This is a genomic window from Flavobacterium galactosi (genome assembly GCF_048158585.1).
GTDB classification, from domain to species: domain Bacteria; phylum Bacteroidota; class Bacteroidia; order Flavobacteriales; family Flavobacteriaceae; genus Flavobacterium; species Flavobacterium galactosi.
This window is the reverse complement of the sequence record NZ_JBLNKV010000008.1, coordinates 1-57671: the sequence shown is the minus strand read 5'-3', so window position 1 is coordinate 57671 and position 57671 is coordinate 1. Positions and strand designations below refer to the sequence as shown.

Sequence of the window (57671 nt, the reverse complement as noted above, 5' to 3'; positions counted from 1 at the left end):
AATCTTGCTCTTTTAAAATCGTCAAAAGACGGTAAAATAGAAACGGCAGTAAGCAAACCTTGGCAAACCGCCGAAGTCACTTTGTTGAGCGCAAACAAAGCAACATATCCAGTTAAAGACGGAACTAAAGTCTATGGTACTCCTATTTCCGAACTGATAAAAATAGCTCCTGAATTGCAAAATCTAAGAGGAATTACCTTCGATGAAACGGCACAAAATGAGAACGGAACGCACCTGAAATTCAAAAACACCAAAGCCGTAAAATTGGTTGTCGGTTATTTCAACTCGGACCAAAAAAGATTCTTGTTTCCGCCAAGTCTAGAAACTGATGCAGCCGGAAATGCGTACGGTCAAGCCGAAGTAATTTTGGCAAGTGCGATGAATCTGAAAGAATTGCCGCGAGTAAATATCCATACGTATACGTTTCAACCCGGCGAAAATAAATTAGATTTGGGCAAAGGAAAAGTTTTGATTTTAGGTTTTATTGATGCGAATCAAACGATTACAACCCGTGATGTTGGGTTTATAGACGAAGGCGAAAAAGGAGCGGTAGATTGGTTGTTTTATTAGGGTGCATTTTTTAATGTGGGCGTGACCCTTCTTAAAAACTACGGGTCGGGCTGTACGTTCCCGCTTTTTTTTCTATATCAATTGCCACGGGTTTAAACCCGTGGCAATTGATATAGAAAAAAGAGCTCCACTGCCATCCCTCACGCGGAATGTCATTAAAGTTAAGTATATATTCTTACTGTGTCCTTTCGACAAAGTAGAAATCACATAACGAGAGCAAATAAATATGATTTAAAAATTACACTTATCCAGTTTCGGCTCCCTCTCCTTTGGAGAGTCCCGAGGCTTCGGGAGGGGTGAGGATAAATAACAATATGAAGAAATTAATTTACATACTATTTTTTATAACTACTTTTTCTTGGTCGCAAACCCAAGAAAAAGCAATATCCTTTCGCAAAGAAGTTTCGCTGAACTCCTCTTGGGAAACCATTGTTTTGGACCAGCTCCCAAACTCCGAAGAAACCTTTGTACAAAATCCAAAAGTAGATTCGCAATGGCAAAAAGTAAACGTACCCCACAATTGGGACCAGTATTACGGTTTCCGAAGAACCAAACACGGTAATTTACACGGCGCCGCCTGGTATCACAAAACATTACAATTAGACAAAAAAGATAATTCAAAAAGACTTTTTCTTTATTTTGAAGGAGTAAGTTCCTATGCCACAGTTTGGGTAAACGGAAAAAAAGTAGGCGAACACAAAGGCGGAAGAACCACTTTTACAGTCGATATTACCGATGCCGTTTCTCTCGAAAAAGACAATAATATAATCGTCAAAGCCTCGCATCCCTCATTCATTGCCGATTTGCCTTGGGTTTGTGGAGGCTGTTCCGGAGAATGGGGATTCTCCGAAGGCTCACAGCCAATGGGTATTTTCAGACCAGTCACTTTAGTCGTTACCGATGAAGTCCGCATAGAACCATTTGGCGTTCATATTTGGAATGACAAAGCAACTTCCAAAGAAAATGCGATACTTCACACGACAACCGAAATCAAAAACTACGGAAATTCCAACCGAAACGTTACTGTCGAAAACACCCTTTTTGATAAAAACGGAAAGAAAGTGGTTAGCGTAAAAAGTGATGTCAAAAATGCTTCGGGAGAAACAAAAGAAATAACGCAAACACTTCCCGAAATTGCAAATCCAAAACTATGGTCGCCAGCCAATCCGTATTTGTACCAATTGGTCACCACAATTTCTGAAAACGGGAAAAAAATAGACGAACTAAAAACACCATACGGAATCCGTTGGGTAAGTTGGCCAGTGAGTCGTGACGGAAAAGACAACCGTTTTTACATCAACGACGAACCTTTGTTCATTAACGGAACCTGCGAATACGAACATTTAATCGGAAACAGCCATTCGTTTTCAGACGAGCAAATCCATTCGAGAATCGAACAAATTAAAGCAGGAGGGTTCAATGCTTTTCGCGAAGCGCACCAGCCTCATAATTTAAAATATCAGGAAGAATTAGACGAAAACGGCATCCTTTTCTGGAGTCAGTTTTCGGCACACATTTGGTACGACACGCCAGAATTTAAGGAAAATTTTAAAACCTTATTGCGAGAATGGATAAAAGAACGCAGAAACAATGCGTCAGTCGTAATGTGGGGATTGCAAAATGAAAGCACCATCCCAAGAGAATTTGCCGAAGAATGCACCAAAATCATCCGCGAAATGGATCCAATGTCGGCTTCGCAACGCATCGTTACGACCTGCAACGGAGGCGAAGGAACGGATTGGAATGTGGTTCAAAACTGGTCGGGAACCTATGGTGGCGATCCGTTTAATTACGATGTGGAGATCAGCAAGCAATTGTTAAACGGTGAATATGGCGCCTGGCGTTCACACGATCTGCATAACGAAGGCGAATTCAACCAAAAAGGAGTTTTGAGCGAAAACCGTTTTTCACAATTAATGGAAATTAAAGTCCGCGAAGCCGAATCGGTAAAAGATAAAATAGCGGGAGAATTCAACTGGCTTTTTGCCTCTCACGAAAATCCGGGACGCGTGCAAAACGGGGAAGGATTCAGGGATATTGACAAGGTTGGACCAGTCAATTACAAGGGGCTTTTCAGTATTTGGGGAGAACCTTTGGATGCGTATTATATGTATCGTGCCAATTATGTATCGAACAAAACCAACCCGATGGTCTATATTGTTTCGCACACTTGGCCCAATCGTTGGGATGCTCCGGGAATCAAAAACGGAATTGATGTCTATTCGAATTGCGATGCCGTGGAATTATTCAATGATATGAATAAATCGTCACTCGGAAAACTAAAAAATCCGGGATTAGGACAGCATTTTCAATGGAATAATGTCAATATTCAATACAATGTTTTGTATGCCGTAGGTTACGTAAATGGAAAAGCAGTTGCGAAAGATTACATCGTATTGAACACGTTACCAAAAGCGCCTAATTTCAACACATTAGAAACAAAAAAAGAAACACTTTTACAGCCTCAAAAAAACTACAATTACATTTACAGGGTGAATAGTGGCGGTAGCGAAATAACGGATTCTCTCGGGAATACTTGGCAGGCAGACGTTCATAAAAGCGGAGAAAACACTTGGGGATCATTATCGTGGACAGATAATTTCAAGCAATTGCCTGATTTTTATGCCAGTCAAAGAAGTACTTTCGACCCAATTTCAGGAACAAAAGACTGGAAATTATTCCAAAGTTTCAGATACGGAATCGATAAATTGCGTTACGAATTCCCAGCTCCCGACGGAGAATATCTGGTGGAATTGTATTTCACTGAACCCTGGTACGGAACCGGTGGCGGATTGGATTGCAAAGGCTGGCGCTTGTTTGATGTAGCCATCAATGACAATGTGGTGCTAAAGAATTTTGATATTTGGAGTGAAGTCGGGCACGATACAGCTCGAAAGAAAACGTTTGTCGTAAAAAGCAAAAACGGAAAAATCACTATTTCATTCCCGAATGTAAAGGCAGGTCAGGCGATAATTTCGGCAATTGCCATAGCCACCAAAGATAAAACGGCAAAAGGAGCTTCGGCTTCGCCACGAAATATTCAGAGTGTTGCGGGTAATCCAGGAACTAAAATCGGTTCGTGGCTGGATATCAATTCCAAACAATATTCAGATTCGGAAGTTGTTTTTACGCAATTGCCTGCCGAAGTTTTTGGTGCGGATTATTTGCAATTTTCAGCAAATTCCAAAGCTTTTGGTTCATTTATAACCAAAGAAGATTCTGAAGTATATCTATTTAGTAAATCAAAGGATTCTATTTCCGGTTACAAAAAAATGACAGAAATGGCTAAAAATTCAAATAGGGTAGAATTTTCAGTTTTCCATAAAAAAGTCAAAAAAGGAGAAAAAGTACTTTTTGAAAACAACTCAATCGCTGTCGTACCAACCTATGATATGGGCGAAAAAGATGATTCAAGACCTGTCGTACTTTTAGAAGCAGAAACTTCCAAAACCACTGGTGGCGGAATCGAAAAAGGAAACTTCAAAAAGAGCGACTACATTGAGTTTACACAAAAAACAAAAAACAGTGTTCAGTTTGAAGTAAAACCCGGAGTCGCGGGAATATACCTGATGCGTTTCCGTTTTATGAACAGAAATGAAACGCCGTTGAAAGTCAAATTCAAAATGGAAGATGCTTACGGAATCCTGATGCGAAATGACACGATTGAGTTTCCTTCTTCGACTGAAAAATGGAAGATTTTAAATACCACTTCCGGTGGTTATATCAATGCAGGAACCTATAAAATCACGATAGAATCAGAAGATATGAAAGGCTTGCTTTTGGATTCTTTTGAGTTTCAATAATACGTCATTGCGAGGAACGAAGCAATCCCATAATGAGAGCAATAAATGTGATTTCTCCTTCGTCGAAATGACAACAGTAGTCGGCAAAATTAGAGTAGTATAAAATAATAAGTTTATGAATAAACATAAAGACGTTTTAAAAAAAGTCGGAACAGCAATAGTATTTTTGCTTCTTGTCGCTTGTGCACCAACTAAAAAGCAAGTCCGAATCGTTGAAGATTTTAATAAAAATTGGAACTTCAAATTAGGAGATTATCCAACAGCAATACAATCTAATTTCAATACTGCCGATTGGAGAACGCTGCAATTGCCACACGATTGGAGTATCGAAGGTGCATTTAATAAAGACAATCCAACCAAACAGGCACAGGCATTTTTGCCTGCTGGAAAAGGCTGGTACCGCAAAACATTTACACTTCCCGAAGATTGGAAGAACAAAAACATTTCAATAGAATTTGATGGCGTTTTCAAAAACAGTGAAGTCTGGATTAACGGATATTCATTAGGAATGCGACCTAACGGATACATTTCATTTACCTACGAATTGTCCCAATATCTGAACTTCGGAACACAAGAAAACATCATTGCCGTAAAAGTCGATAATGATGCGCAACCCAATTCCAGGTGGTACACGGGTTCGGGAATTTATAGAAATGTAAGATTGGTTGCCAGCGAAAAATTGCACGTCGCAAAATGGGGAACTTATGTTACAACGCCGGAAGTTTCGACAGAAAAAGCCTCGGTACATTTGGAGGTAACGATCGAAAATAAAACCGATGCTGAAAAAGGATTCCAATTGGTGACTTCTATTCTGGATGCGAATAATAAAGAAGTAGCCAATGCAACTACAACTGAAAAAATAGCTGCCCATACCACTTCAAAAAAAGTACATAATCTAAGCGTGAATCAGCCAAAATTATGGGATACAAAAAATCCGAATATGCACAAAATTCTCACTACAATTTATGAGAATTCAATAGTAGTCGATAATTACGAAACGCCTTTAGGATTCCGATTCTTCAATTTCGATGCCGAAAAAGGCTTTTCGCTGAATGGTGTTCCGACGAAAATATTAGGCGTTTGCCTGCATCACGACAACGGAGCTTTGGGAGCTGTAGAAAACATTCACGCCGTCAAAAGAAAATTGAAAATCCTGAAAGAAATGGGAACCAATGCCATCCGAATGTCGCACAATCCGCATTCGTTGGAGATGATGCAATTGTGCGATGAGATGGGATTTATTGTTCAGGCTGAGTTTACCGATGTTTGGAAAAAGAAAAAAGTGACCAACGATTACCATAAAGATTGGGATGCGTGGCACAAACAGGATTTGGAAGATTTCATTAGGAGAGACCGCAACCATCCGTCGGTGATCATGTGGAGTATTGGAAACGAAATCAGGGAACAATTTGACAGCACTGGAATTGCCATTGCCAGAGAATTGGCTCAAATCGTAAAATCGCTTGATACCACTCGTCCCGTTACGAGCGCTTTGACAGAGAATGTTATCGAGAAAAATTTCATTTATCAATCAGGAGCTTTGGATTTGTTGGGATTCAATTACAAACACGAGGATTACAAAGACTTCCCTGTTCGTTTCAAAGGACAAAAAATATTGGCTTCCGAAAGTGTTTCGGCTCTGGAAACCCGTGGGCATTACGATTTTCCTTCGGATGGGATTAAGGCTTGGCCTCCGAAACACGGTGCGCCTTTTGACGGAAATGCAGACTGGACTGTTACGGCTTACGATCAGGTACAATCCTATTGGGGAACAACGCACGAAGCCAATTGGAAAACCATTAAAAAACAGGATTTTATGGCGGGAACTTTCATCTGGACAGGTTTCGATTATCTGGGCGAACCCGACCCGTATCCATATCCGGCAAGAAGTTCTTATTTCGGAATCGTAGATTTGGCGGGCTTTCCCAAGGATGTCTATTATATGTACCAAAGCGAATGGACAACCAAACCTGTTTTGCATCTTTTTCCGCATTGGAACTGGACAGCAGGACAGGAAGTAGACGTTTGGGCGTATTACAACAATGCCGATGAAGTAGAATTGTTTCTCAACGGAAAATCATTGGCAACTAAATCCAAACAAAATGATGATTTGCACGTTTCGTGGCGCGTAAAATTCGAACCCGGAACGATAAAAGCCATTTCCAGAAAGAATGGGAAAGTAGTCTTGGAAAAGGAAATTCATACTGCCGGAATAGCTTCTAAAATAGCTTTAGTAGTGGATAAACAAACCCTAAAAAACGACAGTTACGATTTGGTTTACGTAACCGTTTCCATCACCGATGCCAATGGAAATTTAGCACCAAACGCCAATGATTTAATTAATTTTGAAGTTAGCGGTGGAGGAAAATTGGTTGGAGTTGACAATGGCTATCAGGCAGGTTTAGATTCGTTCAAAGCCAATTCCTGCAAAGTCTATAATGGCAAATGTATTGCCATCATTCAATCGAATGGTCAGCAGGAAAATATTCAGTTGAAAGCTTCAACGGGGAATGGGATTTCGCAGGCAACGATTGACATAAAAGTAGAATAAGAGCAGATAAATAATATTTTAAAATAGAAAAATGGAAAGAGTTTTTGCAGAATATCTTATTGAAACCCCTTATAATGTAGAACAAGCAGCGGCAGTTTTGGCTGGTGAACAATCATCGGGAACTTTTGTATCCGTTCCGGGTGAAACCGAAGAATTGAAAAAACGGTTTGCAGCCCGAGTGGAAGATATTCAATTATTGGATTTGTCAGATATGCCTTCTATTCCAGGAGGAAGTATTCCCGGTAAAAAATACCAAAAGGCGAGGGTTAAAGTAAGTTGGTCGATTGAAAATTTTGGCTATAATTTGCCTGTTTTAATCAGTACTTTGCAGGGAAATTTATACGAGATAACTCAATTTACGGGTTTAAAATTAATGGATTTTGAACTTCCCGATTCTTTCAAAAATCATTTTAAAGGGCCAAAATTTGGGATTCAGGGTTCTAAATTATCCTGTGGTGTTACCGACAGACCGATGATTGGAACCATTATAAAACCAAGTATCGGGATGAGTATTGATGAAACGGCCACTCTGGTAAAATCATTGATTGATGCCGGAATTGATTTTATCAAAGATGATGAACTGATGGGATCTGCTGCCAATTCTCCTTTTGATGACAGGGTTAAAGCGATTATGAAAGTCATCCGTGACAACGAACAAAAAACAGGAAAAAAAGTGATGTATGCCTTCAATATCAGTGATGAAATTGATGAGATGCAACGAAAATACGACTTGATTAAAAAGGAAGAAGGAAGCTGTGCGATGATTAGTGTCAACAGTGTGGGACTGGCTGGCACAAAGAAAATTTGTGATCAGGGAGAACTCATAATTCACGGTCATAGAAACGGCTGGGGAATGCTGAACAGACATCCTTTGTTGGGGATTGAATTTCCGGCGTATCAAAAAATCCAACGGTTGGCAGGAGTAGATCAATTGCACGTAAATGGAATCCAGAATAAATTTTGGGAATCGGATGATTCTGTGGTTACTTCCATAAAATCCTGTTTGAAACCATTTTTGGGCGGATATGAAGTATTGCCCGTAGTGTCTTCCGGACAATGGGGAGGACAGGCGGTAGAAACCTATAGAAGAACACAAACCACCGATTTATTGTATATGGCTGGAGGCGGAATTTTGGCGCATCCAATGGGACCAAAAGCAGGAGTAAATGCCCTTCAACAAGCCTGGACTGGAGCCGTTGACGGTTTGTCTGTTGAAGAAATCGCACAACAATATCCCGAATTTGCAGCATCGGTTAAGAAATTTTCTAAATAATGAACCAGAAAGATAAATTGCTATTGGCCTATTATGGCGATGATTTCACGGGTTCTACGGATGCCCTTGAATTCCTGACATTGGCTGGAGTGAAAACGGTTCTTTTTCTTCGAAAACCAGAACAAAAAGACTTAGACCGTTTTCCAGGGATTCAGGCTATCGGCTTGGCCGGAAAAAGCAGATCAATGTCGCCTTCAGAAATGGAAACGGAACTTTTCCCCGCTTTCGAAAATTTGAAAAGTTTTGAACCAGCACATTTTCATTATAAAGTCTGTTCCACTTTCGATTCGGCACCACACGTGGGAAACATTGGTAAAGCGATTGAAATTGGAAGTGAAGTCTTTGATCAAAAAACGGTGTTGGTTTCGCCATCAGCGCCACATTTGGGACGATTTTGTGTATTTGGAAATCTATTTGCCCGAATGGGAACTATAGGAGATGGGGAAATTTACCGCATTGACCGACATCCATCGATGAGCAAACATCCCGTTACGCCAGCTTTGGAAGGAGATTTGACGATACATTTGGCAAAACAAACAGAGAAATCCATAAGTCTGGTCAATCTAACAACAATTGAAAAAGGGGCAAAAGATGTTCTTGAAATTGTGGCCAATAACAACGCAGAAATTCTGTTTTTTGATGGGTTTAATTTGGAACATTTGAAAACTATTGGAAGTGTTTTTAACAAATTGGTAACAGAAAAAACATTGTTCTCTGTAGGTTCATCCGGAATAGAAATGGCATTGGGATTAGCTTGGAAGGAAGAGAAAATCATAGGAAATGAAATAGAATTTGAACCACGGGGAGAAGTTTCGCCTTTACTCGTTTTGTCGGGAAGTTGTTCTCCGGTGACATCAAACCAAATTGAATACGCTCTCGAAAATGGATTTTTGGAAATAGCATTAGAAAGCAACGCTGTCGATATTCAAAATCAGGAAGCAATTATTAAAAGCACCGTTGCTCAAATTGTTGCCAATTTCAATAATGGAAAAAGTACCATTCTGCATACGAGTACTGGGCCAAACGACCCGCGTATTGCCGAAACTGAATCGTATTTTATAGCAAAAGGAGTGTCTGCAAATGAGATTCAAAAACAATGCAGTACCCTTTACGGAAGTGTTCTTGGGCAAATAACCAAAGAAGTGCTGAAGACCGTCAAAATAAAAAGAATCCTTTTTGCCGGTGGCGACACTTCCAGTTATGCCGCATCCGAACTGGATATTCTGGCATTAGAAATGATTGCGCCATTGGCTCCGGGAGCTCCGCTTTGCAAGGCTGTTTCGGACAATGATTGGGTAAATGGAATAGAAATGAATTTTAAAGGCGGGCAGGTTGGTACCGCCGATTATTTTATAAAAGTTTTAAAAGGAGAAAAATTATGAAGACAAAAACATTAGGTTTTGTACATACATCGGCAACATTGGTTCCTTTGTTCCAACAATTAAGCAACGAGTTTTTAAAAGGTGTAGAAACTTTTAATATAGTCGATGACAGCTTGATTAAAGACGTTATCAAAAAAGGAAAATTAATGCCGAATACTGCCGCCAGAGTAGTCAGTCACGTTCAGGCTGCGGAAGCCGCGGGTGCCGATGTGATATTGGTAACCTGTTCTTCTATTGGCGTTGCCATTGAAACAGCAGCTACATTAAGTGGTGTTCCTGTAATTCGAGTAGATCAGGCTATGGCTGATGAAGCCGTGCAAATCAGCAATAAAATTGGGGTAATAGCCACTTTGCCTACAACATTGGAACCAACCAGTGATTTGGTGAAAAGAAGAGCAGAATTAGCCGGTAAAAATGTAACAATCTCTTCAAAATTATGCGAAGGAGCTTTTGAAGCTTTAATGAGCGGGGATACAGCAAAGCACGATGAAATGGTAGCCGAGGCTTTGAAAGAATTAATGAAAGAAGTGGATGTAATTGTTTTAGCTCAAGCCTCAATGGCTCGCGTTGTAGATAGTCTAAGTGCGGAAGAAAAATTAGTGCCGATTTTGGCAAGTCCCGCTATTGCAATGAAAAAACTGGCGGAACTTTATTTTTAAAATGAAGTTAAATTGATGATTTTCGAGCAGAAAGATTTGGCCTTTTTGCCAATATCGTCCCGTTTTGCGTTACAATCTTTTGTGCCGAACACCGGCACAAAAGGATTTTCACTTCAACCGGGGCTAGGAGTTAGGATTCGGTTTTTTTGCCATCTTCTAAAAAATAAATAACAGATTAAAACAAACTATATGCGTAAATATTTTCTTTGGGCTGCCCCAATACTTTTCATTGTTGCCGGTTTGGGTTGGTTGCAACAAATCGACATTATTTGGAAAATGGGATTGATTTTGGGTTTTTCAAGTATTGCCATTGGGGTAGGACATCTAAAAGTATTAAGCGGATATCAATACACTTTTTGGATTATTACCGCAGTTTGCGCAGGATTAATTTTTCCTGACTTTTTTCTGCACGTTGGTGGCTTTGATATGCGCAACAAATGGCTCATCCAGATTATTATTCAAATGGTGATGTTTGGAATGGGAACTCAAATGAGCATCAAGGATTTTACTGGAATCCGAAAATCTGGAAAAGGAGTTCTTATTGGTTTGCTGGGACATTTTACCATTATGCCTATTATGGGATTTATCATTGCCAAAACTTTTGGTTTTGAACCCGAAATCGCCGCAGGAATTATCCTGATTGGCTCTTGTAGCAGCGGATTGGCTTCAAATGTAATGACCTATATTGCCAAAGGAAATTTGGTTTTATCTGTTACCGTAACGGCAATGTCCACTTTGGCTGCACCTATAATGACACCATTTTTAATGAAAATATTTGCAGGAACTTTGGTAGAAGTTCATTTCTTCAACATGATGATGGAAATAATCAAAATTGTCCTTGTGCCATTGGCAGCAGCTATGGTTCACGATATTCTAAAAACTTACGGAAGTGTAGCAAAAAGAAGAATATATGTTTTGACGTTCTTGTCATCACTTTGGTTGGGGATTGTTTTTCTCTTTGGAAATTCTTTCCAACTTGCCGAAGACAGTACGGCTGTGCATATATTGGAAATCGTGAACTTCTTGTGTGGTGCTTTTATTGTAGGTTCGTTGTACCATTTGCTGTATAAAGCGTACCCTAAAATAGATGCGATTATGCCTTATTTTTCGATGTTTGGAATTATCTATTTTACATTGGTAACCACTGCTGCCGGAAGAGATAATTTAATCCAAATTGGATTTTTGCTTTTCTTGGCTTCCGTATTACACAATGGAGCGGGTTACTTTTTTGGCTATTGGTTGAGTAGAGCCAGCGGCTTGGACAAGAAAAGCTGTCAAACGATTGCTTTTGAAGTAGGCTTACAAAACGGAGGAATGGCGTCGGGACTGGCGGGTTCCATGGGAAAATTGGCTACGCTAGGATTGGCTTCTGCTGTATTTAGCCCTTGGATGAATGTTTCAGGGTCTTTATTGGCAAATTATTGGCGAAAAAAAGGGGATAAGGAGGAAACTGTTGCTGTGGAATTCAGTGCTGAAGCAAATTAGAAATCAGATTCCTTTCATTCGTCACAACGTTTGAAATAAAATAAAAAACTTTAGAAAGTTAAAGCAAATTAAAAAATAGTTATAAATAAATTTTAGCATAATGACAACACAAACAAATAAACAAGCTTTTAGTGGAATTATTCCTCCAATGGTAACTCCTTTATTATCAGACAATCTTACATTGGATATCAAAGGAGTTCAGCATCTTGTAGAACATTTGGTTTCGGGAGGTGTTCACGGGATATTTATTCTGGGGACAACTGGCGAATCAACGAGTTTAAGTTATAAAACAAGAGAGCAACTCATTATTGAAAGCTGCAAAGCTGTAAATGGAAGAATTCCTGTATTTGTAGGTATTACAGATACTTCAATTGAGGAAAGCATCCATTTGGCCTTAATTGCTCAAAGAGTAGGAGCTGCGGCTGTCGTTGCTGCACCGCCTTATTATTATGGATTAGGACAGGAAGAGTTATATAAGTATTATTGGAGTCTAGCGGACCAACTTACCTTGCCACTTTTCTTGTATAATATGCCTTCGCACACCAAAATAAACATTGATGTAAAAACAGTGGTTCGTTTGTCCGAACATCCGAACATTATTGGTTTAAAAGACAGTTCCGCCAATGCGGTTTATTTTCAGACGCTTTGTTATTTACTTAAAACAAATTTTAGCCTTCTGGTAGGTCCAGAAGAAATCACGGCCGAAACGGTTTTGAGGGGAGGTAATGGAGGCGTTAACGGCGGTGCGAATCTTTTCCCAAAACTATATGTAGCGTTATACAATGCAGCAGTAGCCAAAGATTTTGCTCGAATTGAGGAATTACAAAACCTGGTGATGGAAATTAGCACTAAAATTTACACCGTTGGATCTTATGGTTCCAGTTATTTGAAAGGACTAAAAGGGGCTTTGTCAGCATTGGGAATTATTAATGGAAATATAGCGCCGCCTTTTACCACTTTTGACGAAAAAGAAATGACAAAAGTGATTGCAAACATCAAGGAAATCGAAGCTGAGATCGCAAAAGTTTTGTAATTCGAATTACTAAAAAAATAAAAATTAACCATATAAGGGATATAAGTTCACATAAGCTAAAACTTAAATGAACTTATATCCCTTATATGGTTTTAAATCGGAATATTATTGTTTGAAATAAAAGTCAGTGAGACAATATTTATACCGATTTTATTAAGATTTAGCAATTTCCTCCGTCATGTTTGCCGTTTTTGGATGCAAAGTAACAAGCTGTAAAATAATGGCAACAACGACCACGATGGTTAATAATACGAATATATGTCCCATTCCTCCGCTATCAGCAGCTTTTCCTAAATATTCCGTTATAACAGCTCCCGCAGAAATACCGACTAAGTTCATAATACCATATCCAGTAGCGCGATAACGGGGTGATACAAACTGGCAAAGAATAGGCATATTATTAGTGTCAAAGACACCAAATCCAAGACCAAAGAGCATTCCTCCCGTTAAAATAGCTTCCAGACTGGTGCCATTACCCAGTAAAAAGAGTGCCGGAATCGTAAGAGTCAAACCGATTACGCTTGTGTAGATGCGTCCTTTAAGGTTCTGCATCACCCATTTGTCTGAAATAAAACCACCAATCAACACCCCTACAAACGATGACATTGCGATGGTTACGGTAGCCATAGGACCTGCAAGTGACATATCCAGATGTAGCGTTTCGGAGAACAATGTCGGCAACCAGTTTTTGGCCGCCCATCCAGGCAGACTCGGAGCCGAGAAATAAAACAGCAAAACCCAAAAAGAGATATTACCGAATAAGATGCCCAGCCCTTTGAACATTTGCCTAAATTCGGTTTTCATCGATAATTTTTGGGAGGTATCAAAAACATAGGCTTTCTTTTCTTTTATGAAAAAAATTAACAAAATACTGTAAATAACACCAATCAGACCGACGGAATGAAAGGTAAAATGCCAAGAAAAATGTTCAGAAACAGTAGCGCCAAATCCGCCCAACGCTTGCCCAAGGTATATTCCGGTAGTATGAATGGCTATGGCAAAAGAGCGTGTATTGCCTTGGTGGTAGTCTGCTATCAACGATAAAGCGGCAGGAATATAGAAAGCCTCGCTGACCCCCATGATAGCGCGTAATACATATATTTGGTTGAAAGTAGTCGCGTAGCCCATGGCCATCGTAACGCCAGACCAGACAAAGAGACTGCAAACAATCATGTTTTTTCGGTTCATCCTGTCAGCAATGATTCCGGAAATTGGGCTCATCAACGCATAAATCCAAAGAAAAATAGCCATTAGACGACCAAAGTTTTCAGCCTTGGCTAATTCAGGAATATCAAGCATCATTGCCGGTTTCATAGTAGAAAGCATCTGGCGATCCAGATAATTTAACAATGCCACAAACCACAATAATCCAACAACTATCCAAGGATACGATTTCTTTTCACTCAATTTTGCAATCATACGGTATGTACTAATAATTAATTTAATTATTTTTTTATCTATATTGTCTGTATTTTGCCGCGAAGTGGCTGTTAATTTATATTCCTATTTATAAATTTATTTGCTTGTTTTTTCAGCAGCTTTTTTTGCTTTTATGGCATCGGTGAAAGCTTTATACATTTGCTTCCAGTTGCGACCATTGTTGTTTAAATACTGCTTGATTTAGTTTTGTAAATTTCGAAGATAGCCGATATTTGTTTCATGCTCTTATAATCGACAGCTTGTTCACGGGCTTGTTTCATATATTTGAGAATAGTTTCCTCTTCCAAGGCCGTCATGTTCGGAACGATGGATTTATAACCTGCCATAGTAAATTGAACTTTTCCAATAGTATATTTATCCAAGATAAGCTCCACTTGGTCCTCCTTCAGCTCTTTGCGAAGTCCTGCCATCAGATTTTCATGCACTGTTTTTGGCATGGATGATTGGGAGATAATCTGTCTTTCCAAATCGCTGAGTTGTTGTCCCGTTGTTGGGTTGATTCCGGCAGGTACTATAGTTCCGGGATGTTCGTTGTTCCAGTCGCGAACTGCTTTCAAATGGGTAACGATTATGGTCTGGAGTCGCTGTTCTTTTGAAGTATCATTCAAATTTAAGGAAGTCACCCATTCGGCGGCTTTCTTTTCTTGTTCCAGATTAGAATTGGCTTGTTTTTCTTCTTGGGTCAATTCCTTTTTCTGGGTTTGCTTAGCGTCAGTTTGTTCTTGTGCTGAAGTAGTATTCGAAAGGAATAATGCAAATAATGATGCTGTTAAGATGATTTTATTTTTCATGGTGTTAATTGAATTTAATGTTTTTATATGGAAATGTATAGTAGAAACGGATTACAAATACACGAATCAGTTTTAAAATTCCGATTGTTTGTATAAATATCCAAAAAATAGAACTAGCAAAATAAAGACGAAATCAGTTATAATTCGGGTATTTGCTTCTTTAGAATTTTCTTTGAAAGCTTTTATTATTCTCAGTATTAATAAAGGAAGCACTATAATGAGCAAAGCCCAATTTATGTAATCTTTTAAATTTCCTTTCGGAATAAAAAGGACTATTAAAGATATGGCAGCAAAAATCCAGACAAAATTATTTTTTATTTTTTCCATTTAATCGAATCTTTTATTTTTCTTACAAAACTTAAAAGGCTAGTTCGGTATTTCAAACTAGCCTTTTGTTTTATTGTTGAATGCTTCTGGGGTTTGCGTTAGGGATGGGAGCGGCATCCTTTTATGGAGCGATAGCGGAATAAAAGATATAGTGTACAGCCCGACCCTTGTGGTAACGCCCAAAAAAATCCTCTAAATTTTATTCATACAATGCCTTGTAAGTAGCGCAAGCTCTATAATCAGAAGATTCTGGATCCATGCCAAAAGACGCCCAAGCGCTTGGTCTGAAAATCTTTTCTTCGGGAACATTGTGCATGTTTACCGGGATTCGGAGCATGGCTGCCAAAGTAATTAAATCAGCACCAATATGTCCGTAAGTGAAGGCGCCATGATTGGCTCCCCAATTGGACATTACGCTATAGACATCCTTGAACGGCCCTTTGCCAGTTAAGTTGGGAACAAACCAAGTCGTTGGCCAAGTTGGATTGGTTCTTTCGTTGATCGTGTTGTGCACGTCTTCAGGAAGTTCGATAGTTTTTCCTTCGGCGATTTGCAATACGGGTCCGATGCCTTTCACGATATTGATTCGGCACATAGTTACAGGCATTTCTCCTTTGGTTTTAAAAGTGGAAGAATAGCCACCACCTCTAAAATACTCCAACATTCCTGGTCCCCAAGAGGTGTTTTCTAAACATTTTTCAACTTCGTTTTCGGTAATGTCCCACCATGGTTTCATGGCTGGTTTTCCGTCTATGGTTTGTTCACCTGTTCCGTCTAATGCAGAAGCTCCAGAATTAATAAGATGTATAAAACCGTTTGCAGCGTCTCCTTTTAGTTCGTGACCAGTCACTCTTTTTACGGCTTCAGGACTCCAATAGGTTCTAACGTCGCTAAAAATTTGGGCTGCTCCTGTTAATAAATGACCAAACAACATCGAAATTCCGTTCAAACTGTCATTTTCCGTAGCCAACATAAAAGGTTGTCGGATCCCGTTCCAGTCAAATGATGAGGTTAGAATGGCTTCCATAAAATCACCATTTGGAAGATGGTCTGTCCATTGTCTTTGCCCTTGGAAACCACCCGAAATGGCGTTTCTTCCCAAGGCTTCTTCGCCATATCCTAATGCTTTCAACTTCGGATTTCCAATCATCAAATCACGACCGATTAAGGCCATTTTCACGACAAATTCCCAATCTTTGTCTAATTCGGCTCTTGATTTTTGTCGGTTCTCCGGATTGTAATCTTTTCCTTCTTTGCATTTTTCTTTCGTCCAAGCAAAAGCTTTTTCGTATTCTTCCTTGTCGTAGATTTCGTGTTTAATTCTTCGGGAGAATTCGGTCATGTCGATGTTTTCACAACGCATTCCCAAGTAGCTTTCGAAGAAATTTGGGTCAATGATAGAACCCGCTATTCCCATGGAAACGGCTCCCATAGATAAGTATGATTTTCCTTTCATCGTAGCTACTGCCAATCCGGCTTTTCCAAAAAGCAATAATTTTTCTTGGACATCGGCGGGAATACTGGTGTCATCGCTGTCTTGAACGTCTCGCCCATAAATACCAAATGCGGGAATCCCTTTTTGGTTGTGACCTGCCAAGGCTGCGGCTAAATAAACAGCTCCCGGGCGTTCGGTTCCGTTGAAACCCCAAATTGCTTTTGGAATCATTGGATCCATATCGATGGTTTCGCTGCCATAACACCAACAAGGTGTTACGGTTAAACTCAAGCCAACACCTTCTCTCGAAAACTTATCGGCGGAAGCAGCGGCTTCGGCAACGCCTCCAATGCAGGAATCCGAAATAACACATTCCACTTTACTGCCGTCAGCATGTCTTAGATTTTTTTCCAAGAAATCAGCGGCGATTCTTGCCATATTCATCGTAGATTCTTCAAGCGATTCTCTAACGCCATCCAATCTTCCGTCAATTACGGGTCTGATTCCTATTTTGGGTAACTGTCCAATTAAATTTTTATAATTCATTATATTATTTTTTAATTTTTAGTTTATTTTCTTTCGGTTTAACTATTTGATAGATAAGTTTTACCAATTTAATTTATTTGTTATTCAGTAGGTTAACTTGAAATGGGTTGTTTTACTTTATGCCCAAATAGTCCAAAATAAAGGATTATTAAAAAACAAACTAGAGGAATGATGTATCCGGCTTGGATATCATCGTGTTTCATGTCGATTAAAGTTCCCATACCGTAAGGAAGTATGGCGCCACCTACAATGGACATCACCAACCAAGACGAACCTGTTTCGGTATTGGATTTTAATCCTACCAGACCCAAAGAGAAAATAGTGGGGAACATAATTGACATGAAAAATCCAATTCCACCCAGCGCATAAATAACATAAATCCCTGTTCCGTAAATCGCAACCAAACATAGGAAAACACTTATTACACAATAGATAGAAAGCAGCACGGAGTCTTTGACGAATCTTAAAAAGAAAGTTCCAATAAATCGGCCTGCCATAAACAGAAAGCCATAAATACCAAGATAATATGCAGCTGTTCTTTCGTCTAAACCAGCGCCTTGTTGTGCTATTCTTATAAAAAAGCTCGTGATGCAAACCTGAGCTCCTACATAAAAGAATTGCGCAACGACTGCCCAGCTTAAATGAGAAAATTTTAAAACAGAGAAAAAACCGGGTTTGATTTCTACCTCAGTATGTTGCGGTTTCATCGAAGGCAAGTGCATAAAATAAAATAATATGGCAACCAAAACCAAGATGCTTCCTAAAATGATATACGGTAATTTTACGGCAGAAGCTTCTTCCAATAAATAGGCAGCTCTTACGGTATCCGACATTGCAGCCATTTGTTCTGGTGTATTGGTTTTTCCAGACAGGATAAATAAAGATCCTACAATTGGAGCAACCATTGCTGCCAAACCATTAAAAGATGCGGCAAGATTTAACCTTTTAGAAGAAGATTCCGGTGGGCCTAAAATCGCAGCATACGGATTGGCGCTGGTTTCTAAAATTGTTAAACCACAACCAATCACAAATAAAGCGAATAAGAAAAGTTCGTAGGTTCTGGTGTTTGCGGCTGGCACAAAAAGGAATGCCCCTGTTGCAAAAACCAATAGACCTATAATGATGCTGTTTTTATAACCAAATCTTTTAATCAACATTCCGGCAGGAATCGCCATAATAAAATAAGCAAAAAACACAGAGGTATCAATCAAAGTTGATTGACGGTTGTTTAATTCACACGCTTTTTTTAAGTGTGGAATTAAGATAGAATCCAGATTGTGTGCCATTCCCCAAAGGAAAAATAAGCTGGTAATTAAGATAAAAGGTAAAAGGTATTTTGCTCCCGCTCCCTTTTCTGCCGGCACTTCATGTTGGTCGCCAATTTGATTTGTTACTTGCATGGTTGTATTTATATTTTTAAGATTATTTCCTTTTCACTAATAATAAATGATCACAGACTAACACCACTTCTCCTTTTTGATTAATGATTTCTACGTGTTCTGTAACGGTGCCCATTTCGGGTCTTTTTGCATCTCCTTTTTCAGAAATCGTAATTTCGGAATGAATAGTATCACCTATGTGTACAGGTTTCACAAATCGCATGCGGTCATATCCTTTAGAAAATGCTTCGGGATTAATTTCGGATGCTGTTAACCCGATACCAATGCTGAAAACCATGGTTCCATGTGCAATACGTTGACCAAAAGGTTGTGTCTTACACCATTCTTCATCCATGTGATGCGGAAAAAAATCGCCTGTGTGGCCTGCATGAACTACAAAATCGGTTTCGGTAATGGTTCTGCCTAATGTTACTCGTTTATCGTCGATTTGATACTCTTCGAAAAAGGTGGATTTAAAATACATATTTTTGTTTTTTTTATTCACCATATAAGGTATTTAAGGTCATTTAAGTTGCTACTATATTTAGCTTATAAGTCCTTAAATGCCTTATATGGTTTAAATTATTTTCTATAATTCATCTAAGGAAACGCCGCTATTTTTATTGCTGATATAACAAGCTTCGACCACTTTCATGGTTTCTAATACGTCTTGTACACTGGTATGTAATATTTGATCAGAGCCTTCTTTAAAGCGCATCAAATTTGACATGGTACCGATAAAAGCCTCCGGAAACCAAGAACCTTCGAGCTCTATTTTTTTCCATTCATATTCTTTTTCATTTCCTTCAATGGGTAGCGCATATTCAAATATGTCCGCCAATCCATCAGGATAATTCATCAACAAGCCCATTTTAGCTTTAATTGCACCTTTTGTCCCTTCCCATTTAATGTAGCTTTCTTCATGTTTAGGACCAAAATGATGATCATGATTGGTATTAATTACCACATGCATCGTTTCACCATAATCCAAAATAATACTTGACCTACTCGAAGATAATTTTTTTAATGGATGTTTGGCGGTTTTTGCCATTACGCTTTTAGGATTTCCTAAAAAGGAACGAATGCAATCAATGTAATGAACACTATGAAAAAGGATTTCTAACCGTGGATGTTCCTTGATAAGTGGGAACAATTCCCATGGGGTATTGACAGTAACTTTGAATTCCAGGTCATATAATTCCCCAATAATTCCTTGATTGATAATATGTCTGGCTGCACTGACAAAAGAGGCAAAACGCAATTGGAAATTTATCGCAGCCACTAATTTTTTTCTTTCGCAGACGGCTACAATTTCACGAGCCTGTGTTAAATCGTTGCCCATCGGTTTTTGAATAAGAACCGCAGCGCCATCTGGCAATTGCTCTAATATTTGGATGTATTGATCGGGCAGAACTGTGATGTCATAAACAGTGTTTTCGGGTGCGTTTTTTACCGCATCAGCAACGTTTTCAAAAACATGCTCTATTTTGAATTTTTGGGCAAGATCATGCGCCTTTGAAAGTGTTCTGTTTGTAATACCAAAAACTTTAAACCCAGCCATTTCATAGGCAGGCAGATGGGCATCTTTGACAATTCCACTGGCTCCAATAATGATAATGGGTTGTTGCGTTTCAGGCAATAATGGTTTATAAGGGATATTCATGTCTTTAAATAATTTTTTGAATAGTATTTTGCGTTTCTTCCAAGAGTTCTCCAGATGGAATATCGCTTTCTAATGCTTTAAGTACCATTTTGTCTATCAATTCGGCTACTTTCGGCCAAACAGGAGTTTGTGGTAACGTTAAAGCGTGTTCATGAAGCATTCCTAATTTGTGATAAAAGGGAATAGTCTCATTAATTTCGGAATCATTCCAAGTGGATTTGCGACAGCCAATTCCTCCTTCTTCCGTTAATAATTTATCACCTTCAGGCGTGGTGGCAAATCGTAGAAAATCATATGCCAATTTTTGATGTTTGCTTCCTGTTCCTATGGTGTATAACCAATATACATTAAGCGAAGCCGTTTTATGGTTTTTATCATGGGGAAGTTCCGTAATATCTACTTTGCCTTTTACTTTTGATTCCTCAATTACTTCACACATCGAGGCAAAACCAAACCAATTGATTGCCAATGCAGCTTCTCCTTTGGCGAAAGCCATTCCTGCTTCTACGGAACCAAAATCTTTTGATTTGGGATGAACTGCGTTTTTATTATTGACTATATTTCTGTAATAATCTAACGCTTCAATTGCTGCAGATTGGTTAATGTCAATTTGATTTTGAGCATTTAATAACGATCCTCCTCTAGTCCATAGTTGTAAGCAAAAATCAAAAACCATGTTGTGACCGTCAGGGTAATTTGCAAAAACACATCCGTAAAGATTCTCTTCGGGTCTGTTGAAAAATTCTGCTATTTTGGTAAATTCTTCCCATGTTTTTGGAGGATACAATTCGTAGCCAAATTGTTTTTTGAAAGCTTGTTGTTCAACTTTATTTTCAAATAAATCTTTTCTGAAAATCAAACATTCCGGACCGTCGTGAAAAGGTAATCCATACGTTCCATTATTAATTTGCTGTAAATTCAACAATGATTGATGCCATCCGTCAGGATAATTTTGGGGGGTATTTTGAGCAATGAATGGTGTTAAATCTTGAACTGCTTTTTCGTTTACAGCGTCAAATATCCAATCTGTATTCATGTGCGCAATATCCCAGCTTCCATTTTTTAAACCTTTATTTGTGATGGTTTCTTCATACAAGTCATGCAACTCTAACGGAATCATTTCGGCTTCAATGCTTAGGTTGTTTTTTAGGCAAAATAAGTCCCATAGCTTTTGTAAGGTACTTTCAAAAGGTCCGAATTTTCTGACTGCTATCCTTATTTTTCCCATTAGCAATTAATAAATTCTTTTAAAATTTTCTCATTATCCTGTCCTAATTTTGGGGAACCTTTACTTGAAGTAAAAAATTCTCCATCTATTTTGATAGGGCATCTTGTGGTTTTATACGAATATCCATCTATCATTTGAACTTCCTGTACGAAATCTAAAACTTTAAAACCTTCTTCGGCAAACAATTGTTGGTAGTTCAATACACTGGCGCACCAAATATCTGCGGGTTCTAAAATATTCAACCAAAACTCAGTACCCTGAGTTTGTAAATGTGTGGCCAGAATATTTTTGATTTCGTCTCTTAAACCAAATTTATTCTCCGGAAATTGCAAAAGTGCCTCGCATTTTAAAAGGGAAGCCAAAACGGGAATGGATCCCATGGCTAAAGCCAAATAGCCATTGTTAGTTTTATAAATCCCGTATGGAGCTCCTAAATAGGCATGTGCATTGTTGCTTTTCGTCCTTACGGGTAATTCTCCGCCGTCATTAAAATAGGTGGTAATGGTTTCAAACTGAAAATCAAAAGCAGATTCCAGCATACTCACCTGAACTATTGCTCCAATGTTATGAACAGCTTTTCTATATAAAGCCGCTAAAATTCCTTGTGCCAAATGGGCACCTGCAAGCATATCTACGATGGATAAACCCATTGGTACAGGACCATCATCTTGATTTCCGCTTAACCATGTCAAAGCAGTCAACGATTGTAATAATAAATCCTGTCCAGGCAAATCTTTTAATTCGGATTTTGTACCGTAGCCAGAAATTTCTGCATAGACTACATTTGGATTAATTTCTTTTACAATATCATAGCCTAAACCCACTCGTTCCATCACTCCGGGTCTGAAATTATGCATCACCACATCGGCTTTAGCCAGCAGTTTTTTTAATTTTTCGAGTTCAGCGGGCTGTTTAAAATCGATGGCAAACGATTCTTTATTCCTGTTGATGGTATGAAATACGGAAGATTCTCCATTCATTATTAAATCAGAAGTATATAAGGTGCGGCAGATGTCTCCTGTGCCGGGTTTCTCAATTTTTATAACACGTGCACCTAAGTCAGCTAGTCGCAAACTGGCTGATGGGCCGGAAAGAAACTGGCTAAAATCTACTATTAAATAATCTTCTAATGGTTTCATTTTAATAGTTTAAAAATTGTTGGTGTATTTGTAAATTGTCTTCTCCAACTTTAGGCGCAGCTTTCGAGCTAGTTAAAATTTCGCCGTCCAATTGAATAGGACTTCTGGTAGTGACCAATGTTGCTCCAGCCGAATTTTTTACGGTTTGTTTCAATTGCAAATCATTCACAAAAGACTGATTGTTTAAGTCGTTGTAATCCAGTACTTTTCCGCACCAAACCCCTTTGCTTTGTAATAAGTTTAACCAATATTCAGATGTTTGAGTACTTAGTCTGGCACTCAATAATTCTCTTATTTCATCTCTCGAAGCAAACCATTGGTGCTTGTCGGTATATTCTTTTAAATCTATTTCTAGAAGTGTCCCGATGAAAAGTAAATTTCCCATGGCCAATGATATATAGCCATCTTGGGTTTGATAAATTCCGTAGGGGGCGCTTAGAAAGGCATGTGCACTTCCTTTAACATCTCCTCTTTCTGGCAATTGTCCACCATCATTCAAAAAGGAGGTAATCGATTCGAACTGTATATCCAAAACAGATTCCAGTAAACTCACTTCTACCAAAACTCCTTTTCCTGTCTTTGCTCTTTTGAGTAATGCGGTTAAAATTCCTTGTACAAAATGGTTGCCACACATTAAATCGGCTACTGCTAAACCAAAAGGAACGGGTCCCTGACTTTTCCTGCCACTTAACCAGCTTAGTCCGGATAGGGATTGTAAAAGTAAATCTTGCCCGGGTTTTTTAGCCCATGGACCCTTCTCGCCGTAACCAGTGATTGTTCCATATATTACTTTGGGATTAATAGTTAATGCGTCCGCAAAAGTTAAACCTATTTTATCCATTACGCCCGGTCTAAAATTATGGGTCATAATATCTGCTTTGGCGATAAGTTTTTTCACTAAAACCAAATCCTCCGGATTTTTGAGGTCGGCGGCAAAAGATTCTTTATTTCTATTTATTGTGTGAAACAACAAGCTGCTTTCGTCAACAAAAAGATCTTTGATGCTGAGTTGTCTGCAGGCTTCCCCTTTTACAGGGCGTTCAATTTTTATTACTCTTGCTCCTAAATCGGCTAATTTTAATCCCGCTGACGGACCTGCCAAAAACTGGCAAAATTCTAATACTACTAATCCTTCTAATGGTTTCATGTAGTTTGTAAGTTTAAAGACTTCACATAAAGCGCATTTAATGCTGACAAAACAACGTCTTCGTTTCCGCCATTCATCAAGTAATCACGAACAACATCGCCTGCATAATCTTGAAAATACATGTGTCCGGAATATCTTGGACGCAAGAAAGCTCGCTCCAAGGCTGGCAAAGTGTTTTTAAAATAGTCGTGGGTCAATTGATTGATTCTGTCACTTTTCCAAGCTTGTAAGTGACCTGGTTGTCCGCCATTGTCGGAAAATATATTTTGTTGAACTTGTGATGAAGCTGTGAATTCCGCATATTTAATTGCTTCGGGAATATGTTCACTAAAGGAGGAAACTGCTAAACCTGTACCTCCTAATGAGCTAATCATAGGTTGGTTTTCTAGACTTACCAAATCATAAAAATGAAGCAGTTTTCTGCTGTACCCTATTCTGGAATAATTGGAATATCCATATGCAAAAGGGCAGTAGGCTATTTCGTCCGAGTTTACCATGGCTTCATAAACCTGAATGGGATTCCTGTTAAAATTAGTGACATCAATTAATTGTGCTAATTCTCTAAACATTCGTAATGCCTTTTTTCCTGTTTCTGGAGAAATCACTTTTTCTTCAGATTGAAAAGGAGCTTCGCCAAGACTGCAGCAATACATGTAGAAACTCATTAACACATCAACTGGAATTCCGGCAAAAGCCACCAATCCTTTTTTGGCTAAAGCCAATAAATCGGCATAAGTTTGAGGAACTTTTAATCCTTGTTTCTCTATAATATCCAATCGAGCCGCTGCTACCGGAGTTGCCGCGTCTATTGGTAATGCCCATAGTTTATCGCTAAAAACATAGCTTCCATAAGAACGGCCAACAGTATTTATTTCTTGGTCCTTTATATAATCTGGAGAAAGGTAATCCGATAGCGGAAGGATAGCATTTGTTTGTGCTCCAAAACCCGTCCATGGATGGTCAATAACCAGCAGGTCGAATTTTTTGGCTAAATCTTCTATGGAAGCATCTGCGAATTCTTGTAAACTCCTTTTTTCCCAGCTAATCTCGATTCCTGGATTTAGTTCGGTAAAACGCTGAGCTGTTGCTACCATTGGTAACAAGCCTCTGGTGTGATTCCAAGTTATTCCTTTTAATCTCTTCATTTTTTTCTTGTAATTAGTATTTATGGTGTCACTGTTATTTGTAAAAAAGTCAAAATGACAATTACAAATGTAAAAATAAGATTGGATTGTGCAATACTTACAAATGTAAATATGACACTTTAGTATATGCGTGTTGATGGTTTTGTTTTGTTTTTACCCCTTTCTAAGCCTCGAAAGACTCTGTTTAGTAAGAAGCTGAAAAGGAAAAAGAATGATTTTTTTCTTCTTAAAAGAGTAAAACCTTGTTTTTATTACAAAAATAAAGCGCTTTACTTGTCTGATTTTGTGGAATATATAATTTCAACTACGGTCCGATTTATTTGAATTAACTAATTTTATGTAAATTTTATCTTTAACATTTATTTTTTAAAATGTTTAATTTAACAATGTTTTTTTTATATTATATGTTTATTTAAGCTACAAATTTAAAATAATATTTAAAAAGTTTGGAATATAAATATTAAAAAGTATATTTGTGCAATCGATTACATTACGTATTAATTCGATTTAAAGTTTCATGTAAAACGGTCTAACTAGATTAGTGTTAGGACAATGCTTTGTTTTTAAGGGATGTTCAGTTCTATTGGAGCGATTTTAGTAAATCAAGATGTAATCAAAACTAATTTAATATTTTAACTTTCTATAAATAATTGAAATTATGAACGAAAAGAATAAAGCTATTGGTAACTACCGCTGGTCAATTTGTGGTTTGCTTTTTTTTGCAACTACCATCAATTACTTGGACAGACAAGTGCTTTCTTTAACATGGAGCGATTTTATTGCCCCTGAATTCCATTGGACCAACAATGATTATGGAAATATTACGGCATTATTTTCGATTTTTTATGCAGTATCTTTATTATTTGCAGGAAGATTTGTGGATTGGTTAGATACTAAAAAAGGATTTCTTTGGGCTATCGGAATATGGTCTATAGGAGCTTGTTTACATGCATTTTGCGGTATTGCAACCGCAGGGATAATAACGGGTGAATGGTTCGTTGGTTTTGAAGAAGCGAAAGAATTAATTCGCAATGTTAATGATACCGGGATGGTAATTAATGTGAGTGTTACCTTATTTATTTTTGCTCGTTTTGTTTTGGCTGTAGGTGAGGCTGGAAATTTCCCTGCCGCTATTAAAACAACAGCTGAATATTTCCCAAAAAAAGACAGAGCATTCTCTACAAGCATCTTTAATGCGGGTGCCACCGTTGGCGCATTAGCCGCGCCAATATCTATACCATTTATTGCAAAATCTTTTGGTTGGGAAATGGCGTTTATTATTATAGGAGCCTTAGGTTTTGTTTGGATGGGATTTTGGGTTTTTATGTATGATAAACCTGAAAACCATACAAAAGTTAGTTCTGCTGAACTAGAATATATCCAGCAAGATGATATTGCCGATAGTAAACTTGAAGGATACGTGCCTGAAACGGCTACCAAAGTTTCTCTTATGGATTGTTTCAAGTATAAGCAAACTTGGGCTTTCGCTTTTGGTAAGTTTATGACAGATGGTGTGTGGTGGTTTTTCTTATTCTGGACTCCTGCTTATTTAAGTTCAGTGTACGGAATGGATTCTACTGAAGCCGCTTTACCATTATTTGTTTTATACATGATTACCTTGCTTTCTATTATTGGAGGTTGGTTGCCAACTTATTTTGTGGAAAAAAAAGGAATGAATCCTTATGAAGGTAGAATGAGAGCCATGTTAATTTTTGCATTCTTTCCATTATTAGCATTAATTGCTCAACCCTTGGGGCATATTAGTTATTGGTTGCCAGTAATTATAATTGGTATTTCAGGTGCAGCCCATCAATCTTGGTCAGCAAATATCTTTACAACTGTTGGAGATATGTTCCCGAAAAAGGCAATCGCTACCATTACAGGTATTGGTGGTTTAGCTGGAGGTATTGGCTCTACTATGATCAACAAAGGTTCGGGACTGTTATTTGATTATACCAAAGAAACTAATATGGCTTTTATGGGCTTTCAAGGGATTGAAGCTGGGTACTTTATCATTTTCTCTATTTGTGCGGTTTGTTACTTAACAGGTTGGATTGTAATGAAATCACTAGTTCCTAAATATGCTCCAATTACGGATTTGTAATATTTAGTTCATTATAAGCCGCTTTTTACTGATTGAAAACTTAGAGTACGCCATAATTGGTGCTATTCTGAGGTTTAAACCTATAATTTATATTTATTGAAAAGCGACTTGTTTTCAATTCAACTTAAGGGATTGAAATGAAAATTTTTGTCGCAATAATTTTCAATGAAACCAAATTTGCAGTAAAATAGAATTTCACAGAAACAAATTAAATTTAGATAAATAAAGTAATTAATTTATTATATGGATCCAATTTTTATCATTTTAATAGGAACTTTAGTAGTCCTTTTTTGCATCATCGTATTAAAGCTACATGCTGTTATTTCTTTGTTACTCGCAGCCTTAGTTACCGGTTTGTTGACTTCTTCAGACCTTATTTATGAATATGCGATTCATAAAGGAATGTCAATCCAAGATTCTCAGTCGTTGTCAAACGAGGGGATTGGAAAACGATTAGCGGACGCCTTTGGGAATACCAGTGGAAAAATAGGAATTTTAATCGCTTTAGGTTCTATTATTGGAGCTTGTTTGATGAAAAGTGGCGGTGCTGAGCGTATAGTGCGCAGTTTCTTGGGATTGTTTGGAAAGAAGAATGCTTCATTGGCTTTAATGTGCGGTAGTTTTTTATTGGCAATTCCGGTATTCTTCCAAACCGTATTTTATCTGATGTTGCCTTTGATAAAAAGTTTAGGAATCCACAGTCCTAAAAAATACAGTCTTTATTTAATGATGGTTATTGCCGGTGGAGTTATGGCGCATTCCTTGGTGCCGCCAGCTGCAGGGCCATTGTTTGTTGCTCAAGCCTTAGGTATTGATACCGGAACCATGATTATGGGAGGGTTTATTGTTGGGATATTCACTAGTTTGTGTGGGTATGTTTATGCACTTTGGGCTAATAAAAGATGGAATTTACCGATGCGGGATACTCCAGATATCAGTATTGATGATCTGAAAACTTTAGCCGAAAAAGACAATTCAGAATTGCCAGGTTTATGGATTTCTGTTATGCCGGTCATACTGCCCTTAATTTTAATTACGGTCAATACTTTTTCTGAAATGTCAAGCAAAGTAGATCAGGCCAGTTTGAGTTCGTTTGAAAAGTACTGGAATTCGGCTTTTGCTATTTTAGGGGATCCTAATATTGCATTGGCAATTTCTGCAGCAATAGCGGTATTTTTATTATGGTCAAGGCTGAAGGATACTAAGAGTTTTCAAAAAGTAATCACCGAGTCTATAAGTAGTGCCGGAGTGATTATCCTGATAACCACTTCAGGAGGTGTATTTGGTAAGATGCTGGAGCAGACAGGAATCGGAATTAGTTTAGGAGGTTTGGCGGCAAGTTATCAGATGGCTGTTTTGCCTTTAGCATTTTTTATAACGGCTGCAGTTCGAACGGTACAAGGTTCAGCAATGGTTGCGATGGTAACAGCTGCGGGAGTTATGAGTGGTATTAGTAGCACAGGTCTGGAATTTAATCCAGTTTATGTAGCCTTGGCTATAGGTTGTGGCTCCAAAATATTCACTTGGATGAATGACAGTGCTTTCTGGATTGTAACCGAAATGTGTGCGATGGAAGAAAAGGAAACGATTCGTCATTTTTCTTTTCTGTCAATGGTTATGGGATTTTCGGGTTTAATTCTAATTATGATTCTTTCAAAATTTTTACCTTTTATTTAAATGCAAGCAACAAATAACATAGTAATTAAAACTACTCCATTAGATAATGTGGGAATTGTGGCTAATACTCTTGGTTTAGCTGAAGGAACTTTACTTCAGGACGGAATAAAGTTGTTACAGTATATTCCATCGGGACATAAGGTTGCATTATCCGATATAAATAAAGGTGGAGAAATTATCCGATACGGTCAAACTATTGGATATGCAAATAAATTAGTTAAGCAAGGAGAATGGATAGAGGAGTCTAAAATGGACTTGCCGAATCCTCCTGATTTGCAATTTATTTCCTTATCAGAGAACAGTATTGCTGCTGTAGAACCTTTGGAAGGATATACTTTCGAAGGGTTTCGAAATTCAGACGGTAGTGTAGGAACCAAGAATGTTTTAGGGATCACCACCAGTGTTCAATGTGTGGCCGGTTTAACCGAACATCTGGTAAAGAAAATTAAACAAGAATTACTTCCCTTATATCCAAATGTAGATGATGTTGTAGCACTCAATCATTCTTATGGATGTGGTGTGGCTATCAATGCACCTGCAGCAATTGTTCCAATTAGGACCATTAAGAATATTGCAGCAAATCCAAATTTTGGAGGAGGAATAATGATTATAGGATTAGGATGTGAAAAATTAAGGCCTGAAAGCCTTTTGCCTAAAAACAATGACGATTCTGATGAATTTACCAGTATAACCTATATGCAAGATGAATCCTTTCATGGATTTAATGATATGGTGAAGGGAATTATGAAAACTGCCGAAACCCATTTAAAAAGCTTAAACAAACGTAAAAGAGAAACTTGTCCTGCCTCAGATTTAGTTGTAGGAATGCAATGTGGAGGAAGTGATGCCTTTTCAGGTTTGACAGCTAATCCAGCTGCAGGGTTTGCTACAGATTTAATAGTACGAGCGGGCGGAAGCGTTATGTTTTCCGAAGTAACCGAAGTGAGGGATGCCATTCATTTATTAGTCCCAAGAACAATTAATCCTACAGTGGGAAGAGCACTTTTGGATGAAATGAAATGGTATGATGATTACCTTTTGCAAGGTCAGGTAGATCGAAGTGCAAATACAACACCGGGTAACAAATTAGGTGGTTTGAGTACAATAGTAGAAAAAGCGTTGGGATCTATTGCAAAATCAGGGAAAAGTCCAATAGTGGATGTACTTGGACCTGGTGAAAAAATTCGTAAAAAAGGATTGTCTTTTGCTGCAACACCCGCCAGTGATTTTGTTTGTGGTACGCTGCAATTGGCATCAGGGATGAATATGCATGTGTTTATGACGGGTAGAGGAACACCTTATGGCTTGTCGATGGTTCCCGTTATTAAGGTGGGGTCAAATTCTAAATTAAGTCAAAGATGGTTTGATTTAATTGATTTGGATGCAGGACAGATTGCATCAGGTGAAAAAACAATTGAAGAAATGGGTTGGGAATTATTTTTCTTAATTCTGGATGTAGCCAGCGGAAAGAAAAAGGTTGCCTGCGATATATTAGGATTGCACAATGATTTGGTTTTGTTTAATCCAGGACCACTGACATAGAAATTGAATATAAATTTTTAAACATTATTTACAATGGAATTATCTTATACAAGAATTGAAAATGCATTACGTGATGGATTATTATCTTTTCCAATAACGGATATGGATGAAAATGGTCAGTTTAACGCAGTCACTTTTGCCGACAGATTGGAATGGTTTGTAAGCCATGAAGTTTCAGCTGTTTTTGTAGCAGGGGGGACAGGTGAATTTTTTTCCTTATCTAAGGAAGAATACAAACAAATCGTTGGCATAACTTCTAAAATTGTTAATGGAAGAGTACCAACTGTTTCAAGTGTTGGAAGAAGTATTCCCGAAGCCATAGAGTTTGCAAAAATAGCAGAAGAGGCCGGTATTGATGCTTTGCTTCTAATGCCACCTTATTTAACAGAATGCCCTCAAAGCGGAATAGTGGAGTATGCCAAAACGATAATGCAAAACACAAAATTACCGGTGATTTATTATAACCGTGGTAATGGGGTCTTGTCAGGCGAACAGATCAAAAAATTGGCAGATTTATGTCCAAATTTTATTGCTTTGAAAGACGGAACCGGAAACATAGAAGAATTAAATGTTACAATTAAATCAATAGGAAGCCGCTTAGTTTATATTGGAGGCGTACCAACTGCAGAAATTATTTCGGAAGCGTATCTGTCAATTGGGGTAAATACGTATTCTTCAGCAGTATTTAATTTTGTTCCAAAATTGGCAAATCATTTTTATAAGTCACTTAGAGCGGGGGATACTGAAAAAGTCAACCGAATAATAAAAGAATTTTTTGTTCCTTTTATTCGCTTAAGAAGTAAAAATCAAGGGTATTCTGTGAGTTTGATTAAAGCAGGTTGTCAATTAATAGGCAAAAGTGCGGGAGATGTTCGTGCGCCATTAATCATGCCTTCAGCGGAGGAATTATTGGAACTTCAAAAAATTATTGATAAAGAAGAAGAACTTCTGAATTAATATAAAGTCTCTCAAAAAGCTAATTTTCTTTAACCGCTGCTATTTGCAGAAGTTAATAAATCCTATAAAAAAATACAAATGAGTAATCTTGGAAAATTCTACGCAGTAAATCCAACCAACAATGAATTATTGGACGGAGAGTTTATAAATTCAACGGAAAGCCAGATTGATGCTGTGGTAGAAAAAGCTGTTAAAGCTTTTGATGTTTACAGAAAGAAAGATAAAGACAGTATCGCTAATTTCTTAGAGCGTATTGGGGAAGAAATTTTAAACCTTGGAGATGCTCTTTTAGAAAGATGTCATTTGGAAACCGCGTTGCCATTGGCAAGATTACAGGGTGAAAGAGGAAGAACTATTGGTCAATTAAATTTATTTGCTTCCGTTGTAAGAGAAGGTTCTTGGGTAGACGCTCGTGTTGATACGGCTATTCCGGACAGAGCTCCGTTACCTAAATCAGATATCCGACATATGTTATTGCCTTTGGGTCCTGTAGCAGTATTTGGAGCGAGTAATTTTCCCTTGGCATTTTCTGTAGCAGGAGGAGATACCGTATCCGCTTTGGCAGCAGGTTGTCCTGTTGTTGTAAAAGCGCATCCCGCACATCCTGGAACATCAGCAATGGTTGCCGGTGCTATAGAAAAAGCGATGAACACTTGCGGAATGCCTAAAGGTGTTTTCTCATTAGTACAAGGAAATACTAATGAAGTAGGTGAGGCTTTAGTGAAACATTCAGGAATAAAAGCAGTTGGATTTACAGGTTCATTTAAAGGTGGAAAAGCATTATTTGATATCGCAAACACAAGATCAGAACCTATCCCTGTTTTTGCCGAAATGGGAAGTACAAATCCAGTTTTTATTTTGCCGGGAATCCTTAAAGAAAAAGCAGAAGCGATTGCAGCAGGAATGGCTGGGTCAATAACGCAAGGGGTTGGACAATTTTGTACGAACCCAGGCTTGACATTTGTTCAGCAATCGGATGCTGCCGATAAATTTATTGCGGACTTAATTTCTAAAATAAATGAAGTCCCTGCTTCAACAATGTTAACGGCGGGAATTAATGCAGCCTACGATAAAAAAATCAAAAGCACTTTGGAAATTGATACTATTGAAGTAATTGCTACTGGAAAATCAGTGGAGTCGCTAAATAGTGCCGAAGCAAGGATTTTTAAAACATCAATAGCAACGTTCTTTCAAAATCAGGAACTGGCAGAAGAGAATTTTGGTCCGTCAAACATAATTGTAGAAGCACAAACAAAAGAACAGATTCTGGATGCCGCCAGAAATCTTGAAGGACATCTTACGGCAACAATCCACGGCACTGATGCTGATTTTGTTGAATTCAGAGAATTATTTGATATCTTGGAATTAAAAGTAGGAAGGATTTTAATTAACGGCTATCCAACGGGTGTTGAGGTTTGCCATTCCATGGTGCACGGAGGACCATATCCTGCTACTACAGCTTCCCAAACAACATCAGTAGGTACAAATGCAATTAAGCGTTTTGCCAGACCAATATGTTATCAAGATTATCCGGATATGCTATTGCCTATTGCACTCAGAAATGGAAATCCCTTAAATATTTGGAGATTGGTAAATGGCAATTTAGAGAAATAAAAAATTAAAAAAAAGGACAAAGCGAATGCTTTGTCCTTTTTTTGTGTTTAAGAGTAATAAAATTTAAATGCTTAGTTTAGTCCTGTTTTTTATAAAATAGGATAATTTTAAATAAAAAGGAATGGAGAATATAGATCTGAAATCAAAAATAATTCGTTGGGGTATAATTGGTTGTGGTAATGTCACTGAAATAAAAAGTGGGCCAGCGTACCAAAAAACTAAAGGGTTTGAGCTTTCAGCTGTAATGAGACGGGATGTGCTTAAAAGTGCGGATTATGCAAAAAGACATGGGATTGAGAAATCCTATTCAGATGCGGATAGTTTAATTAATGATCCTGAAATTGATGCAATTTATATCGCTACTCCTCCTGATTCTCATAAATTTTATGGACTTAAAGTGGCTCAGGCCGGAAAATTATGCTGTATTGAAAAACCAATGGCGCCAACTTATGAAGATAGTCTGATAATTTACAACGCATTTAAGGAAAAGGATATTCCTTTATTTGTGGCTTATTACAGACGTTCATTGCCAAGGTTCAATCAAGTAAAAAAGTGGCTTGATGCTAATGAGATAGGCGATGTTAGATACATTAGCTGGAATTTAAGCACGCCGGCATCTGATGTTGATTTGTCAGGGAATTACAATTGGAGAACAGATTCTAAAGTAGCACAAAGTGGCTATTTTGATGATTTAGGCAGTCATGGTTTAGACTTATTCGTGCACTTGTTGGGTACTATCAAAGATGTATCTGGTTTTACTATTAATCAACAGGGATTGTATACTGCAAATGATGCAGTAACTGCTTGTTGGGTTCATGAATCTGGAATTACAGGGACAGGTAGTTGGAATTTTGGTTCCGGAATTCGGGAAGACCATGTTCAAATTATGGGCAGTAAAGGCAAAATAGAGTTTTCTGTATTTGATGAAAACCCAATTCGAATGACTACTAAACAGAGCCAAGTGGAATTAGTTATAAAGCATCCGGAGAATGTTCAGCTTTATCACGTTGAAAATATGCGGGAACATTTGCTTGGAAATATGGAGCACCCTTCCAGTGGACAATCAGGATTACATACCAGTTGGATAATGGACAAAATTATCAGGAATATTTAATTTAACTTATTTATTAAGCTGGTTTTATCATATAATTGTAAATAATTTCCTTTAAATTTTATCAAATGATACTAATTATGTTGTTTTTTTTACAGTTGTAACAATTTTTTTTATAAAATATATATAAATTAATACAATTAAAAAGTATATTTGTGCAATCGATTACATAAACTATTTATTATGACAAATTTTTCTTTTAGATACGCCTCAAATCCTACAGACGTAAATAAATATGGAACAAACGAACTGAGAGAACAATTTTTAATTGAAAAACTTTTCGTTGAAAATGAAATACAACTGACTTATTCTATGTATGATAGGTATATTGTAGGTGGTGTAATGCCAGTTGGTGGAAGTTTAAAATTAGAAACGATTCCATATTTGAAATCTGAAAACTTTTTAGACAGAAGAGAATTGGGAATTATAAATGTAGGAGGAAGCGGAACGGTGACTGTTGACGGTGTGCAATATGATTTACAAAAAAAAGAAGCTTTATATGTAGGCCAAGGTTGTAAGGAAGTTATTTTTTCTGGAGCAAACGGGGAGCAACCTTTATTTTATATTAATTCGGCACCAGCGCATAAAAAGTTTCCAAATAAAAAAATTGGAAGAGAAGATGCTGAAATCATTCAATTGGGAGAAGAAAAAACTGCCAATAGAAGAGTTTTAAATAAACTAATAGTAAATAGTATAGTTGAAACCTGTCAGTTGCAAATGGGGATTACGGAATTGTTACCAGGTAATGTTTGGAATACAATGCCGTCTCACACTCACAACAGACGTATGGAAGCTTATTTCTATTTTGATATAGAGGCACCGCAAACGATTTGTCATTTTATGGGTGAGCCTCAAAACACAAGACATATTTTCATGCAAAACCATCAAGCGGTTTTGTCTCCTGAGTGGTCCATTCATTCTGGTGCAGGGACTTCAAATTATTCTTTTGTATGGGGAATGGCTGGAGAAAATTTAGATTATAGTGATATGGATATTTGTCCGCCTAACGAATTAAGATAATTGACGATGAATTTATTTAACTTAAAAGGAAAAAGAGCGCTCATAACCGGAGGAACTCACGGCTTAGGTTTGGCAATGGCTGAAGGTTTGGCAATTGCTGGAGCAGAGCTTGTAATTACAGGGACGACTCCAAGTAAAATGGAAGAAGCGCTGGAGTATTATAAGAGCAAAGGATACACTGTGTCTGGATATTTATTTGATGTGACTGATGAAAAAGCGGCTGCAGAAAATATTGAATTAATTACCAAAGAGTTAGGAGAGATTCATATATTGGTCAATAACGCTGGAATTATTAAGAGAGAATTGGCGATAACAATGCCTGTTAATGATTTTAGAAAAGTGATAGATGTAGATTTAGTTGGACCTTTTATTATGTCACAATTAGTTGCTAAGCAAATGATTGAGCGAAAAGAAGGTAAAATAATTAATATTTGCTCTATGATGAGTGAATTGGGAAGAAATAGTGTTTCTGCTTATGCTGCGGCAAAAGGAGGTTTGAAAATGCTTACCCGAAATTTAGCCACAGAATGGGCAAAATACAATGTGCAAGTAAATGGAATTGGTCCAGGATATTTTGCAACAACGCAAACGGAACCTATTCGAGTTGACGGGCATCCGTTTAATGATTTTATAATTAATAGAACACCAGCTGCACGTTGGGGTAATCCTGAAGATTTAGCAGGTACAGCCGTCTTTTTAGCATCAAAAGCCAGTGATTTTGTTAATGGACAAATTGTATATGTTGATGGTGGGATTTTAGCTACCATCGGAAAACCTTCAAATGAAAATTAATATTTAAGAAATTTATAATGAGCACAAAGTTTATAAACGATAATTTTTTATTAGAAAATAAATACGCTGAAGAATTATATCATAATTATTCTAAAAATCAGCCTATTATTGATTATCACAACCACTTATCACCACAACATATTGCCGAAGATACCATTTTCGACAATATTACAAATGTGTGGATAAATGGAGATCATTACAAGTGGCGTGCGATGCGTACTCTGGGAATAAATGAACAATTTATCACAGGAAACGGTTCGGATAAAGATAAATTCATGAATTGGGCAAAAACGGTTCCGTATACAATGCGTAATCCATTGTACCATTGGACGCATCTAGAACTGGCGCGTTATTTTGATATTTATGATTTATTAAACGAAAAATCTGCTGAGAAAATATATCTTGAAGCTTCCGCCAAAATAAATTCGGCAGAATATAGCACTCAGAATTTGCTTCGAAAAGTAAATGCAGAATTTGTATGTACTACTGAAGATCCAATCGATACATTAGAATACCACCAACAACTGGCGAAAAGTTCTTTTAAAACTAAAGTTAGTACCGCTTTTAGACCAGATAAAGCTATTTTGATTTCAAATGATGGATATAACGCTTACTTAGATACTTTAGGTGAAGTAGCGGGTGTTTCTATTAATTCTTATGCTGATTTGTGTACAGCGTTACTAAACAGAATTGAATATTTTGATAAAAATGGATGCAAACTTTGTGACCATGGTTTAGACCAAATCTATTTTGAAAACTTTACAGAAAGTGAAGTAAATTCAATATTCAAAAAGAAAAGAGAAAATCAAGTAATTAGTAATGAGGAAGCTTTAAAGTTTCAAAGTGCTATTTTATTGTTTTTAAGTGAAACGTACCATCAATATGGATGGGTTCAGCAGTTTCATTTAGGGGCACTAAGAAATAATAATGCACGTATGCATAGAATTTTAGGCCCTGATACAGGATGGGATTCTATTGGAGATTATCCACAGGCACAAAAATTATCAGGTTTTTTAAATGCTTTAGACAGTAAAGATAAATTGACAAAAACAATTATTTACAATCTGAACCCTGCTGATAATGAAGTTATGGCTACCATGATTGGAAATTTTAATGATGGAAGCGTAAAAGGGAAAGTACAATTTGGTTCTGGATGGTGGTTTTTAGACCAGAAAGACGGAATGACTAAACAATTGAACGCACTTTCTAACATGGGATTGATTAGTTGTTTTATTGGAATGCTAACGGATTCAAGAAGCTTCTTGTCTTTTCCAAGACATGAATATTTCAGACGTATTCTTTGTAATCTTTTAGGAGATGAAATTAAAAGAGGCGAACTTCCTAATGATATTGAGTGGATTGGTAAGATGGTTTCGGATATTAGTTATAATAATGCCAAAGAGTATTTTAAATTTTAATCCTTTAAATAACTAAATTTCATCCAGATTATGACCTATTTAGCAAAAAGTAATCTTTTTTTTAAAGAAGAAGAAACAGAATGGGAAGTTGTAGGTGAAGGCGTGCAGCGTCAAATAGTAGGATTTGATGATAGGGTTATGATGGTCAATGTTAAATTTGATAAAGGAGCAATTGGTCCTTTGCATAATCATTATCACACTCAAGTTACTCATATTGCCGACGGTAAATTTGAAGTAACTATTGAAGATGAAACTAGAATATTAAAAAAAGGAGATTCCTTTTATATTCCTTCTGATAAAATACACGGTGTTGTTTGCTTGGAAGAAGGGATGCTTATAGACGTTTTTAGTCCTATAAGAGAAGATTTTATGAAATAGACAAACATTTAATTTTATATATAATGAATAAAGTAGTCTCTTTTGGCGAAATAATGTTACGTCTTTCAACAGAAAGACATTTGCGTTTTGAGCAAGCAAAAGCATTTACAGCTTCCTATGGTGGAGGTGAATTTAATGTGGCTGTTTCTTTAGCTAATTATGGTGTAAATGCAGAGTTTGTAACAAGGCTTCCCAATAATGAAATAGGAACTTGCGCGTTAAAAGAAATGCGAAAAATGAACGTAGAATCCAAAAATGTAATTTATGGAGGAGAACGTTTAGGAATCTATTTTCTTGAAACAGGTGCTGGGACCAGAGGAAGTAATGTAGTTTATGACCGTGCTCATAGTTCTATGGCAACCATTGAAAAAGGTGCTATTGATTGGGAAAAAGTATTAGAAGGTGCTACTTGGTTTCATTGGAGTGGTATTACGCCAGCCATATCTGAGAGCGCTGCTGAAGCCTGTTTAGAAGCGGTTAAAATAGCTCATAAATTAGGCATTCCTATTTCATGCGATTTAAATTACAGGTCTAAATTATGGCAATATGGTAAAACCCCAAGTGAGGTGATGCCTGAGTTATTGAAATACAGTAATGTAATTTTAGGAGATATTGATACGGCTTATTTTATGTTAGGTATAGCTAAAGTGAATCCGAATTATCAAGATGAAAAAACACTTCCGGCTTTGTATACAAAGTTGTTTGAATTATGTCCAAACTTAAAAACAGTGGCAACTACATTGCGTTATTCTGTAAGTGCTTCTCATCAAAGAATTGGAGGTATTTTATTTGACGGTAAAACCATTTATAATGCAGCTGTAAAAGAAGTGACTCCTGTGGTAGACCGTGTAGGTAGTGGAGACGCCTTTATGGGTGGATTAATTTATGGTTTGTTAGAATATCCAAATAACGATCAACGAGCGTTAGATTTTGCAGTTGCAGCTTGTTGTTTAAAACATACAATTGCAGGAGATTATAATTTAGTTACCTTAAAAGAAGTTGAAAATATGCTAGATGGTGATTCCGCCGGATTAGTGTCAAGATAAATAAAAAATTATGGCAAAATATTCAAGAATAGAAGTAGCAAGCGTAATGGCAAAAACAGGAATGGTTCCTTTGTTTTTTCATACCGATGTTGAACTAGGAAAAAAAATTGTAAAAGCCTGTTATGATGGTGGAGCACGTCTGATGGAATTTACCAGTAGAGGTGATTTCGCTTTTGAAATTTTTGGAGCGCTTAATAAATATGCATTAGCTGAATTACCGGGAATGATCTTAGGAGTTGGTTCTATAACGGATGCTGCAGCAGCTTCACTTTATATGCAATTAGGAGCTAATTTTATAGTTACTCCAGTTTTAAGGGAAGATATTGCGATTGCATGTAACCGTCGAAAAGTATTGTGGTCTCCGGGCTGTGGTACCCTTACCGAAATAGCCAGAGCAGAAGAATTGGGTTGTGAGATTGTAAAATTATTCCCTGGAGATATCTACGGGCCAAATTTTATAAAAGCAATAAAAGGACCTTGCCCATGGACGAGCATCATGCCTACTGGAGGTGTTTCAACTTCGGAGGACAATTTAAAAGGTTGGTTTGACGCTGGTGTAACCTGTGTGGGAATTGGATCTCAACTTATTTCCAATGAAATTTTGGCTAATAAAGATTATGATGGATTGAAGCTGAAAGTACAAGAAACCTTAGCTATAATCGATAAAGTTAGAAAAAAATAAAAGAGCAATTCGCTTCAAAGCTTGTTCGAAAACATAAATATAAACCGAATTATTTAAATATAAAATGGAAAAATTAAATAGAAAAAATTTAGGATTAGAAAAGAAGTTGCCAATAAAGGTAGTACAATTTGGGGAAGGTAATTTCTTAAGAGCTTTCGTTGATTACGCTTTTCAAAGACTAAATAAAGAAGTTGATTTTAATGCTGGAATTGCAATAGTTCAGCCGTTGAAAGAGGGTATGGTAAACATGATTAATGACCAAGATGGTCTTTACACTTTGTTTATGAATGGAATCAAAAAAGGGGAGAAAATACAGGATATTGAGTTGATTACCAATATTATAAAAGCTATAAATCCATATACTGATTTTGCAGATTATCTGGCTTTAGCCAAAGAAGATGAACTTCAATTTATTGTTTCAAACACCACTGAAGCTGGAATTGAATTTATTGAAAGTGATACTCCGGATATGCAACCACCGGTTTCATTTCCTGCAAAGCTGACTGTTTTATTATATGAAAGATTCAAACATTTCAAAGGAGATGCTGCTAAAGGATTGACGATTATTCCTTGTGAATTGATTGATTATAACTCTGAAACGCTGAAAAAAATTATTTTGCAATATTGCGATTTATGGGAATTAGACGCTTCATTCAAAACTTGGGCATCAGACGCGTGTACATACCACAGTACTTTGGTTGACAGAATTGTACCTGGATATCCAAGAGCCGAGATTGAAGAATACAACAACAAATTAGATTATCAAGACAATTTAATTGTTGCAGCCGAGCCATTCTTTCTTTGGGCTATTGAAGGCGGCGATGCTTTAAAAGAAAAGTTGCCTTTTCATAAAACAGATTTAAATGTGAAAATTGTTGACGATATTCGACCTTTTAAAATGATAAAAGTTCGTATTTTAAACGGTGCGCATACAGCAATGGTTCCAGTTTCACTTTTGCACGGTAACAAATTAGTAATGGAAACCGTTAACGGAGATTTTACCGGAAAATTCGTCAACAGCGTTATTGGTGAAATTAGTGAAACACTGGATATGGACAAAAATGAAATCATTGCCTATTCTGAAGAGGTAATGGACCGTTTTAAAAATCCGTTTATCAAACATGCACTGGCTGATATTGCTTTAAATTCTATCTCAAAATTCAAAGTAAGAGTTTTACCAAGTTTATTAGGATATTATAATGCAAACAAAAAACTGCCTACGAATTTGACTTTTTCATTAGCTTGTTTAATTCAGTTCTACAAAGGAACTTGGAATAACGAAGTATTGCCTGTAAAAGATTCTCCGGAGATAGTTGAAGCATTTAAAAATGCTTGGCAATTAGGAGCTTTAGATTTGGTTGTAGCTACAATTTTAGCGAATACCGAATTCTGGGGTGAAGATTTAACAAAAATTGAAGGGCTATCAGAAGCTTTAGTGCTAGCTTTGAATGAAATTGAAGAAAATGGAGTTGAAAATGGGTTTGTTAACTTTAACAAACAATATGAAAATAAGTCAATTAGTATATAATTATGATCATGCAAAAAAAATTAATTAAAGTAAACCCTTCAGATAATGTCGCTGTTGCATTAGTAAATCTAGTAGCTGGCGAAGTTATCAACTTTGAAGGAGAAGATATCACTATCGAGACCGATGTGAAAATGAAGCATAAAATTGCAATGTATCCTTTTGAAATAGGAGAAAAAATTATTATGTATGGTGTTTTAGTAGGTAAAGCAAGTGCACCAATTGCAAAAGGAGGATTACTTTCTACTGAAAATGTAAAGCACGAAAGCGCAAAAGTAACAGCTAAAACGGAAACTATCGGTTGGACTGTTCCTGATGTAACTAAATGGAAAGACAGAACTTTTGACGGATACCAAAGAACAGACGGACAAGTAGGAACGGAGAATGTTTGGTTATTCTTCCCATTGGTTTTTTGTGAAAACAGAAACATCGAAATCTTAAAAGGAATTTTCGAAAAAGAACTAACCAAACCTAAAGAAAACGATTACCAATTGTTGCTACGTTCTTTAGTAAATACTGAAAAAGGGGCTGAAGATGTTGTTACAAAATCAAACGAAGTAGATTTGTTTGAAAATATTGAAGTAAAATTCATCCAGCATCAAGGGGGTTGTGGTGGAATTCGTCAGGATTCACATTCTTTGGCGAAACTTTTGGCTGGATACGTAAACAATCCAAACGTGGCTGGTGCTACTGTTTTGAGTTTAGGTTGTCAAAACTTGCAAATATCTATTTTTCAAGATGCGATGAAAGCCATTAATCCAAACAGTGATAAACCGGTTTTGATTTACGACCAACAACAAATTGGAACTATTGAAGATATGTTGAATACGGTTGTCAAAGACTCTTTCGCAGCTATAAAAGAAGCGAATAAAATTAAAAGAACTCCTACTCCATTATCAAAATTAAGGATTGGTTTAGAGTGTGGTGGTTCGGATGGATTCTCTGGAATTTCTGCTAATCCAACATTAGGTGTTTTATCGGATAACTTGGTTGCTTTAGGAGGAACAACAATTCTTTCTGAATTTCCGGAATTATGTGGTGTAGAACAAGAATTGGTAAACCGTTGTGTGGATGACAAAGACGGAAAACGTTTCTTGGAATTAATGCAATGGTATGAAAAAACCGTAGTTGATGCCGGTTCTGGATTTGATATGAATCCATCACCAGGTAACATTAAAGACGGTTTGATTACTGATGCCATGAAATCGGCGGGTGCTGCTAAAAAAGGAGGAACTTCCCCTATTGTAGGTGTTTACGATTATGGAGAATATATCAATGAACCAGGTTTTACATTGTTATGTACCCCTGGAAATGACGTAGAATGTACAACGGCAATGGTAGGTTCCGGAGCGAATATGGTATTGTTTACAACAGGTTTAGGAACTCCGACAGGAAATCCAATTGCGCCAGTTGTAAAAATATCTTCTAACACTCAATTAGCACAAAAAATGTCTGATATTATCGATATTGACACTGGTGGAATTATCACAGGTGAAAAATCAATTAATGAAATGGCAGATGAAATGCTGGAATTTATTATAAATGTAGCAAGTGGTACTATTAAAACCAAAGCAGCTATTTTAAATCAGAATGATTTTATTCCTTGGAAAAGAGGGGTTTCTTTGTAAAAGAGGAATTAATTTTTTAATATAAAAAAAGTGTGAAGTTTTTAGCTTCACACTTTTTTTATGTCATTAAAGAGCGTGTCTCAAGGATGATTTTCTAATATGTAATTCGGGGTTTAGCACTACCTTTTTCTCTATTTTAAACTTTTCGGTACTGTTTATTTGTTCCAAGAATACTTTTGCCGCCATTTTACCCATTTCCATAGGAGATTGATCGACTGAGGATATAGAAAGTTCCATGAATTTTGTAAAAGGTTCGTTACCGAAACCAAACACACAAAAGTCCTCTGGGATTCTTATCCCTTGTTCTTTTAGTTCCTGGATGGCTCCCAAAGCTGCAAAATCACTCGAAGAGAATATGGCATTTGGCGGATTTTTTAACTTTAATAATTTTTCTACAGCCTGTCTTCCTGCTTCAACACTACTTTTTGTTTGAATTATATAATCCTCATTGTATTCGAAACCACTATCAAGTAAGGCTTGTTTGTATCCGTTATTTCGATTTTCATAAATTTCTAAAGATTGGTCACCTGTTAAATGAGCAATTTTAGTACATCCTTCTCCGATAAGGTGTTTAGTGGCCAAATAGGCTCCTTCAAAATCGTTTATTGTAACAGAACTAACACCATCGATATTTTTCTTTCTGTCAAAAAAGATCAATGGTACATTTTTTTCAATAACTCTTTTGATAATGGAATTGTTCTCTTTAGAAACATTGGAAGCAGACATTAAAATACCATCCACTTGTGCATTTAATAGTGTGTTTATATTTTCGATTTCCCTTTTCTCATTTTCATGTGTTTGACATATAATAACATGATACCCTTCAGGTTGTAATTCATCTTCAATTCCTCTAATAACAGAAGCAAAAAAATTACTGTCGATACGTGGTACAATGACACCGATATTACCACTTTTGCCACTTTGTAGGGCTAAGGCCAGCTTGTTTTGTTTATAATTCATTTGAGCCGCTGTTTCTAAAACTAGTTTACGAGTGCTGGCACTTATTTTAGGATTATTATTTAAAGCCCGCGATACCGTAGCGGCAGTTGTATCAAGTTTTTTCGCAATGTCGTAAATTGTTGTTTTTTTATTCACAATGAATTAATGTTTGTTAAGATTAGCAAAATTAATGTTTTTTTATGTCTGTTTTTGTTTAATGTTATCGATTGCATAAAGTTTTAACAATTACTCGTATTTGTAGCTGTTTTAATAAAGAACTAATAGCAATAATGTGGTTTTAAAGCAGTAATTTTATAATAAGTGTATTAATAAGTGTTTTTTTTTATAAGAATAATATTTTAATCGATTTTATTTTGGTTAATTGGAAATTAATATTTACGTTTGTGTAATCGATTGCACGACATGATTTTTTTCAATAAAAGAATAAGATTAATTTAAAAAATTTAATAAAATCAAATGGTAAGAAATCTTTTTTTTACAAGAAACAACTTCTTTCTTGTTTTGTTTTCAATGTTTTTTCTTTCCTGTGGAGTAAAGCAGCAACAATCCATTGTAGGTGATAATCCATGGAAAACCATGCAGCACATAATTGATAGTGTAAAGGTGCCTTCTTTTCGTAACAAAACATATGTAATCACTGATTTTGGAGCGCAAGCAGGCGGTGTTTTTGATAATACGCAAGCATTTAAAAAAGCAATTCAAATTTGTACTGAAAATGGGGGAGGGAAAGTTTTGGTTCCGTCTGGGAAATATTTAACTGGTCCTATACATTTAGAAAATAATGTAAATCTTCATTTAGAAGAAGGTGCTGAGATTTTATTTAGTACTAATACCGCTGATTATCCGATTGTTCATACTTCATGGGAAGGAACAGAATTGATGAATTATTCGCCTTTGATATATGCCTACAAGAAAAATAATGTGGCCGTAACTGGCAAAGGAATACTGAATGGTCAAGCAAACAATGAAAAATGGTTGTGGTGGTGCGGAAGTAAAAGATATGGTTGGAAAGAAGGGATGCCAAGTCAAGGCGATCCTGCCAATAGAGTGAGATTGGTTGCTATGGCTGAAGAAGGAGTTCCTGTTTCGGAGCGGGTTTTTGGAGAAGGACATTATTTAAGACCAAATTTCATTGAGTTTTTTGAATGTACCAATATGCTTTTAAAAGAGGTGAAAATTATTAACGCGCCATTTTGGGTAATACATCCTATGAAGTCTACAAACGTTACAGTGGATGGGGTTACGGTTCAAAGTCATGGACCTAATAATGATGGATGTGATCCGGAATATTCAAAAAACGTCATTATAAAAAATTGTACGTTCAATACGGGGGATGATTGCATCGCTATTAAGTCTGGAAGAGATGCTGATGGAAGGCGAGTGGCCATACCAAGTGAAAATATAATTGTTCAAAATTGCAAAATGATCGATGGTCATGGTGGCGTTGTAATGGGTAGTGAAATTTCTGCGGGTGTAAAAAATGTCTTTGTAGAAAATTGTGTTATGGATAGCCCTAATTTAGATAGAGCTATTAGACTAAAATCAAATTCTAAAAGAGGGGGTTTGATTGAAAACGTGTACGTGAGAAATTTAGACATTGGCCAAGTGAAAGAGTCTGTGTTGATAATAGATATGTTTTATAATGTATATGGAAGTCAGTCGGGGAATTTTATTCCTCGAGTACAAAATGTGTTTCTTGAAAACATAAAGGTAAAAGACGGTGGGAAGTATGGTATTTTGGCCAAAGGCTATAAAGAAGCTCCTATTAAAAATGTGGTATTTAAAAACGTAAAGATTGAGAAGGTTGGTAAGGCTTATTCTATTGAAAATGTAGAAGGGCTCCAATTAATCGATACTTATGTTAATGGGACGCTTGTAGTGAGCCCAAAATAAAATAGATCCGCAACTAACATAATAAATGAGTTTGGTTTAATTTTTTTGTTTTTTATTAGGGGCTTGATTGGTTTGTCAAGCTCCTTTTTTTAATAATGAGGAAATTTAATTTTTTATTACAAAATTCGAATAATTCTAATACAACATAAAAATGAAAATAATAAAAAGCGTTGCCGCATCATTATTGGTATCTCTGTTTTCTTGTAAAGCACAAGAGAAAAAAACAGCAACAACATCCAAGACCTATGCCGAAATCTCTGTGAAAGAGGGAGGCAAATGGGAAGGGCGTAAATACATTGGGGGTACTTTTAAAAATGTTCAAAGGTTAAAGGTTGCTCCGGAACACACAGATCATTCTTTCGATATTCGATATGAAGGTGCTGGCTGGGAAAGTAATAAAATAGGATATCGTTTGTATCTCGATTGGAGAAATGCAATTGATATTTTTGGAAAAAAAACCGAAGCAATTGTTTTACCAAAAGTGGGACAGGATAATTTTGATTCCTATCATGAAATGAGCGATTGGGGTGCTGATATTCTAAAAGCAGGAAAAGGAATTGGAGTAGGTTCTATCGATAGGTATCTTAACAAAGAGAGATTACACTTTTATGCAGTAGATTCCACAATTGCAAAAGTAGAAAATAAACCAAATAGTTCCATTGTAAAGGTTCAGTATTATGGTTGGAAAACAGCTTCGGATAAAATTGATTTCACATCTGTATTAACCATTAATCCTGACCAGCGTTATACGAAACATACCATTCATTCATCAAAAGAAATAGCTGGAATTTGTACGGGAATCGTAAAACAAAAAAATACCGAATTACTTAAAAAAACAAGTAAAAATAAAAAATGGGCTTACTTGGCTACTTATGGCACCCAATCGTTGGTGCCTGATAATTTAGGAATGGCTATTTTTTATCAAACCAATACAATTGAAAATTTAGTTGATGCGGAATTTGATTATCTTTTAGTTTTTAAACCTATGACAAAACCGACTTCGTTTTATTTCTTAGGCGCTTGGGAACAAGAGCCAAATGGAATTAAAACCAAAGAAGCCTTTTTATCTTATTTAGATCAAAAACTGGCAGTATTGAATGATAAAAGTAAAATATAATTCTAATGGAAAGCGACACTAATAAAATAGGTTTTTATGTGAGACAATTGCTAAATTGGATATCCAATAAAAATCTGTTTTTAATTAATTATCCTAGTTTACAGCAACCAATTTTAATTGGAAACAGCAAACTGAGACCTGAAACTTTCCTCGAGTTTCGGGATGATTCGTCATTGTTTTTTAGAAGCAGATTTTTATCGTGTATCTTACTGGTAGGATTGGTCTTTGTGAGTTGTAAAGCTAGTGCACAAGAGCAAGTGAAAATTCTTGCGCCAAAAAAAGAAATGGCTATTCCGGTTACACTAAAATGGTCAGAGCGAATGGCATTGTCAATAATGAAACGCCATCCTAAAGCATGGCAGATAGATAATCATGAAAAGCCAAAATGGGATTATAAAATTGGCATGATTTTGACGGGTTATGAAAAATTATACACTAAAACCAAAAATCCAAAGTATTTCGATTATATAAAAGGGTATGCGGATGAATTGATTGACAGTAACGGCTCTTTTCAAGATTTTAATCCCCAAGATCATAATATTGATTTTATTAATGCAGGGAAAATACTTTTTAATCTGTATGATAAAACACAAAATCAGAAGTATTTAACAGCATTAAAAACACTGAGAAGACAATTTGACGGTCATCCTAGAACTCAATCCGGTGGTTTTTGGCATAAAAAAATCTACCCAAACCAAATGTGGTTAGATGGCTTGTATATGGGGGAACCATTTTATGCAAGATATACTGTTGCGTTTGAAAAAGGGGAGAAATTGAATGATGTTGCGCATCAGTTTGAATTGCTACACGACCATGCATTTGATAAAAAAACAGGCTTATTTTTTCATGCTTGGGATGAAAGTAAGCAAATGGCTTGGGCAAATAAGGAAACAGGAACGGCACCTCATATTTGGTTAAGAGCGCTTGGCTGGTATGCAATGGCATTAGTTGATGTGTTGGATTATTTCCCAAAAGAGCATCCAAAACATAAAGAATTAGTAAGGTACTTAAATGAATTTGCAGTAGCGGCAAGCAAGTTTCAGGATAAGTCAGGATTGTGGTATCAGGTTCCAAATTTGGCAACTAAAAAAGGAAATTATTTAGAAGCGTCAGGTTCGTCTATGCTTACTTACGCTTTTGCAAAAGGGGTAAACAAAGGGTATTTATCTTCAAAATTTAAAGGCGTAGCCAATAAAGCGTTTAACGGTTTAACAAAAAAACTGATAAAAGTTGATGCTGATGGGGAAATACATATTACTCAAGTTTGTGCAAGTGCAGGACTTGGAGGAAATCCTTACAGGGATGGTTCTTATGAGTATTATATCAGCGAGAAGATCAAAGTGGACAATTCTCATGGTTTAGGTTCTTTTCTTTTAGCTGCAATTGAACTAGATAAATAAAAGTCATTTTTGAAAAATAATACTAATAATAAAACATATTTTAAATGAAAAATAGTCTTAAAACTAATTGTTTTACAACGTTGAGCATAATTCTTACATTGTTATTTGTAAGTTGTAAAACCATTTCGCAAACGGATACAAAATCAGTTGATACTAAGAAAGAACTGCTTATTTCAGCTAATTTAAAATGGTCTGAGCGTATGGCTCTTACTATTATGAAACGCCATAAGGAGTCTTACATGATCGATGATGCTAAAGCACCGCATTGGGATTATGTGCATGGTTTAGTGCTCACCTCATTTGAACAACTGTATAAAGAAAAGGGTAATAGTAAATATTACGATTATATCAAAAGCTACGTCGATGTCTTAGTTGATAAAGATGGAACCATTAATACCTATAAAATGGAAGCTTACAATATTGATATGATTGTTGCTGGACGATTATTATTTAATTTGTACGCTACCACTAAAGACAACCGCTACTTAATTGCAATGCAGACTTTAAGAAAGCAACTTGCAGAGCAACCTAGAACTGCCAGTGGTGGATTTTGGCATAAAAAAATATATCCAAATCAAATGTGGTTAGATGGGTTGTATATGGGTGAACCATTCTATGCAGAATATACTACTACTTTTGAAAAAGGAGCAAAATTAGATGACATTGCAAAACAATTTGAATTAATACAATTGCATGCCACTGATAGAAAAACAGGATTGTTGTACCATGCTTGGGACGAGAGTAAGCAAATGCCATGGGCAAATAAAGAAACAGGAAATTCACCTAATTTTTGGTCTAGATCAATCGGGTGGTACGCAATGGCTTTAGTAGATGCTTTGGATTACTTCCCAAAGAATCATCCAAAACAAAAAGAATTGGTTGGGTATTTGAATAATGTTGCGAATGCTTTAGTAAAATTCCAAGATAAATCAGGTTTGTGGTATCAAGTGACTGATAAGGGAGACAAAGCAGGAAATTATTTGGAATCATCAGGAACTTCCATGTTTGCTTATGCTTTGGCAAAAGGTGTAAACAAAGGATATTTGCCAAAAAAATTTAAAACAGTTGCCACTAAAGCTTTTGATGGTTTGACCAGACAATTGATAAAAGTGGATTCCAATGGAGAAATTACTATAACACAAGCCTGTGCAGTTGCAGGTCTTGGCGGAAGTCCGTACCGAGACGGATCGTATGAATATTATATAAATGAGAGAAAAAAGGATAATGATCCTAAAGCTACAGGACCATTTATATTAGCCGCATTAGAGTTGAATAAATAAAAATAGACATACCCAATTAAGTCTAAAGTATACTAAAACTGTTTCATTTTAAAACAATGGAACAGTTAATCCTAATTTTTTACCTATGAGATTGATACTGATTATTACTTGTGTTTTACTGTTTATTCCTAATCAACTGATTTTTGGACAAGCAAAAATAATTAACAGTAATTCATTAGTATGGGTAGCTGATAATGGAGATGGAACCTATAAAAATCCAATTTTGCATGCTGATTATTCTGATCCGGATGTTGTTAGGGTTGGAGCTGATTATTACATGACATCCTCTTCTTTCAATTGTGTTCCTGGCTTGCCTATTCTACATTCTAAAGACATGGTAAATTGGGAATTGGTCAATTATGCACTTCCAAAACAACCTCCTTTTGATGTCTTTGACAAACCACAGCATGGGAATGGGGTATGGGCACCCTGTATAAGATACCATAATGGGGAATTATATATTTATTATCCAGATCCTGATTATGGAATTTACATGATCAAGACAAAAGATCCGAAAGGTGTTTGGTCTAAACCAATTTTGGTAAAAGAAGGCAAGGGTTTGATTGATCCTACACCTTTATGGGATGATGATGGTAAAGTATATCTTGCTTTTGCTTTTGCAGGAAGCCGAGCAGGAATTAAAAGCCTTTTGGCAATTTGCACTTTAAATGAGGAAGGAACTGTTGCAAATGATGATGATGTTATAATTATCGACGGACATGATGGAGAATCAACAATTGAAGGGCCAAAACTATACAAACATAATGGTTATTATTATGTTTTTGCCCCTGCAGGAGGTGTACCTACCGGATGGCAAACGGTATTGAGATCGAAAAATATTTGGGGACCCTACGAAAAGAGAAAAGTGATGGACCAAGGAAAAACAAATATTAATGGGCCACATCAGGGAGCTTGGGTACAAACTCAAACTGGCGAAGATTGGTTTTTTCATTTTCAAGACAAGGGTGCTTACGGAAGAATTGTCCATTTGCAACCTATGAAATGGGTAAATAATTGGCCAGTAATAGGTGTTGACAAAGATGGGGATGGTACTGGTGAGCCGGTGTTAATCCATAAAAAACCCAATGTTGGAAAAACGTATCCTATTTTAACTCCAAATGATTCAGATGAGTTTAATACTTCTAAGTTAGGTTTGCAATGGCAGTGGCATGCGAATCAACAGGTGTATTGGGGACTTCCTTCAGAAATGGGGTATTATACCATGTTTTGTCGTCCAATGCCAAAAGAAGCTACAAATTTGTTTGATGTAGGGAATTTATTATTGCAAAAATTTCCTGCCGAAGAATTTACAGCTACGACCAAAATGACTTTCAATGCCCGTTTTGATGGAGAGCAAACTGGTTTGTTGATCATGGGACTTGACTACAGTTATTTGAAAGTAAAACAATCAGCAGGACAACTCTCTATATCACAAGTAATCTGTAAAAATGCCGATAAAAAAGGAGTAGAGACGGAAAGTGAAGCTATTAAATTAAAAAACAATCTGTTTTATCTGCAAGTAAAAGTAAAAGCGGGTGGTATTTGCAATTTCTTTTATAGTGAAGATGGTGAAAAATACACAGCCATAGGAACAGATTTTATTGCAAAAGAAGGCAAATGGATTGGTGCAAAATTAGGTTTTTTAGCACTTCGAAACGGAATTATAAATGACGCAGGAAGTGTTCGTATTGATTGGTTCAGAATAACAAAGTAAAAACTATATTATGGGAAAGTTAAAAATTATCAAAACGTTTGTTTTTACACTTATAGTAATTGCAAATACTCATTCACAACAACTATTTAATATAAAATGGAGTAGTGTAATTAACAATCCTGATAATACTTGGTTTGCAACCCAAAATGCAAAAGATGTAGCCGAAAATGTATTGTTGTACCAACGCAATATTGGAGGTTGGCCCAAAAACATTAAGATGCAAATTCATTTAAGCGAGGTAGAAAAGCAAAAATTAATTGCCCTTAAACCCGACACAAAGGAAATAACAACCGACAATAAAGCAACAACACAAGAAATGTTGTTTTTATCTAAAATCTATAGACAAGTGCCAGATGAAAGATATAAAAAGGCTTTCCTTTCAGGACTTGATTATTTATTAGAAGCACAATATGAAAATGGGGGATGGCCTCAGTTTTACCCGTTAAAAAAAGGATATTATACGCACATTACGTATAATGATGACTCGATGGTGAATATCCTGAATGTATTAAAAGAAATTGTTGATAAAACAGATTATTTTTCGATAAAGCCATCTGAAGAAACCGTTAAAAGAGCCCAAAAAGCATTTGATAAAGGGATTGTTTGTATTGTAAAAACACAATACAAACAGAATGGGGTTTTAACAGGCTGGTGTGCGCAACACGATGAATTCACCTTAGCTCCGGCAAAAGCGCGTGCGTATGAATTGCCTTCTTTAAGCGGAAAAGAATCAGCACAAATAGTATTGCTGTTAATGTCAATTGAAAATCCGTCAAAGGAAATAATAAATGCCGTACATTTTGCAGCAGCATGGTTTGATAAAGCAAAAATAAAAGGACTACGGGAAGATCGTTTTTACGATGAAAAAGGGAAAATAACCGACAAGAAAATGATTTCAGATGCGAATGCTCCGGATATATGGGCTCGTTTTATGGAACTGGATAGCAATACTCCCTTTTTCTGTGATCGGGATGGTGTCAAAAAAGTGTCTTTAGCTGAGATTGGAGCGGAACGCAGAAATGGATATTCTTGGTACACAAATGAGCCAAAAGAGGTTTTGTCAAAATATGAAAAGTGGAAAGAAAAATATTTGATTAACGATGCAAAGCCAGCGATAAAACAAAATAAAGTTCCAAAAGACGCCTTTAACATTACCGTTGCTCAAGACGGGAGCGGCGATTATACAAGTATTCAAGAAGCGATAAATAATTCACCCGCCTTTCCTTATCAACGCGTTACCATTACAGTGAAAAATGGAATCTATAACGAGAAAGTGAAAATTCACGAATGGAACCCCAATATTTCATTAATTGGAGAAAGTAAAGAGAAAACTATTATTACAAATGGTGATTATTTTGGCAAGATAAATTTAGGGAGAAATAGTACTTTTTATACCTACACGGTCTTAGTGGAAGGGGCCGATTTTATAGCTCAAAATTTAACCATAAAAAATTCATCAGGACAAGTAGGGCAAGCTGTGGCTTTGGCACTAAATGCCAATAGTGTTTTGATTTGGAATTGCACTATTCTGGGCAATCAGGATACTTTGTATGCCACCGGTAGTAATAATAAACAGTATTTAAAGGATTGTTATATTGAGGGAACTGTCGATTTTATCTTTGGTCAAGCCACCCTATTATTTGAAAACTGCACCCTTCATAGTTTAAAAGATTCGTATATAACGGCAGCATCTACTGCTGAAGGAGTTCAATATGGTTTTGTATTTAAAAATTGTAAACTAACCGCCGATGAAAAGGCAGCCGAAGTGTATCTAGGCAGGCCATGGCGCATTTATGCAAAAACGGTTTTTATTAATTGCGAAATGGGAAAACACATAAAGCCTGAGGGGTGGAATGATTGGTCCAAGCCTGAAGCAGCAAAAACTTCTTTTTATGCTGAATATAATTGCACGGGAGAAGGAAGTCATCCTGAGAAAAGAGTTTCATGGTCGCATCAATTAAAAAAGACAGAAGCCGAGAAATACACCACCCAAAATATTATGGGATTGGATTTTTCCAACAAAATAAAAGAATGGTCTTTGAAATCAAAATAAATTCTCAAACAAAGTTGTTTTTTAAATCAACGTTAAAAACAAAACCATGAAATACCGAATCATTATATTGCTGCTAATTTCACTAAACTGTTTGGCTCAAAAAACAACTATTTATGGCATAGGTGATTCTACAATGGCTACTAAAAAGAAGCCGGAAGTAAATCCGGAACGCGGTTGGGGACAAATGTTATCTTCTTTTTTCAATGATAATATAAAGGTAGATAACAGAGCGGTAAATGGCAGAAGCAGTCGTAGTTTTATTAATGAGAAACGTTGGGATTCCGTTTATAAAGCATTGAAACCAGGCGATTATGTTTTTATTCAATTTGGGCATAATGATGAGAAATTTGCGGATTCAACGCGGTATACCAATCCACATACAAGTTATCGACATAACTTAATCCGTTTTGTAAATGAAAGCAGGGAAAAAGGAGCTATTCCCATATTATTCTCTTCGATAGTGAGAAGAAATTTTAATGAAAATGGAGTCTTGATCGCAACGCATGGCGAATATCCTTTAGAAACTCGTTTAGTCGCCCAGGAATACAAGGTGCCATTTATTGATTTAGAATATTATACGGAATTATTGGAAATGGCTTACGGACCTGAAAAATCAAAAAAATTGCATTTGCATTATAAAGCGGGCGAAATCCCTTATTATCCGGAAGGGAAAGAAGACAATACCCATCTTTGTGTGAAAGGTGCCACTGAAGTTGCAAAATTAGTTGTGAATCAAATTAGATTATTAGAAAGCCCTTTAGTAGCAACACTAAAAAATGCAATTAAAAAATAGATAATATTCAAAAAGATACCCTTAAAAAATGAAAATGATAAACGCATATATCGGTATTATTTCGCTGTTTTTTTTTAACTGTTCTGCCGGGAATTTTAGCAAAACTGAAAATGAAGCTACTAAATTATATGATATAATTGTAGATGCTAAAGGAAGCGGAGATTTTGTAACGGTTCAAGACGCCATAAATTCGGTGCCTTTTCTACAAGAGAAAGAGATCGTAATTTTTATTAAAAATGGGGTTTATAAAGAAAAATTAACCCTGCCACAAAATAAAATAAATATCACTTTAATAGGGGAGAATAAAAATAAAACGATTCTTACGTATGATGATTATGCTTCTAAAAAAAATGAAAAGGGACAAAATATTGGAACTTCAGGGTCTTATAGTTTTGCTGTTAATGGAGATAATTTTAAAGCTGAAAATATCACATTTGAAAATTCTTCCGGTCCGGTAGGCCAGGCCGTTGCCGTCAGAATTGACGGCGATAAAGTGGTTTTTAATAACTGTAAATTCCTTGGATTTCAAGATACGCTTTATTCTCATGGCAACAGAAGTAGGCAGTATTATAAAAATTGCTATATAGAAGGAACCACAGATTTCATTTTTGGAGCGGCAACAGCTGTATTTGATAAATGTGAAATTTTTGCAAAAGCCGGAGGGTCTTATATTACGGCGGCGAATACCCCTAAAGCTAATTCGTATGGTTTTGTGTTTCTGAATTGTAAATTAACAAGCAATGCATCAAACCACTCTTTTTATTTAGGAAGACCATGGGAAAATTATGCCCGAACGGTTTTCATTAAATGTAAAATGGGCAATCACATTAAATCTGCAGGCTGGCATAATTGGGGCAGACCAGAAGCTGAGACAACAACATTTTATGCAGAATATCAATGCAAAGGTGTGGGAGCTGATTTACAATCCCGAGTATCTTGGTCACACGTATTGACAGCAGAACAATTTCAATCAGACTATACAATTGAAAAAATATTTAAGGATTGGACTTCTCTGACAAAATATCAGAAAAGTATTTTGAAATCAAAATAAATCCTCAAACAAAGTTTTTGCTCTATCAACATTAAAACTTAAAAAATTATGAAATGTAAACTTCTTATTTTCTTACTGCTCTCTTTAAATTGTTTGGCTCAAAATACTAATTTTCCATCTGGCACAGTTGATTCTATTGTCAAACGGATTCAATTGCCTCAAATTCCTTCGTTTAAAATTGAAGTAACACGACTAGGGGCAAAAGGAGATTCCATTAGTGATGCCAAACCCGCATTTGATAAAGCCATGGCACTTTGTAAAAAAAATAATGGCGGTACAATCATTGTTTCTAAAGGGGTTTACACGCTAAATGGCCCTATTCACTTTGTAAGTAATGTAAAGCTATTAATTGAAAAAGGGGCCAAAATTCGCTTTAGTGAGAATCCTAAACATTATTTGCCAATGGTGCTGACAAGTTGGGAAGGAACTATGATTTATAATTACAGCCCGCTTATTTATGCTTATGGTTGCACTAATATCGCTATAACCGGAGAAGGAACTATTGATGGAGAAGGAAGCAAAGTTTGGAATAGTTACAAATCAAAAGAAGGAGAGGATAAAAAACTAAGCCGAGAAATGAATCATAGCAATATGCCAGTGAAGGATAGGAAATTTGGTCCCGGACATTTTCTAAGACCACAATTGATTCAGTTTTTTAATTGCAAAAATATTTTAGTCGAAAATGTAAAAATTGAAGATTCGCCATTCTGGTGTCTTCATTTATTAAAATCAGAAAGTATTACCGTCAGAGGTCTAAAATACAAAGCATTTAATGCCAACAATGACGGAATAGATCCAGAATATGCCAAAGATGTTTTAATTGAGAATATTGATTTTGATAATGCGGATGATAATATTGCAATAAAAGCGGGTAGAGATGATGAAGGCAGAGCCAACAGTGCAACCCCAAGTGAAAATATCGTGATTCGCAATTGTAATTTCAAAGGATTACACGGAGTTGTTATTGGCAGTGAAATGTCGGCTGGTGTCAAAAATGTTTTTATTGATAACTGTAAGACAAGTGGGTTTTTAAAAAGAGGAATCTATTTAAAAACGAATGCGGATCGAGGCGGATTTATTAAAAATATTTATGCCAGAAACATCCAATTGGATGAGGTTGAAGATTGTATTTACATCACGGCAAATTATATGGGCGAGGGCAGTGGTGGTTTTCCATCGGATGTATCCGATATTTTCTTGTCCAATATCAGCTGTACAAAAGCAAGAGAAACGGCGATTATTATTCAGGGCTATCCGCAAAAGAAAGTGCGAAACGTATATTTGAATACTATCGAAATTAAATCGGCAAAAAACGGACTGACAATCCTGAACTCCGAAAATGTAACAATGAATGATGTTATAATAGGTCAAAAAGCGACTGTTCCAACGGCTGCCAGTAATTTAATAAAACACTAAACGGTTACTCAATAAACAACCATTTTCTACAAATATCCAGTTATTGATTTTTTGCTTTTTTTAACCTAAAAAACTATTCTAATGGAAACATTTAAATATATTCAAATTGATGAAACTTCTAGGATGCCTAAATACAAGCAAATAGTAGATTCTGTTATTTATAATGTGTCCATTGGAAGACTTTCAATGGATCAAAAGATTCCATCAATTAATATGCTTAGCGAGGGATTTAATCTATCTAGGGATACTGTAGAGAAAGCCTATAATATTTTAAAAGAGAGAAATGTAATTTCTCCAATCATGGGTAAAGGCTATTATGTTACCAGAACAAAATTAATCTCTAAAATAAATATTTTGTTTCTGATTAATAAATTAAGTTCTTATAAGATGAGCGTTTTTAATTCTTTTATTGACAATATAGGTGGGAATTCACATGTAGATCTTCAAGTATATCATTTTGACGAAACCTTATTTTTAAATTTATTAGATAAAAATAAGTTTGTATATGACAAGTATGTTATCATGCCACATTTTAAAACAAAAGATTTAAAGCATGTAAGTCTTACTGATAAAGCCTTCAAAATTATAAAAGAAATACCACAGGAAAAGCTTATTATTTTAGATGAAAAAAATCCTTTATTAGCAGATGGAATCGTTGAGATTTACCAAGATTTTGAAAATGATATTTATAATGCTTTAAAAGAAGGGCTGTTAAAAATAGCTAAGTATGATAAATTAATATTGATTTATCCTGAGAAGGCTGTTTATCCATATCCTAGGGGGATTTTAGATGGGTTTAAGAAATTTTGTATCGAATATAATATCGGTTTTGAAATCCTGGATGAGATATGCGACGATATGCTTTTGATAAAAGGAGATTTGTTTATAACAATTGAAGAATCTGACCTCGTTAGTTTAATAAAACAAATTAGAGATTATGAATTTCAATTGGGGAAAGACATTGGCGTTATTTCTTATAATGATACTCCTTTAAAAGAATTGTTAGGAATAACGGTGATTTCAACAGATTTTAAAATGATGGGGGAAACAGCAGCAAGGATGATTTTAAATAAAGAAATAGGTAAAGTAAAAAATCCATTTAATTTTATTGATAGGGATTCAGTTTAATCTTATATTACGGTGATTTTAATCATAGAATACTAATAATTTTTTCTTTTTAGATTAGAAGTGAAATCAATCATAAATGTGTTTTGGGATTGATCCGTTTTAGTTTTGCTAAAAAGAATGGGGATCAATCCTAAAAGAGGGGGGTAGCTGTCTCTTTTTTTCATAAAGTTCTGTGCTATGATTACAAGTCTTGATCAAGTTGCATTTTACTGCACTTTCTTTTGGGCTTTCCGCTGCTATTCCTAACGCGGGCCATCGTTTTTATCGACTTTGTCATTTCGACAAAGGATAAATCTCATTCATTGGTATTCATTTGTTATCCTATATATAGTACTGTAGCTTTCATATATATGCAGTAGTCACTACCTAAATATAT

Annotated in this window: 43 protein-coding genes and 1 pseudogene (1 of these 44 running past the window's edge); 32 read left to right on the top strand and 12 right to left on the bottom strand. The window is 36.3% G+C overall.

The features are described from left to right. The 8 genes from ACM55M_RS15915 to ACM55M_RS15880 form a co-directional block, all read left to right on the top strand. On the top strand, window positions 1-570 hold the 3' portion of the coding sequence (locus ACM55M_RS15915) for an alpha-d-galacturonidase (protein WP_416858664.1). Its footprint begins 2157 nt before the window's first position; only the last 570 of its 2727 coding nucleotides appear in the window; its start codon lies off the left edge, out of view; its stop codon occupies window positions 568-570. 314 nt (window positions 571-884) lie between these two features. Further along, on the top strand, window positions 885-4373 hold the full coding sequence (locus tag ACM55M_RS15910) for a malectin domain-containing carbohydrate-binding protein (protein WP_416858663.1): 3489 nt from the start codon (window positions 885-887) through the stop codon (window positions 4371-4373). Between the two features lie 115 nt (window positions 4374-4488). After that, window positions 4489-6924: a glycoside hydrolase family 2 TIM barrel-domain containing protein gene (locus ACM55M_RS15905; protein ID WP_416858662.1), complete on the top strand. Its 2436-nt coding sequence runs from the start codon at window positions 4489-4491 to the stop codon at window positions 6922-6924. 31 nt (window positions 6925-6955) lie between these two features. Further along, the gene (locus ACM55M_RS15900; protein WP_416858661.1) at window positions 6956-8197 is read left to right on the top strand and encodes a ribulose-bisphosphate carboxylase large subunit family protein; all 1242 of its coding nucleotides are present in this window, start codon (window positions 6956-6958) and stop codon (window positions 8195-8197) included. Next, window positions 8197-9579, top strand: a complete 1383-nt coding sequence (locus ACM55M_RS15895; protein ID WP_416858660.1) for a four-carbon acid sugar kinase family protein — start codon at window positions 8197-8199, stop codon at window positions 9577-9579. The genes ACM55M_RS15900 and ACM55M_RS15895 overlap by 1 nt, the downstream gene beginning before the upstream one ends. Beyond that, window positions 9576-10238, top strand: coding sequence for an aspartate/glutamate racemase family protein (locus ACM55M_RS15890; RefSeq protein WP_416858659.1), 663 nt, complete (start codon window positions 9576-9578; stop codon window positions 10236-10238). Before ACM55M_RS15895 ends, ACM55M_RS15890 begins: the two co-directional genes overlap by 4 nt. Before the next feature lie 189 nt (window positions 10239-10427). After that, the gene (locus ACM55M_RS15885; protein ID WP_416858658.1) at window positions 10428-11723 is read left to right on the top strand and encodes a bile acid:sodium symporter family protein; all 1296 of its coding nucleotides are present in this window, start codon (window positions 10428-10430) and stop codon (window positions 11721-11723) included. A gap of 100 nt (window positions 11724-11823) precedes the next feature. Beyond that, window positions 11824-12756, top strand: a complete 933-nt coding sequence (locus ACM55M_RS15880; protein ID WP_416858657.1) for a dihydrodipicolinate synthase family protein — start codon at window positions 11824-11826, stop codon at window positions 12754-12756. 153 nt (window positions 12757-12909) lie between these two features. On the opposite strand, the gene ACM55M_RS15875 is transcribed toward ACM55M_RS15880, so the two are convergent. The 11 genes and pseudogenes from ACM55M_RS15875 to ACM55M_RS15825 form a co-directional block, all read right to left on the bottom strand. Next, entirely contained in the window at window positions 12910-14175 is a 1266-nt protein-coding gene (locus tag ACM55M_RS15875) for an MFS transporter (RefSeq protein ID WP_416858656.1), read from the bottom strand. Between the two features lie 96 nt (window positions 14176-14271). Next, window positions 14272-14987, bottom strand: a pseudogene (locus ACM55M_RS15870) (DUF3826 domain-containing protein). A 72-nt stretch (window positions 14988-15059) separates the two neighbouring features. After that, the gene (locus ACM55M_RS15865; protein WP_416858655.1) at window positions 15060-15314 is read right to left on the bottom strand and encodes a hypothetical protein; all 255 of its coding nucleotides are present in this window, start codon (window positions 15312-15314) and stop codon (window positions 15060-15062) included. Window positions 15315-15513: 199 nt separating this feature from the next. Further along, on the bottom strand, window positions 15514-17295 hold the full coding sequence (locus ACM55M_RS15860; protein WP_416858654.1) for an L-fucose isomerase: 1782 nt from the start codon (window positions 17293-17295) through the stop codon (window positions 15514-15516). 92 nt (window positions 17296-17387) lie between these two features. Then, window positions 17388-18695, bottom strand: a complete 1308-nt coding sequence (fucP, locus tag ACM55M_RS15855; RefSeq protein ID WP_416858653.1) for an L-fucose:H+ symporter permease — start codon at window positions 18693-18695, stop codon at window positions 17388-17390. A gap of 22 nt (window positions 18696-18717) precedes the next feature. Then, complete coding sequence (locus ACM55M_RS15850) at window positions 18718-19182, bottom strand: MaoC/PaaZ C-terminal domain-containing protein (RefSeq protein WP_416858652.1); 465 nt, start codon at window positions 19180-19182, stop codon at window positions 18718-18720. Between the two features lie 81 nt (window positions 19183-19263). Continuing rightward, window positions 19264-20337 carry a Gfo/Idh/MocA family protein gene (locus ACM55M_RS15845; RefSeq protein ID WP_416858651.1) on the bottom strand — a complete coding sequence of 358 codons (1074 nt, stop codon included), beginning with the start codon at window positions 20335-20337 and terminating at the stop codon, window positions 19264-19266. A 4-nt stretch (window positions 20338-20341) separates the two neighbouring features. Continuing rightward, on the bottom strand, window positions 20342-21565 hold the full coding sequence (locus ACM55M_RS15840) for an extracellular solute-binding protein (RefSeq protein WP_416858650.1): 1224 nt from the start codon (window positions 21563-21565) through the stop codon (window positions 20342-20344). Further along, complete coding sequence (locus ACM55M_RS15835) at window positions 21565-22704, bottom strand: CaiB/BaiF CoA transferase family protein (protein ID WP_416858649.1); 1140 nt, start codon at window positions 22702-22704, stop codon at window positions 21565-21567. The genes ACM55M_RS15840 and ACM55M_RS15835 overlap by 1 nt, the downstream gene beginning before the upstream one ends. 1 nt (window position 22705) lies before the next feature. Next, entirely contained in the window at window positions 22706-23851 is a 1146-nt protein-coding gene (locus ACM55M_RS15830; protein WP_416858648.1) for a CaiB/BaiF CoA transferase family protein, read from the bottom strand. Continuing rightward, window positions 23848-24996, bottom strand: coding sequence for an ABC transporter substrate-binding protein (locus ACM55M_RS15825; RefSeq protein WP_416858647.1), 1149 nt, complete (start codon window positions 24994-24996; stop codon window positions 23848-23850). The genes ACM55M_RS15830 and ACM55M_RS15825 overlap by 4 nt, the downstream gene beginning before the upstream one ends. A 658-nt stretch (window positions 24997-25654) precedes the next feature. Between ACM55M_RS15825 and ACM55M_RS15820 the strand changes: the two genes are divergently transcribed. The 14 genes from ACM55M_RS15820 (at window position 25655) to ACM55M_RS15755 (ending at window position 42490) form a co-directional block, all read left to right on the top strand. Beyond that, complete coding sequence (locus ACM55M_RS15820; protein WP_416858646.1) at window positions 25655-27100, top strand: MFS transporter; 1446 nt, start codon at window positions 25655-25657, stop codon at window positions 27098-27100. A 243-nt stretch (window positions 27101-27343) separates the two neighbouring features. Continuing rightward, window positions 27344-28777, top strand: a complete 1434-nt coding sequence (locus ACM55M_RS15815; protein WP_416858645.1) for a GntP family permease — start codon at window positions 27344-27346, stop codon at window positions 28775-28777. After that, the gene (gene garD / locus ACM55M_RS15810; protein WP_416858644.1) at window positions 28778-30319 is read left to right on the top strand and encodes a galactarate dehydratase; all 1542 of its coding nucleotides are present in this window, start codon (window positions 28778-28780) and stop codon (window positions 30317-30319) included. Between the two features lie 33 nt (window positions 30320-30352). Then, window positions 30353-31276 carry a 5-dehydro-4-deoxyglucarate dehydratase gene (locus tag ACM55M_RS15805; protein WP_416858643.1) on the top strand — a complete coding sequence of 308 codons (924 nt, stop codon included), beginning with the start codon at window positions 30353-30355 and terminating at the stop codon, window positions 31274-31276. 78 nt (window positions 31277-31354) lie between these two features. Continuing rightward, window positions 31355-32890, top strand: coding sequence for an aldehyde dehydrogenase (NADP(+)) (locus tag ACM55M_RS15800; RefSeq protein ID WP_416858642.1), 1536 nt, complete (start codon window positions 31355-31357; stop codon window positions 32888-32890). Between the two features lie 121 nt (window positions 32891-33011). Continuing rightward, window positions 33012-34004: a Gfo/Idh/MocA family protein gene (locus ACM55M_RS15795; protein WP_416858641.1), complete on the top strand. Its 993-nt coding sequence runs from the start codon at window positions 33012-33014 to the stop codon at window positions 34002-34004. 180 nt (window positions 34005-34184) lie between these two features. Then, window positions 34185-35021 (top strand): 5-dehydro-4-deoxy-D-glucuronate isomerase, encoded by an 837-nt coding sequence (gene kduI, locus ACM55M_RS15790; RefSeq protein ID WP_416858640.1) that lies wholly within the window; start codon window positions 34185-34187, stop codon window positions 35019-35021. Window positions 35022-35027: 6 nt separating this feature from the next. After that, entirely contained in the window at window positions 35028-35813 is a 786-nt protein-coding gene (locus ACM55M_RS15785) for a gluconate 5-dehydrogenase (RefSeq protein WP_416851127.1), read from the top strand. Window positions 35814-35830: 17 nt separating this feature from the next. Then, entirely contained in the window at window positions 35831-37231 is a 1401-nt protein-coding gene (gene uxaC, locus ACM55M_RS15780; protein WP_416858639.1) for a glucuronate isomerase, read from the top strand. A gap of 30 nt (window positions 37232-37261) precedes the next feature. Then, complete coding sequence (locus ACM55M_RS15775; protein ID WP_416858638.1) at window positions 37262-37609, top strand: cupin domain-containing protein; 348 nt, start codon at window positions 37262-37264, stop codon at window positions 37607-37609. A 23-nt stretch (window positions 37610-37632) separates the two neighbouring features. Beyond that, a complete protein-coding gene (locus tag ACM55M_RS15770) occupies window positions 37633-38655 on the top strand; it encodes a PfkB family carbohydrate kinase (protein ID WP_416858637.1) in 1023 nt (340 codons plus the stop codon). A gap of 10 nt (window positions 38656-38665) precedes the next feature. After that, window positions 38666-39337, top strand: coding sequence for a bifunctional 4-hydroxy-2-oxoglutarate aldolase/2-dehydro-3-deoxy-phosphogluconate aldolase (locus ACM55M_RS15765; protein WP_416851123.1), 672 nt, complete (start codon window positions 38666-38668; stop codon window positions 39335-39337). Window positions 39338-39401: 64 nt separating this feature from the next. Then, a complete protein-coding gene (locus tag ACM55M_RS15760) occupies window positions 39402-40865 on the top strand; it encodes a tagaturonate reductase (protein ID WP_416858636.1) in 1464 nt (487 codons plus the stop codon). Between the two features lie 8 nt (window positions 40866-40873). Then, window positions 40874-42490 (top strand): UxaA family hydrolase, encoded by a 1617-nt coding sequence (locus tag ACM55M_RS15755; protein WP_416858635.1) that lies wholly within the window; start codon window positions 40874-40876, stop codon window positions 42488-42490. Between the two features lie 66 nt (window positions 42491-42556). On the opposite strand, the gene ACM55M_RS15750 is transcribed toward ACM55M_RS15755, so the two are convergent. Beyond that, window positions 42557-43585, bottom strand: coding sequence for a LacI family DNA-binding transcriptional regulator (locus tag ACM55M_RS15750; RefSeq protein ID WP_416858634.1), 1029 nt, complete (start codon window positions 43583-43585; stop codon window positions 42557-42559). Between the two features lie 321 nt (window positions 43586-43906). Between ACM55M_RS15750 and ACM55M_RS15745 the strand changes: the two genes are divergently transcribed. The 10 genes from ACM55M_RS15745 (at window position 43907) to ACM55M_RS15700 (ending at window position 57295) form a co-directional block, all read left to right on the top strand. Next, the gene (locus ACM55M_RS15745; RefSeq protein WP_416858633.1) at window positions 43907-45343 is read left to right on the top strand and encodes a glycoside hydrolase family 28 protein; all 1437 of its coding nucleotides are present in this window, start codon (window positions 43907-43909) and stop codon (window positions 45341-45343) included. Between the two features lie 151 nt (window positions 45344-45494). Next, window positions 45495-46460 (top strand): DUF4861 family protein, encoded by a 966-nt coding sequence (locus ACM55M_RS15740; protein ID WP_416858632.1) that lies wholly within the window; start codon window positions 45495-45497, stop codon window positions 46458-46460. Between the two features lie 5 nt (window positions 46461-46465). Continuing rightward, window positions 46466-47860 carry a glycoside hydrolase family 88/105 protein gene (locus tag ACM55M_RS15735; protein WP_416858631.1) on the top strand — a complete coding sequence of 465 codons (1395 nt, stop codon included), beginning with the start codon at window positions 46466-46468 and terminating at the stop codon, window positions 47858-47860. Between the two features lie 44 nt (window positions 47861-47904). Continuing rightward, window positions 47905-49140 carry a glycoside hydrolase family 88/105 protein gene (locus ACM55M_RS15730; RefSeq protein ID WP_416858630.1) on the top strand — a complete coding sequence of 412 codons (1236 nt, stop codon included), beginning with the start codon at window positions 47905-47907 and terminating at the stop codon, window positions 49138-49140. An 85-nt stretch (window positions 49141-49225) separates the two neighbouring features. Beyond that, complete coding sequence (locus ACM55M_RS15725) at window positions 49226-50854, top strand: glycoside hydrolase family 43 protein (RefSeq protein ID WP_416858628.1); 1629 nt, start codon at window positions 49226-49228, stop codon at window positions 50852-50854. A 10-nt stretch (window positions 50855-50864) separates the two neighbouring features. After that, window positions 50865-52907, top strand: a complete 2043-nt coding sequence (gene pelA, locus ACM55M_RS15720; protein WP_416858627.1) for a pectate lyase — start codon at window positions 50865-50867, stop codon at window positions 52905-52907. A 46-nt stretch (window positions 52908-52953) separates the two neighbouring features. Continuing rightward, window positions 52954-53700 carry a rhamnogalacturonan acetylesterase gene (locus ACM55M_RS15715; protein ID WP_416858626.1) on the top strand — a complete coding sequence of 249 codons (747 nt, stop codon included), beginning with the start codon at window positions 52954-52956 and terminating at the stop codon, window positions 53698-53700. 28 nt (window positions 53701-53728) lie between these two features. Next, on the top strand, window positions 53729-54751 hold the full coding sequence (locus ACM55M_RS15710; RefSeq protein ID WP_416858625.1) for a pectinesterase family protein: 1023 nt from the start codon (window positions 53729-53731) through the stop codon (window positions 54749-54751). Between the two features lie 48 nt (window positions 54752-54799). Further along, the gene (locus ACM55M_RS15705; RefSeq protein WP_416858624.1) at window positions 54800-56167 is read left to right on the top strand and encodes a glycoside hydrolase family 28 protein; all 1368 of its coding nucleotides are present in this window, start codon (window positions 54800-54802) and stop codon (window positions 56165-56167) included. 81 nt (window positions 56168-56248) lie between these two features. Next, window positions 56249-57295 carry a GntR family transcriptional regulator gene (locus tag ACM55M_RS15700; RefSeq protein ID WP_416858623.1) on the top strand — a complete coding sequence of 349 codons (1047 nt, stop codon included), beginning with the start codon at window positions 56249-56251 and terminating at the stop codon, window positions 57293-57295. Window positions 57296-57671 lie beyond the last annotated feature (376 nt).

Bases quoted from the DNA above. Each gene is read 5' to 3' on its own strand.
- ACM55M_RS15705 (WP_416858624.1), top strand. From the start codon at position 54,800: ATGAAATGTAAACTTCTTATTTTCTTACTGCTCTCTTTAAATTGTTTG.
- ACM55M_RS15700 (WP_416858623.1), top strand. From the start codon at position 56,249: ATGGAAACATTTAAATATATTCAAATTGATGAAACTTCTAGGATGCCT.
- ACM55M_RS15880 (WP_416858657.1), top strand. From the start codon at position 11,824: ATGACAACACAAACAAATAAACAAGCTTTTAGTGGAATTATTCCTCCA.
- ACM55M_RS15795 (WP_416858641.1), top strand. From the start codon at position 33,012: ATGGAGAATATAGATCTGAAATCAAAAATAATTCGTTGGGGTATAATT.
- ACM55M_RS15715 (WP_416858626.1), top strand. From the start codon at position 52,954: ATGAAATACCGAATCATTATATTGCTGCTAATTTCACTAAACTGTTTG.
- ACM55M_RS15785 (WP_416851127.1), top strand. From the start codon at position 35,028: ATGAATTTATTTAACTTAAAAGGAAAAAGAGCGCTCATAACCGGAGGA.
- uxaC (WP_416858639.1), top strand. From the start codon at position 35,831: ATGAGCACAAAGTTTATAAACGATAATTTTTTATTAGAAAATAAATAC.
- ACM55M_RS15820 (WP_416858646.1), top strand. From the start codon at position 25,655: ATGAACGAAAAGAATAAAGCTATTGGTAACTACCGCTGGTCAATTTGT.
- ACM55M_RS15890 (WP_416858659.1), top strand. From the start codon at position 9,576: ATGAAGACAAAAACATTAGGTTTTGTACATACATCGGCAACATTGGTT.
- ACM55M_RS15875 (WP_416858656.1), bottom strand. From the start codon at position 14,175: ATGATTGCAAAATTGAGTGAAAAGAAATCGTATCCTTGGATAGTTGTT.
- ACM55M_RS15765 (WP_416851123.1), top strand. From the start codon at position 38,666: ATGGCAAAATATTCAAGAATAGAAGTAGCAAGCGTAATGGCAAAAACA.
- ACM55M_RS15830 (WP_416858648.1), bottom strand. From the start codon at position 23,851: ATGAAACCATTAGAAGGATTAGTAGTATTAGAATTTTGCCAGTTTTTG.
- ACM55M_RS15725 (WP_416858628.1), top strand. From the start codon at position 49,226: ATGAGATTGATACTGATTATTACTTGTGTTTTACTGTTTATTCCTAAT.
- garD (WP_416858644.1), top strand. From the start codon at position 28,778: ATGCAAGCAACAAATAACATAGTAATTAAAACTACTCCATTAGATAAT.
- ACM55M_RS15760 (WP_416858636.1), top strand. From the start codon at position 39,402: ATGGAAAAATTAAATAGAAAAAATTTAGGATTAGAAAAGAAGTTGCCA.
- ACM55M_RS15805 (WP_416858643.1), top strand. From the start codon at position 30,353: ATGGAATTATCTTATACAAGAATTGAAAATGCATTACGTGATGGATTA.
- ACM55M_RS15900 (WP_416858661.1), top strand. From the start codon at position 6,956: ATGGAAAGAGTTTTTGCAGAATATCTTATTGAAACCCCTTATAATGTA.
- ACM55M_RS15905 (WP_416858662.1), top strand. From the start codon at position 4,489: ATGAATAAACATAAAGACGTTTTAAAAAAAGTCGGAACAGCAATAGTA.
- ACM55M_RS15885 (WP_416858658.1), top strand. From the start codon at position 10,428: ATGCGTAAATATTTTCTTTGGGCTGCCCCAATACTTTTCATTGTTGCC.
- ACM55M_RS15775 (WP_416858638.1), top strand. From the start codon at position 37,262: ATGACCTATTTAGCAAAAAGTAATCTTTTTTTTAAAGAAGAAGAAACA.
- ACM55M_RS15745 (WP_416858633.1), top strand. From the start codon at position 43,907: ATGGTAAGAAATCTTTTTTTTACAAGAAACAACTTCTTTCTTGTTTTG.
- ACM55M_RS15845 (WP_416858651.1), bottom strand. From the start codon at position 20,337: ATGAATATCCCTTATAAACCATTATTGCCTGAAACGCAACAACCCATT.
- ACM55M_RS15730 (WP_416858630.1), top strand. From the start codon at position 47,905: ATGAAAAATAGTCTTAAAACTAATTGTTTTACAACGTTGAGCATAATT.
- ACM55M_RS15800 (WP_416858642.1), top strand. From the start codon at position 31,355: ATGAGTAATCTTGGAAAATTCTACGCAGTAAATCCAACCAACAATGAA.
- ACM55M_RS15755 (WP_416858635.1), top strand. From the start codon at position 40,874: ATGCAAAAAAAATTAATTAAAGTAAACCCTTCAGATAATGTCGCTGTT.
- ACM55M_RS15850 (WP_416858652.1), bottom strand. From the start codon at position 19,182: ATGGTGAATAAAAAAAACAAAAATATGTATTTTAAATCCACCTTTTTC.
- ACM55M_RS15710 (WP_416858625.1), top strand. From the start codon at position 53,729: ATGAAAATGATAAACGCATATATCGGTATTATTTCGCTGTTTTTTTTT.
- ACM55M_RS15860 (WP_416858654.1), bottom strand. From the start codon at position 17,295: ATGAATTATAAAAATTTAATTGGACAGTTACCCAAAATAGGAATCAGA.
- fucP (WP_416858653.1), bottom strand. From the start codon at position 18,695: ATGCAAGTAACAAATCAAATTGGCGACCAACATGAAGTGCCGGCAGAA.
- kduI (WP_416858640.1), top strand. From the start codon at position 34,185: ATGACAAATTTTTCTTTTAGATACGCCTCAAATCCTACAGACGTAAAT.
- ACM55M_RS15865 (WP_416858655.1), bottom strand. From the start codon at position 15,314: ATGGAAAAAATAAAAAATAATTTTGTCTGGATTTTTGCTGCCATATCT.
- ACM55M_RS15895 (WP_416858660.1), top strand. From the start codon at position 8,197: ATGAACCAGAAAGATAAATTGCTATTGGCCTATTATGGCGATGATTTC.
- ACM55M_RS15910 (WP_416858663.1), top strand. From the start codon at position 885: ATGAAGAAATTAATTTACATACTATTTTTTATAACTACTTTTTCTTGG.
- ACM55M_RS15825 (WP_416858647.1), bottom strand. From the start codon at position 24,996: ATGAAGAGATTAAAAGGAATAACTTGGAATCACACCAGAGGCTTGTTA.
- ACM55M_RS15770 (WP_416858637.1), top strand. From the start codon at position 37,633: ATGAATAAAGTAGTCTCTTTTGGCGAAATAATGTTACGTCTTTCAACA.
- ACM55M_RS15740 (WP_416858632.1), top strand. From the start codon at position 45,495: ATGAAAATAATAAAAAGCGTTGCCGCATCATTATTGGTATCTCTGTTT.
- ACM55M_RS15840 (WP_416858650.1), bottom strand. From the start codon at position 21,565: ATGGGAAAAATAAGGATAGCAGTCAGAAAATTCGGACCTTTTGAAAGT.
- ACM55M_RS15815 (WP_416858645.1), top strand. From the start codon at position 27,344: ATGGATCCAATTTTTATCATTTTAATAGGAACTTTAGTAGTCCTTTTT.
- ACM55M_RS15735 (WP_416858631.1), top strand. From the start codon at position 46,466: ATGGAAAGCGACACTAATAAAATAGGTTTTTATGTGAGACAATTGCTA.
- pelA (WP_416858627.1), top strand. From the start codon at position 50,865: ATGGGAAAGTTAAAAATTATCAAAACGTTTGTTTTTACACTTATAGTA.
- ACM55M_RS15835 (WP_416858649.1), bottom strand. From the start codon at position 22,704: ATGAAACCATTAGAAGATTATTTAATAGTAGATTTTAGCCAGTTTCTT.